This is a genomic window from Mycobacterium sp. URHD0025 (genome assembly GCF_000426065.1).
GTDB lineage: Bacteria > Actinomycetota > Actinomycetes > Mycobacteriales > Mycobacteriaceae > Mycobacterium.
Genome location: NZ_AUEQ01000018.1, coordinates 1 through 57,390 on the forward strand (window position 1 = coordinate 1; position 57,390 = coordinate 57,390).

Annotated in this window: 53 protein-coding genes and 1 tRNA gene (1 of these 54 only partly in view); 18 read left to right on the forward strand and 36 right to left on the reverse strand. The window is 66.0% G+C overall.

What is annotated here, in order from left to right; translation table 11 throughout:
* From H977_RS0125715 to H977_RS35445, 7 genes are all read right to left on the reverse strand, one after another.
* Positions 1–1,661 (reverse strand): DNA topoisomerase subunit B (locus H977_RS0125715; protein WP_029110551.1); only part of this gene is annotated, 1,661 nt, incomplete at its 3' end.
* Between the two features lie 76 nt (positions 1,662–1,737).
* Positions 1,738–3,090, reverse strand: coding sequence for an arylsulfatase (locus H977_RS0125720; RefSeq protein ID WP_029110552.1), 1,353 nt, complete (start codon positions 3,088–3,090; stop codon positions 1,738–1,740).
* Positions 3,091–3,148: 58 nt separating this feature from the next.
* A complete protein-coding gene (locus H977_RS0125725) occupies positions 3,149–3,955 on the reverse strand; it encodes a GntR family transcriptional regulator (protein ID WP_051289077.1) in 807 nt (268 codons plus the stop codon).
* 128 nt (positions 3,956–4,083) lie between these two features.
* Positions 4,084–4,965, reverse strand: coding sequence for a formylglycine-generating enzyme family protein (locus H977_RS0125730; RefSeq protein WP_029110554.1), 882 nt, complete (start codon positions 4,963–4,965; stop codon positions 4,084–4,086).
* 130 nt (positions 4,966–5,095) lie between these two features.
* Positions 5,096–6,301, reverse strand: a complete 1,206-nt coding sequence (locus tag H977_RS0125735; RefSeq protein WP_081681853.1) for a galactokinase — start codon at positions 6,299–6,301, stop codon at positions 5,096–5,098.
* Positions 6,207–6,800 carry a hypothetical protein gene (locus H977_RS0125740; protein WP_029110556.1) on the reverse strand — a complete coding sequence of 198 codons (594 nt, stop codon included), beginning with the start codon at positions 6,798–6,800 and terminating at the stop codon, positions 6,207–6,209. Before H977_RS0125740 ends, H977_RS0125735 begins: the two co-directional genes overlap by 95 nt.
* Complete coding sequence (locus H977_RS35445) at positions 6,800–7,075, reverse strand: hypothetical protein (protein ID WP_029110557.1); 276 nt, start codon at positions 7,073–7,075, stop codon at positions 6,800–6,802. Before H977_RS35445 ends, H977_RS0125740 begins: the two co-directional genes overlap by 1 nt.
* Positions 7,076–7,253: 178 nt before the next feature.
* Here H977_RS35445 and H977_RS35450 point away from each other — a divergent pair, with 178 nt between their 5' ends.
* Positions 7,254–7,397, forward strand: a complete 144-nt coding sequence (locus tag H977_RS35450) for a hypothetical protein (protein ID WP_155946833.1) — start codon at positions 7,254–7,256, stop codon at positions 7,395–7,397.
* 166 nt (positions 7,398–7,563) lie between these two features.
* Here H977_RS35450 and H977_RS0125755 read toward each other — a convergent pair whose 3' ends face one another.
* Positions 7,564–8,598, reverse strand: a complete 1,035-nt coding sequence (locus H977_RS0125755; protein ID WP_029110558.1) for a patatin-like phospholipase family protein — start codon at positions 8,596–8,598, stop codon at positions 7,564–7,566.
* 121 nt (positions 8,599–8,719) lie between these two features.
* Between H977_RS0125755 and H977_RS0125760 the strand changes: the two genes are divergently transcribed.
* Entirely contained in the window at positions 8,720–9,901 is a 1,182-nt protein-coding gene (locus H977_RS0125760) for an FAD-binding domain (RefSeq protein ID WP_029110559.1), read from the forward strand.
* A gap of 43 nt (positions 9,902–9,944) precedes the next feature.
* Here the strand turns inward: H977_RS0125760 and H977_RS0125765 are convergent, their stop codons facing one another.
* Both H977_RS0125765 and H977_RS0125770 read right to left on the reverse strand, forming a co-directional pair.
* Positions 9,945–11,291, reverse strand: coding sequence for a cytochrome P450 (locus tag H977_RS0125765; protein WP_051289079.1), 1,347 nt, complete (start codon positions 11,289–11,291; stop codon positions 9,945–9,947).
* 98 nt (positions 11,292–11,389) lie between these two features.
* Positions 11,390–11,605, reverse strand: a complete 216-nt coding sequence (locus tag H977_RS0125770) for a hypothetical protein (protein WP_029110561.1) — start codon at positions 11,603–11,605, stop codon at positions 11,390–11,392.
* A gap of 227 nt (positions 11,606–11,832) precedes the next feature.
* On the opposite strand from H977_RS0125770, the gene H977_RS0125775 reads away from it, so the two are divergent.
* A complete protein-coding gene (locus tag H977_RS0125775) occupies positions 11,833–12,495 on the forward strand; it encodes a sensor domain-containing protein (protein WP_029110562.1) in 663 nt (220 codons plus the stop codon).
* A gap of 171 nt (positions 12,496–12,666) precedes the next feature.
* On the opposite strand, the gene H977_RS0125780 is transcribed toward H977_RS0125775, so the two are convergent.
* Positions 12,667–13,770: a fatty acid desaturase family protein gene (locus H977_RS0125780; RefSeq protein ID WP_029110563.1), complete on the reverse strand. Its 1,104-nt coding sequence runs from the start codon at positions 13,768–13,770 to the stop codon at positions 12,667–12,669.
* 208 nt (positions 13,771–13,978) lie between these two features.
* Here H977_RS0125780 and H977_RS36100 point away from each other — a divergent pair, with 208 nt between their 5' ends.
* Both H977_RS36100 and H977_RS0125790 read left to right on the forward strand, forming a co-directional pair.
* A complete protein-coding gene (locus H977_RS36100) occupies positions 13,979–14,113 on the forward strand; it encodes a hypothetical protein (protein WP_286162743.1) in 135 nt (44 codons plus the stop codon).
* Positions 14,114–14,248: 135 nt separating this feature from the next.
* The gene (locus tag H977_RS0125790; protein ID WP_029110564.1) at positions 14,249–14,929 is read left to right on the forward strand and encodes a sensor domain-containing protein; all 681 of its coding nucleotides are present in this window, start codon (positions 14,249–14,251) and stop codon (positions 14,927–14,929) included.
* A gap of 13 nt (positions 14,930–14,942) precedes the next feature.
* Here the strand turns inward: H977_RS0125790 and stpK7 are convergent, their stop codons facing one another.
* Positions 14,943–16,745: a serine/threonine protein kinase StpK7 gene (gene stpK7 / locus H977_RS0125795; protein ID WP_029110565.1), complete on the reverse strand. Its 1,803-nt coding sequence runs from the start codon at positions 16,743–16,745 to the stop codon at positions 14,943–14,945.
* Positions 16,746–16,991: 246 nt separating this feature from the next.
* On the opposite strand from stpK7, the gene H977_RS0125800 reads away from it, so the two are divergent.
* Both H977_RS0125800 and H977_RS0125805 read left to right on the forward strand, forming a co-directional pair.
* The gene (locus H977_RS0125800; protein ID WP_029110566.1) at positions 16,992–19,367 is read left to right on the forward strand and encodes a lysylphosphatidylglycerol synthase transmembrane domain-containing protein; all 2,376 of its coding nucleotides are present in this window, start codon (positions 16,992–16,994) and stop codon (positions 19,365–19,367) included.
* Between the two features lie 672 nt (positions 19,368–20,039).
* A complete protein-coding gene (locus tag H977_RS0125805; protein ID WP_029110567.1) occupies positions 20,040–21,989 on the forward strand; it encodes an SNF2-related protein in 1,950 nt (649 codons plus the stop codon).
* Here the strand turns inward: H977_RS0125805 and H977_RS0125810 are convergent.
* A complete protein-coding gene (locus tag H977_RS0125810; RefSeq protein ID WP_029110568.1) occupies positions 21,973–23,127 on the reverse strand; it encodes a DUF7159 family protein in 1,155 nt (384 codons plus the stop codon). The genes H977_RS0125805 and H977_RS0125810 overlap by 17 nt on opposite strands.
* Positions 23,128–23,272: 145 nt before the next feature.
* Here H977_RS0125810 and H977_RS0125815 point away from each other — a divergent pair, with 145 nt between their 5' ends.
* From H977_RS0125815 to H977_RS0125825, 3 genes are all read left to right on the forward strand, one after another.
* Positions 23,273–23,725, forward strand: a complete 453-nt coding sequence (locus H977_RS0125815; RefSeq protein ID WP_029110569.1) for a hypothetical protein — start codon at positions 23,273–23,275, stop codon at positions 23,723–23,725.
* Positions 23,726–23,831: 106 nt separating this feature from the next.
* Positions 23,832–24,971 carry an inorganic phosphate transporter gene (locus tag H977_RS33930; RefSeq protein ID WP_036477280.1) on the forward strand — a complete coding sequence of 380 codons (1,140 nt, stop codon included), beginning with the start codon at positions 23,832–23,834 and terminating at the stop codon, positions 24,969–24,971.
* 9 nt (positions 24,972–24,980) lie between these two features.
* Entirely contained in the window at positions 24,981–25,271 is a 291-nt protein-coding gene (locus H977_RS0125825; RefSeq protein ID WP_029110570.1) for a hypothetical protein, read from the forward strand.
* Here H977_RS0125825 and H977_RS0125830 read toward each other — a convergent pair.
* Entirely contained in the window at positions 25,268–26,158 is an 891-nt protein-coding gene (locus tag H977_RS0125830; RefSeq protein WP_029110571.1) for a cutinase family protein, read from the reverse strand. The two genes, H977_RS0125825 and H977_RS0125830, sit on opposite strands and share 4 nt — an antisense overlap.
* A 136-nt stretch (positions 26,159–26,294) precedes the next feature.
* Between H977_RS0125830 and H977_RS0125835 the strand changes: the two genes are divergently transcribed.
* The 3 genes from H977_RS0125835 to H977_RS0125845 all read left to right on the forward strand — a co-directional run bounded on the left by H977_RS0125835 (position 26,295) and on the right by H977_RS0125845 (position 30,537).
* Positions 26,295–27,857, forward strand: coding sequence for a PE-PPE domain-containing protein (locus tag H977_RS0125835; protein ID WP_029110572.1), 1,563 nt, complete (start codon positions 26,295–26,297; stop codon positions 27,855–27,857).
* A 45-nt stretch (positions 27,858–27,902) separates the two neighbouring features.
* Positions 27,903–28,616, forward strand: coding sequence for a TetR/AcrR family transcriptional regulator (locus tag H977_RS0125840; RefSeq protein WP_029110573.1), 714 nt, complete (start codon positions 27,903–27,905; stop codon positions 28,614–28,616).
* A gap of 274 nt (positions 28,617–28,890) precedes the next feature.
* On the forward strand, positions 28,891–30,537 hold the full coding sequence (locus H977_RS0125845; protein WP_036477249.1) for a PE-PPE domain-containing protein: 1,647 nt from the start codon (positions 28,891–28,893) through the stop codon (positions 30,535–30,537).
* Between the two features lie 65 nt (positions 30,538–30,602).
* On the opposite strand, the gene H977_RS0125850 is transcribed toward H977_RS0125845, so the two are convergent.
* Both H977_RS0125850 and H977_RS0125855 read right to left on the reverse strand, forming a co-directional pair.
* On the reverse strand, positions 30,603–31,115 hold the full coding sequence (locus H977_RS0125850; RefSeq protein WP_029110575.1) for a hypothetical protein: 513 nt from the start codon (positions 31,113–31,115) through the stop codon (positions 30,603–30,605).
* Between the two features lie 59 nt (positions 31,116–31,174).
* Entirely contained in the window at positions 31,175–32,833 is a 1,659-nt protein-coding gene (locus H977_RS0125855; RefSeq protein WP_029110576.1) for a DUF7937 domain-containing protein, read from the reverse strand.
* Between the two features lie 183 nt (positions 32,834–33,016).
* Here H977_RS0125855 and H977_RS0125860 point away from each other — a divergent pair, with 183 nt between their 5' ends.
* On the forward strand, positions 33,017–34,870 hold the full coding sequence (locus H977_RS0125860) for a DUF7159 family protein (RefSeq protein ID WP_029110577.1): 1,854 nt from the start codon (positions 33,017–33,019) through the stop codon (positions 34,868–34,870).
* Between the two features lie 19 nt (positions 34,871–34,889).
* Here H977_RS0125860 and H977_RS34545 read toward each other — a convergent pair whose 3' ends face one another.
* Positions 34,890–35,171, reverse strand: coding sequence for a hypothetical protein (locus H977_RS34545; RefSeq protein WP_051289099.1), 282 nt, complete (start codon positions 35,169–35,171; stop codon positions 34,890–34,892).
* A gap of 96 nt (positions 35,172–35,267) precedes the next feature.
* Here H977_RS34545 and H977_RS0125870 point away from each other — a divergent pair, with 96 nt between their 5' ends.
* Entirely contained in the window at positions 35,268–35,492 is a 225-nt protein-coding gene (locus tag H977_RS0125870; protein ID WP_029110578.1) for a hypothetical protein, read from the forward strand.
* A gap of 22 nt (positions 35,493–35,514) precedes the next feature.
* On the opposite strand, the gene H977_RS33940 is transcribed toward H977_RS0125870, so the two are convergent.
* The 6 genes from H977_RS33940 to hydA all read right to left on the reverse strand — a co-directional run bounded on the left by H977_RS33940 (position 35,515) and on the right by hydA (position 42,552).
* Positions 35,515–36,903, reverse strand: coding sequence for an MFS transporter (locus H977_RS33940; protein ID WP_081681855.1), 1,389 nt, complete (start codon positions 36,901–36,903; stop codon positions 35,515–35,517).
* 130 nt (positions 36,904–37,033) lie between these two features.
* Positions 37,034–38,170, reverse strand: a complete 1,137-nt coding sequence (locus H977_RS0125880; protein ID WP_231396063.1) for an RsbRD N-terminal domain-containing protein — start codon at positions 38,168–38,170, stop codon at positions 37,034–37,036.
* Positions 38,148–38,930, reverse strand: a complete 783-nt coding sequence (locus H977_RS0125885; protein ID WP_029110580.1) for a maleate cis-trans isomerase family protein — start codon at positions 38,928–38,930, stop codon at positions 38,148–38,150. The genes H977_RS0125880 and H977_RS0125885 overlap by 23 nt, the downstream gene beginning before the upstream one ends.
* Positions 38,920–39,708, reverse strand: a complete 789-nt coding sequence (locus tag H977_RS0125890; protein WP_029110581.1) for an SDR family NAD(P)-dependent oxidoreductase — start codon at positions 39,706–39,708, stop codon at positions 38,920–38,922. Before H977_RS0125890 ends, H977_RS0125885 begins: the two co-directional genes overlap by 11 nt.
* A 32-nt stretch (positions 39,709–39,740) precedes the next feature.
* Positions 39,741–41,063: a M20 family metallo-hydrolase gene (locus tag H977_RS0125895; RefSeq protein ID WP_036477252.1), complete on the reverse strand. Its 1,323-nt coding sequence runs from the start codon at positions 41,061–41,063 to the stop codon at positions 39,741–39,743.
* Positions 41,064–41,133: 70 nt separating this feature from the next.
* Positions 41,134–42,552, reverse strand: coding sequence for a dihydropyrimidinase (gene hydA, locus H977_RS0125900; RefSeq protein WP_029110583.1), 1,419 nt, complete (start codon positions 42,550–42,552; stop codon positions 41,134–41,136).
* Between the two features lie 208 nt (positions 42,553–42,760).
* On the opposite strand from hydA, the gene H977_RS0125905 reads away from it, so the two are divergent.
* The gene (locus tag H977_RS0125905) at positions 42,761–43,903 is read left to right on the forward strand and encodes a helix-turn-helix domain-containing protein (protein WP_231396064.1); all 1,143 of its coding nucleotides are present in this window, start codon (positions 42,761–42,763) and stop codon (positions 43,901–43,903) included.
* Between the two features lie 13 nt (positions 43,904–43,916).
* Here the strand turns inward: H977_RS0125905 and H977_RS0125910 are convergent, their stop codons facing one another.
* Entirely contained in the window at positions 43,917–45,125 is a 1,209-nt protein-coding gene (locus tag H977_RS0125910) for an RtcB family protein (RefSeq protein WP_029110585.1), read from the reverse strand.
* Positions 45,126–45,397: 272 nt separating this feature from the next.
* Between H977_RS0125910 and H977_RS0125915 the strand changes: the two genes are divergently transcribed.
* Positions 45,398–45,592: a hypothetical protein gene (locus H977_RS0125915; RefSeq protein ID WP_155946834.1), complete on the forward strand. Its 195-nt coding sequence runs from the start codon at positions 45,398–45,400 to the stop codon at positions 45,590–45,592.
* A gap of 58 nt (positions 45,593–45,650) precedes the next feature.
* Here the strand turns inward: H977_RS0125915 and H977_RS0125920 are convergent.
* Positions 45,651–45,733: transfer RNA gene (locus H977_RS0125920), tRNA-Tyr, on the reverse strand.
* Positions 45,734–45,843: 110 nt separating this feature from the next.
* Between H977_RS0125920 and H977_RS0125925 the strand changes: the two genes are divergently transcribed.
* On the forward strand, positions 45,844–46,335 hold the full coding sequence (locus H977_RS0125925; protein ID WP_029110587.1) for a YajQ family cyclic di-GMP-binding protein: 492 nt from the start codon (positions 45,844–45,846) through the stop codon (positions 46,333–46,335).
* 69 nt (positions 46,336–46,404) lie between these two features.
* On the opposite strand, the gene H977_RS0125930 is transcribed toward H977_RS0125925, so the two are convergent.
* The 11 genes from H977_RS0125930 to H977_RS0125980 all read right to left on the reverse strand — a co-directional run.
* Complete coding sequence (locus H977_RS0125930) at positions 46,405–47,742, reverse strand: LLM class flavin-dependent oxidoreductase (protein WP_029110588.1); 1,338 nt, start codon at positions 47,740–47,742, stop codon at positions 46,405–46,407.
* 12 nt (positions 47,743–47,754) lie between these two features.
* Positions 47,755–48,612 (reverse strand): ABC transporter permease, encoded by an 858-nt coding sequence (locus tag H977_RS0125935; protein WP_029110589.1) that lies wholly within the window; start codon positions 48,610–48,612, stop codon positions 47,755–47,757.
* Positions 48,605–49,423: an ABC transporter ATP-binding protein gene (locus H977_RS0125940; protein WP_029110590.1), complete on the reverse strand. Its 819-nt coding sequence runs from the start codon at positions 49,421–49,423 to the stop codon at positions 48,605–48,607. Before H977_RS0125940 ends, H977_RS0125935 begins: the two co-directional genes overlap by 8 nt.
* Positions 49,420–50,451: an ABC transporter substrate-binding protein gene (locus H977_RS0125945; RefSeq protein ID WP_231396065.1), complete on the reverse strand. Its 1,032-nt coding sequence runs from the start codon at positions 50,449–50,451 to the stop codon at positions 49,420–49,422. The genes H977_RS0125940 and H977_RS0125945 overlap by 4 nt, the downstream gene beginning before the upstream one ends.
* A gap of 92 nt (positions 50,452–50,543) precedes the next feature.
* Positions 50,544–51,359, reverse strand: a complete 816-nt coding sequence (locus H977_RS0125950; protein WP_036477255.1) for a DUF3298 domain-containing protein — start codon at positions 51,357–51,359, stop codon at positions 50,544–50,546.
* 8 nt (positions 51,360–51,367) lie between these two features.
* On the reverse strand, positions 51,368–52,078 hold the full coding sequence (locus H977_RS0125955; protein ID WP_029110593.1) for an Rv1363c family protein: 711 nt from the start codon (positions 52,076–52,078) through the stop codon (positions 51,368–51,370).
* Between the two features lie 24 nt (positions 52,079–52,102).
* Entirely contained in the window at positions 52,103–53,353 is a 1,251-nt protein-coding gene (locus H977_RS0125960; protein WP_029110594.1) for an MlaD family protein, read from the reverse strand.
* Positions 53,350–54,603 carry an MCE family protein gene (locus H977_RS0125965; RefSeq protein WP_029110595.1) on the reverse strand — a complete coding sequence of 418 codons (1,254 nt, stop codon included), beginning with the start codon at positions 54,601–54,603 and terminating at the stop codon, positions 53,350–53,352. Before H977_RS0125965 ends, H977_RS0125960 begins: the two co-directional genes overlap by 4 nt.
* A gap of 26 nt (positions 54,604–54,629) precedes the next feature.
* Positions 54,630–55,748: an MCE family protein gene (locus H977_RS0125970; protein ID WP_029110596.1), complete on the reverse strand. Its 1,119-nt coding sequence runs from the start codon at positions 55,746–55,748 to the stop codon at positions 54,630–54,632.
* Entirely contained in the window at positions 55,745–56,827 is a 1,083-nt protein-coding gene (locus tag H977_RS0125975; protein WP_353589237.1) for an MlaD family protein, read from the reverse strand. The genes H977_RS0125970 and H977_RS0125975 overlap by 4 nt, the downstream gene beginning before the upstream one ends.
* A protein-coding gene (locus H977_RS0125980; protein WP_029110598.1) for an MlaD family protein crosses the window boundary here: on the reverse strand, positions 56,820–57,390 show its 3' portion. The gene runs 485 nt beyond the window's last position; 571 of the gene's 1,056 nt are visible here — the last part of the coding sequence; the start codon falls outside the window, past its right edge — the gene reads right to left on this strand; the stop codon is at positions 56,820–56,822. Before H977_RS0125980 ends, H977_RS0125975 begins: the two co-directional genes overlap by 8 nt.

The following is a 57,390-nucleotide window of genomic DNA, read 5'->3' on the forward strand; positions in this document are numbered from 1 at the left end:
TCGCGGTCGGAGTAGGCGAACTCCGGTTCCTGACGCTGCCACTTGAGCTTGTACAGCGGCGGTTGGGCCAGGAAGATGTGGCCGTGCTCGACCAGCGGTTTCATGAAGCGGAACAGCAGGGTCAGCAGCAGGGTCGAGATGTGCTGGCCGTCGACATCGGCGTCGGCCATCAACACGATCTTGTGATACCGCAGCTTGCTGAGGTCGAACTCATCGTGGATGCCGGTGCCCAGGGCGGTGATGATGGCCTGGACTTCGGTGTTCTTCAAAACCCGGTCGATGCGGGCCTTTTCGACGTTGATGATCTTTCCGCGCAGCGGCAGGATGGCCTGGAACATCGAGTCCCGGCCGCTCTTGGCCGAGCCGCCGGCCGAATCGCCCTCCACCACATACAGTTCCGACTTGCTCGGATCGGTCGAGCGGCAGTCGGCCAGCTTCCCGGGCAGCCCCCCGATCTCCGAGGCACTCTTGCGCCGCACCAACTCCCGCGCCCGCCGCGCGGCGACCCGGGCCTGCGCCGACGAGGCCACCTTGGTGACGATGACCTTGGCCTCCGCCGGGTTGGCCTCGAACCAGTGGGTCAACTGCTCGTGACAGACCTTCTGCACGAACGACCGAATGGCGGCGTTGCCAAGTTTGGTCTTGGTTTGCCCCTCGAACTGCGGCTCGCCGACCTTCACCGAGATCACCGCCGCGAGGCCCTCCCGGATATCGTCGCCGGTGAGGTTCGGAGCGTGGCCCTTTGCGCTGTCCTTGAGGAGCTTCTTGTCCTTGGCGTACTTGTTCACCACGCCCGTCAAAGCCGCCCGGAAGCCCTCCTCATGGGTGCCACCTTCGTGGGTGTTGATGGTGTTGGCGAACGTGTGCACCGACTCTGAATAGCCGGCGTTCCACTGCATCGCGATCTCCACCTCATGCCCGGGGCCGGTACCACCGAACGCGATGACGCTGGGCTGGATCGGCTCTTTTGCCCGGTTGATATGGCCGACGTAGTCGATCAGCCCGCCCGGGTGGTGAAAGGTGCGGGTCTGAGGGTCGTCGCCGCGCCGGTCGGTGAGCGTCAGCACCAGACCCTTGTTGAGAAAGGCCATCTCCTGCAGGCGGCGCGCGATGGTTTCGGCGTGATACTCGGTGGTCTCGAAAATCTCTGGGTCCGACCAGAACCGGACTGTGGTGCCCGTACGGACCGACGGCTCACCCTGGCGCAAGATACCGGGCACCGAGCGTTCGTAGTGCTGGAACCAGGCGTAGCCGTCGCGGTGGATACACACCTCCAGTCGGGTCGACAGCGCGTTGACCACCGAGACGCCCACGCCGTGCAAGCCACCCGACACCTGGTACGACTCCGCGTCGAACTTGCCGCCCGCGTGCAACTGGGTCATCACCACGTCGACCGTCGGAATCCCGGTGTCGTGCATGGCAACCGGGATACCGCGGCCATCGTCGCTGACCTCTACCCCGCCGTCGGCGAGCAGTACCACGTCCACGCGGGTGGCGTAGCCGGCCATCGCCTCGTCCACACCGTTGTCGACCACCTCCCACACCATGTGGTGCAGGCCGCGCTCACCGGTGGACCCGATGTACATGCCGGGCCGCTTGCGGACCACATCGAGCCCTTCGAGGATGGTGATCGATTGGGCACCATAAGCGGGGCTGGACATCTGGGTTCCTCCGTGCTTGACAAGAATGGCCGAAGCCCTGCCCGTACCTCAACGGGACGGGCAGGGCGACGGGGTGTTACGAGTTACGGACCGGGACGAAATCGATGGGTGCACCGGCCGGGATCAACTGCTCGGTCTCCACGCTGGCGTCGAACTCCTGGATGAAGCGGTACGCGTGCTGCATCACCCACCACCGCACCCAGGTCTGGTTGACCGCCTCCCGCTCCTTCGGGTCCTCCAGCAGGTTGGTGATGCGGGCGAAGCCGAGCGGGATCTCCGGGTCGTGGAAATGCTGCTGCCGCTTGAAATTGATCTTGAACTGCGACCATTTCACGGCGTGGAGCTCTTCGTTGAGCCACACCATGCAGCCCTCACGTTCGGATTCCTCTGCGCCGGCGAAGAACTCCCGCTGATCGATGCCGTCGATGATGCGGTCATCGGGGACCTCGCAGCCGGCCCAGCGCAGCAGCGTCGGGAACATGTCGGTGACGTGCACCATCTCGTTGCTCTCGCGTGGTGCCACCTCGCCCGGCCAGCGGATCAGGCACGGAGTGCGGATGCCGCCCTCGGCGGAGCTGAAGTAGGACCCGTCGAAGAAGCCCGCGGTACCGCGACCGGCCAAGTGGTCCTCGGCGCCGTTGTCGCCCGCCATGATGACGATGGTGTTGTCCTCGACACCCAATTCGGCGAGGTAGTCCAGGATGCTGCCGAAGTCGTGATCGAGCATCAGCAACGAATCACCCCATGCGCCATTGGTGCTCTTGCCCTTGAACTCCTCGCGCACCTCCATCGGGAAATGCATCAGCGAATGGTTGTGGTAGAGGTAGAACGGCTTGTCCGCCTCGACGCTGCGCTTCATGAAATCCTTGGCACGCCGGTCGTATTCGCCATCGACCTCACCCTTGAGCTTGACCGTGAGCTGCTGGTCGGTGGCCACCACGCCGTCGGCCTTGGTGCCCTCGTACATGTAGGAATAACCGTCACGCTCCGCCTTGTACCAGGGGTCGTCGGGCCACAGGCACTCGTCGTAGGTGCGGGCCGGGCCGTACCACTCGTCGAAGCCGTGATCGGTGGGCCATCGGCCGTCCTCGGCACCGATGTGCCACTTACCGAAACAGGCTGTGGCATAACCGGACTCGGACAGAATGTCGCCCATGGTGCGTTCCCACGCCACGATGCCACCACCATTGCCGCCGAGCGCGATGGTGTGGTTGCCGGAACGGATCGGGTACCGCCCGGTCATCAGCGCCGAGCGGGTGGGCGTGCACTGGGGTTCGACGACGAAGTGCGACAGCTTCAGCGACTCGGCGGCGAAGGCGTCCATCCGGGCGGTGTCAGCCCCGCGCAGGATGCCACCCCCATAGCAGCCGAGCTCCCCCATCCCGAGGTTGTCGACGTGGAAATACACGATATTGGGTTTTTTGGGCATGGTTGAGCTACCTCTCTATCGATCGGGTGAAAAGTGAAGGGTTGAAAGAAGGTGCCGGCTACTGTGGCGGCGACTTGTCGGGTTCTCGTGCGGCAGTGGTCATCAGCGAGCAGCGATCACCGCGGTAACGCACGGTCTCGAAGTCGAACGGGGTGCCGTCTTCCAGAAACGTCAGCCGATGCAGGAGCAATAGCGGTGCACCGGTGCGGATTTCGAGAAGCTCGGCGGTGTTGGCATCCGCGGCCACCGACTCCACCGTGACTTCCGCCCAACCCAACCGCATGCCGAGTTCGCGTTCGATCAACGCGAACACGTCTTGGCGGTCGAGATTGGCATCCACGGGTATCGCGCCGATCCGCAACGAGGTGGTGTCCAGCGACAGCGGCACACCGCTGACCGATCGGAGCCTTTCGATGAACAGAATCGGCGCGTTTTCGGGCAACTGGAGCTTGGCGGCGACGAAGGGGGAAGCGACCGAATCGCGCACGGACAGCACCGTATTCTCCACCGGCAGCTGGTGACCGGCCAGAGACTCGGCCAGACCTTCCAGGCGATCGATCCGTTGACTCAGTTTGGCACCGGTGACGAAGGTCCCGGCACCCTGCACCCGGCTGATCAGCCCTTCACCGCGGAGCAGTTCCAGCGCTTCACGGATGGCATTACGACTGACTCCGAACTCCGCGGCGAGTTCGTTCTCCGGAGGCAGCATCGGGCGCGCCGCCGCCAGGCCGCCGTACACACCGTCGAGGATCTGGCCGCGCAGGACATCGCGGGCCCAGCGGGCGGCGTCGGCCCGGGTACCGGCATATTCCCTGGGCGCAGGACGGGGAAAGTCCTTCGGCGGGATGTGCGGGCGGCGGGCCATGACCTCACTGTGCCACCGATACCGGCAGGTGGCGATACGGTCCGTGTTACGCCACCTGTTACTTCGTAAAGCCCTAGGCCAGCGGCTATGCGACGGCGTTTCGGCGCGGGTTCCGCCATCGCCGGCCACTACGGCTGGTCGGCGACACAGCGAAAACCGATGTGCGTCGTGGCACTGTCCTGTGATTGTGAGGACCGGGCAGCCGGGCGGTAGCGGTGGCAGTACTCGGGCGCGCACAGGTGCGACCCACCTTTGAGGGTCTGCATCACCGACGGGTCACCGGCGGGTGCGGGACAGCAGCCCGATACGTCTGCGGCCGCGCGGTGCCGAGGCGTGTAGCGGGTGGTGGTCCACTCCCATACGTTGCCGATCATGTCGGCCAGACCAAAAGCGTTCGGCGGGAACATGCCGACCTCGGACGTCCCCACCCAGCCGAGTGCGCCGTCGTTCCGGTACGGAAACTTGCCCTGCCAGGTGTTGGCCATCAACTGCCCGTTCGGCCGGACGTCGTCGCCCCAGGCATAGACCGTCGTAGCGCCCGCTCGGGCGGCGTACTCCCACTCCGACTCGGTGGGCAATCGTCTCCCGGCCCAGGCCGCGTACGCGGCAGCGTCGGGGTAGGCGACCTGGACCACCGGGTGGTGGAGCCGATCGTCGATGGACGATCCGCGGCCCTTTGGGTGCTTCCAACACGCCCCTTCAGCCCACGTCCACCACTGACGCCAATCACGCAGGTTCACCGGCCCATCGGTCGGCTGGAAGACCAGCGAGCCCGCAACGAGTTCCTCTGCGGGCACGCCGGGAAACGCTGCCGGATCGAGTTGTTGCTCCGCTACCGTGAGATAACCCGTCTCGGCGACGAACTCGGCGAACTGGGCATTGGTGACCGGGTGTTGCTCGATGGCGAACGGCGCAACCGACGCCTCGTGCACCGGCGATTCCTCGGGATAGAAGTCTTGTGATCCCATGCGGTAGGTGCCGCCGTCGAGTGCGACGAGTTCGGTGAGCATGCCGACAGAGTAAGTAGGCCTGGAAACCGCTGCACGCCGACGGAGAATTAGCGTCGCTGGGCAGTCCCTGGCGAACGGCACAGAATTGCTTGCTGCACAACATATTTCATAGACCAGTCCCTACGGTTCGTCAGCGGTCGATCGGCCCCGCACCCCCACCCGCATGCGCTTTGGTGATCACGGGCTCGGGGTACCCGGCCTCACGTGCCGCCCGGGACACCGCTTCACCGACCGCACTCACCCGCCCATCGGGCACCAGCGCGATGACGCAGCCACCGAACCCGCCGCCGGTCATCCGCGCCCCAAGGGCACCGGCCCGCTCGGCAGTTTCGGCGATCAGATCGAGGTGGCCCGTCGTGATCTCGAAGTCATCGCGCATCGAGGTGTGCGATGCCGTCCACAGCGCCCCGACGGTGGTGAAATCCGACGACTCCATGGCCGCAACACAATCGAGCACGCGCCGGTTCTCCGACAGCACATGCCGTGCCCGTCGGGCATCGATCGGATCTTTCACCGCCTCCAGCGCCGCCGCGTCAGAGACCTCACGAAGTGAGGACACACCGAGGTCTGCGGCAGCCCGCTCACACGATGCGCGCCGGGCCGCGTACTCACCACCGGCGTGCGCGTGCCGGGCGCGGGAGTCGATCAACAGCAACGCCACCCCGGAGGCCCCGGGGTCGAAATGGACCGGGTGGACGGTGAGGTCGCGGAAGTCGATCAGCATCGCCTCCCCCGGCACGCCGAACAACGAAGCCAGCTGATCGAGCAGTCCGGTTGGCGCACCAACGTATTCGTTCTCGGCCCGCTGGGCGATCCGCGCCTGCTCGATGCGATCGAGATCCACGTCGGCCGCCGTGAGCAGCGCACCGAGCACCGCGCATTCCAGCGCAGCCGACGAGGACAACCCGGAACCGATCGCGACGTCGCTGGTGATTGTCATGGCCCCGCCGGGCGCCGCGATCCCAGCACGCCGCAGCGCCCACATCACACCCGCGACATACCCGGCCCATCCCGTCACCTCTCCGGGCCCGGTATCCACACCGATCCGCGCCGGGCCGTCGCCCAACGAACTCGACACCGAAAGCACACCCGACGCGTCCGGATCGAAGCTCACAACGGTCTTCTGCGGCAAGGCAATCGGTAGCGCGTACCCCGCGTTGTAGTCGGTGTGCTCGCCGATCAGATTGACCCGGCCCGGCGCGGAGTATCGGATCGCCATAGCCGAACGATAGTGCCGGAAGCTAACCGGCAGCCACCACGACCTGCGGCGGCCGGCGCAAACCCAGTTCGACCTGGAGCGGAAAGGCAAGGGTCTTCCGGGAGATTTCGACGCCATTCACGCTCACCGTGCCACCCGCCGTGGCCTGACCCGACTGGATCGCAACCACATGACCGTCGACCACCACGGCGACCGCGGCGAAGAGCTGTAACCGCACAGCCGCCTTGGCGGCCAATGACATCACCGGGAAACTGTCCACCTCGACGTCGAGTGTGTGCTCACGGTCCGCTGAGATGACGTGGGTGTGCAATGGCACGATCTGCTTCACCCGGGGCTGCGTGTGCGACTTCCTGATCGCCGTGGCGATGGCGCCGTAGGTATGCCAGCCCTCAAGGATGAGGTCGGCCATCGTCTCACTCAGCACCGCCCGCAAGGATGCCTCGATCTCCGCGGCCAATGCGTGGCGCGCCACGACGCCGAGATTCCTCAGCGGGCGAGCAGATTCGCGATTTGCCACGACTTGCGTGACTGCATTGTCGATCCTGGCCTGGGTTTGACGTGACTGCGGAAGCATCCAATTGCCAACAGAGGTGTCGGCGATCAAGGAACCAGTCATCAGTGGACCTCCTCCACGGTGGTGGAATGCGATTTCACGGAGGGAACGACAGAAAGGATGTGGTCACGGCCGGTGCCATCGGCGTGACGGACATCGAAGGGCACGGGCACCCCGCGATGCGATGCCACAGTGACGTGCGCTTTGAGGAATTTTCCACCGCGGTGGCGCCACGCTCGTGCGGCCAGTCCGGCGGCAACCGCCAAGGCGCACAACACCACCAGCGGTATCCATGCATTGTTGGTCGGCGGCGGCGGAGGGTCGTCGTCCCGACCCACTGAAGGAGTGGTCGTCACGTACGTCGGCGAGGGCTGCGACGGTATGGCGATCACTGGAGTACTGGGACGAGTCTGAGATGTCACGCTCGGCGTATCAGTCTCGCAGGTGGTGAACGAATTCAGTTTGAACGACGGCGAAGGGGCGACGTTGGGCGATGGGAAGTTCCGAGGGATCAGGATGGACGAATCGATAGGCGGTTCAGTCGTGGTGGGCACTGTCGTCGTCGGCTCTGTCGTGGTCGGCACCGTCGTGGTGGGCTCGGTCGTCGTCGGTTCTGTCGTCGGCTTTGTTGAAGTCGGACACGGATCCGCAAACGCCTGACCCGGTCCAACGATGAGTGCCACGCATACAGCCGAGATCATCACCATGACGGCGCCCGCCCGCGGACCGCCGTACCTCGATGTCGCCATACCGCCCCCATACTTCAGCTGCTAGCTGAAGTATCGATGCGCCGCTGACGGTTGTAGTGCGTAGTCGACTACCCGAATCAGCCCTGATCGACCCGATGCGCCCGGCGGAAGCGGTCCAGATAGGCCGGCCAGTCCCAGCTGGACAGGAACTCCGTCGTCGCCGCGTATCCCTTTTCATACAGCGCCTGGGCCTCATTGCGCGAGATGTCGAAGTCCAGCACCCCGACGTCGGTCGAATCCACCTGAATCGCGCGGACCTTCACCCACGGCTGACTCAGGTAGGCCTGGTCGTGACCGACCAGCATCGTGGAGATCAAGCTCTCCAGGAACGTCGGACGGCCGAAGCCCAGCATCCCCAACCCGGGAATCAGCTGCTGCGCCGACGGTGCGGGCAGATACGGCACCACCGTCACCCCGAACGTTGGCCACCGCGGCTCCGCACCATCAGGGCGGTCGAACGAGTCGATCGGGAAGTTCGACAGCACCCCGCCGTCCACCAATGTGCACGGCTTCCCCTCGGCGGTTGTCAACGTCACCGGATGGAAAAGGAACGGAATGGCCATCGAGGCCCGTACGGCGTCGGCAACGAGCTGCTCGTCGGGGTCCAAACCGTAGACGCGCCGGTAATCCCATGGCAGACGTACCAATTGACCGGTCGTCAGATCGGTGACCGTGACCGTGAGCCGGTAGCGCCGCTCGGGCAACAGGTTGTCGTCATCGATGGCCAGATCACCAAAGGTCTTGACGCCCAGGTTCTTCAGCTCGCCGCGGATCCAGTCATAGGCGAAGTCACCGCGATAGATGCCGGTCTCGCGCAGCAGCCCCCACGCCGTACCCAGCACCGGGATCCGCTCGATCGGCCCGCTGTCGCGGAACTTGCGATACGGCACGCTCAGCGCCAACTCCCGCAGCTCGTCACTGGTCAGGTCTTCGCGTTGCACCGCGGCGGCCACCACCGCACCGACCAGTGAGCCGGCCGAGGTGCCCGAGATCCGCCCTATCGTGTACCCCGCGTCCTTGAGAGCGACGACGGCGCCGACCAGGCCGATGCCCTTGACCCCGCCCCCGGAAAGCACGAGGTCCGCACGGTGCGGAGAACGTTTCGCAGCCATGGCCCCAGCTTGGCACGGCCGCCTGACAATCGGCCGTGTTCGAGTCGTTGACCGGCGTCTTCGGTGGTGCCCGGTAGACGCGAGACCTAACCGGACCAAGCCCGCGTAACCTCGAATTGTCATGCGTATCGCCATCAGTGGAGCAGGGGTGGCCGGTGCAGCGCTCGCGCATTGGCTGCACCGCACCGGCCACAGCCCGACGCTGATCGAACGGGCGGCGACGTTCCGCACCGGTGGCTACATGATCGACTTCTGGGGCATCGGCTACCGGGTGGCCCGGCAGATGGGCATCGAAGCGGCCATCCGCGAGGCCGGCTACGACGTGCAGTCGGTGCGCTCCATCGGACCGGATGGCACGACGCGCGCCACGCTCGGCGTCGACGTGTTCCGGCGCGTGATCGGCAACGACTTCACGAGCCTGCCGCGCGGTGACTTGGCCGCCGCGATCTATCGCACCGTCGAGGACCGCGTGCCGACCGTTTTCGGCGACAGCATCACCGGCATCGACCAACGTCCAGAGGGGGTGCGGCTGACGTTCGAGAAACGTCCGGCCGACGACTTCGATCTCCTCATCGGCGCCGACGGCCTGCACTCCACAGTGCGCAGCCTGGCATTCGGGGCAGAGGAGCGATTCGAGCACTATCTCGGCTGCAAGGTCGCCGCCTGCGTGGTCGACGATTACCGGCCCCGCACCGCCGGCGCCAGTTCCGATACGTATCTCACCTACAGCATCCCCGGCCGACAGGTCGGGCAGTTCACGCTGCGCGGTGACCGCACCATGTTCCTGTTCGTGTTCCGCGACGAGCACGATGACCACGGCTTGGCACCAAAAGAACAGTTACACAAAAAGTTCGACGATGCGGGCTGGGAATGCCGACACATACTGGCCGCAGTGGCCGGCGTCGAGGAACTCTACTTCGACGTGGTCAGCCAGATCCGGATGGACCGCTGGTCAAATGGCAGGGTGCTGCTGATCGGTGATGCTGCGGGCTGCATCTCACTGCTCGGCGGCGAGGGCACCGGCTTGGCGATCACCGAGGCCTATGCGTTGGCCGGGGAACTGTCGCTTGCCGACGGCGACCACCGCCGCGCCTTCACCAGCTATGAGTCCCGGCTGCGCCCATTCATCGAGGGCAAGCAGGCCGGTGCCGAACGGATGTTGGGTTTCTTCGCCACCAGAACAAGGTTCGGTTTGTGGTTCCGCGACATGGCCCTGCGGGCGATGAATCTGAGCCGCCCGGTGGCGGGCCTCTTCGCCGGCAGCGTGCGCGACGACCTCGATCTGCCCGACTATCGGATCTGAATAAGTGGCATCAACGGCAGTACTGAGTTTCCAACCCGCACACCTACCGACTCCGCGGTGTCGACGCGGCTGAAGTGACCGCCAGGTCGTCGGCCTGCCGCAGTCCCCGCACACAGATCCGTGCCCCGCGGTGCGGCACCAACGTGACATGCTTGACGCGTTGACGTTCGTCGGCAGCACTCGTGGCGAAAAGGTCTGCCCGGCACAGGATTTCCCGGAGAACCACCCGTAGCTCAACCATCGCGAACGTCGCGCCCAGGCAGCGCCGGTTGCCGCCACCGAACGGAAACCACGTGGCGGGGCCGAGACTCGCGCCGAGCATCCGGTCAGGGTCGAACCGGTCGGCGTCGGGATAGACGTCGTGGCGTTCATGCACCAGACCGATCCCCGGCGCCACCATCACCCCGGCCGGCAGTCGGTAGCCGGCCAGATCGATCGGCTGCTTGAGCACTCGGCCCACGTCGAACACCACCGGCCGGATTCGCAGGGTCTCCTTGGCCACCGCGTCCAGGTATTCGTCGTCGCCTTCGCGTGCGGCCCGGACCGCCTTGTCCAGCACCGCGGGATGACGGGTCAACCGTTCCAGCGCCCACGACAGCGCAGTCGCGGTGGTCTCGTGCCCGGCGACGATCAAGGTCATCAACTGATCGCGCAGTTCACGATCGGTCATCGCGTGCGCGCCCTCATCGGCGGACCGCACCAGCATCGCCAGCACATCGGTGCGGGCCGCGAGCTCCGGGTCAGCACGTCGATCCGCGATCTCGGCGAACAGCAGCCGGTCGGCGTCGGCGAGATCGCGCTGCATGCGCCGCCACGGGCGCCGCCGCTGCAGGCCTGGGCTGGCCAGCGCCAGCGTCTCCCACGGACCCACACTGAGCAGCCTCGGCATCACCGACCGCAACGCGGCCAGCCGGGCGGGATCCGACGCCCCGATCACCGTCCGCAGGATCACCTCGAGCGTTATCTCCGCCATCTTCGGTGCCACCGGGAAGGTGGTGCCCACCGGCCATCCGGCGACGTTCGCGGCGGCGATCTCGGTCATGATCTCGGTCTGGCGGGCGACGGCGTCGCGGTGAAACGGCGGGAGCATCTGACGCCGGCGTTCATGGTGTTCGTCCTCGTCGATCACCAGTACCGAGCTGTCGCCGAGCAAGGAACTCAGCACCGAATTCGCTTCTCCGGCATGGAAGATTGTCGGATCTCCGGCGAACACCACCTTGATGTCAGCGGGGTCTGCCAGGTACACCATGGTGCCCATCGCCGCGACGCGCAGCGTGAACACGTCGCCGTAGCGGCGTCGACAGGCCGAGACGAATCGCGGCCAGTAACGCAGCATCAACAAGGCCTGCACCGACGGGGGCAACGGAGGCCCCGGAGGTAACCCCACCATTCCTCCACCCTACGAGCCCTGGTCGCTCAGCGGGACCGAAGCACTCACAGCAAGAGGCCCGGACGCCGGCTGCGTCCGGGCCCCTGCCTCCCCCTGGCCTACTTGGCGTGGTTGTGCTGGTGGTGGTGATGGATCCTCGACCCGGGCTGCGGCATGTTGTGCTGGTTCGGGAAGGCCTGGTGATGCGAGCTGACCGATGGGCCGGCGTTGGCGACGGAGGCGTCGGCGTGGGCGGTGGCGGCGCCCAGGGCGATCAATGCGGGGGCGGCGGCGAGGGTGAAACCGGCGGCGATGCGGCGGGTGAGGGTGCTCATGTCGACTCCTTTGTCGGATAACGCTTTTGGTCTTTGTCCCGGTGTGTTCCGGTGTTGAAATAAGAATGCGCCGCGGCGGGCTGGAGCTGTATCGACCGACCGGCCCATCCGCCGGACGAATGTCGTGTCCCCCGATCGGGGGAATGCGCCGAGCCACTGACCGAATTGCCGTCCCGCGGGGGCCGCGATCGTGCTTAGGATCAGCAAACAGAAACTAGGGGGATCCGATGGGCATCCATCCGAACGCGGCCGGCATGGTGCTGTGCACTGCCCTGCTGGCCGCCTGCACCCCCACGATCCCCGACTCCGGCGGCCCGCACGTCGACGTCCTGGGCAGCATGATGGCCAGCGAATCCGAGATCAACAGTGTGATGAACGCCGAGGTCAGGCCGAAGACGGCGCTCCGCGCCCCGATGACCAACGCCAACTATCAGCCGATCTCCCGCCCGGAGTGCATCGTGGTCATCGGCAATGGGATGGAATGGGTCTACGGCGACAGCAATTACCAGGGGTTCCGCGAAACCCAGCTGGCCGATGACGCCGACGACGTCGAGGTCGACCAGGTCATCGCCCGTTTCGACAATCCCAAGGCCGCCGAAGCGATGGTGGCCCGCACCGTCGACATCTGGCGCCGCTGTGGTGACGACACCCTGACCTTCAGCTACGACGGCGGCAGGACCACCGATGCCCGCCGGATGGCGGCCCCCACCGTGCTCGACGGCGTCGACATCACGCACGACGAGCCACTGGATGTCACCGACCGCATCACCCACCGCGCGATCGTTGCCGTCGACGCGTTCGGCGTCGACCTGCGGATCAGCGGCTACGACATCACCGACCAGCAGACCGTGCGGCTGGCCAAGATCATCGCGGGCCGCACCGCGCTCTAATAGGCTGCGCTACAATGGATTACAACTAGTTCTCTCGCAACATTGACACGACCATGACATCGGCGTGTACTGAAGGTTCAGGGCGCGCCACCCGCTGATCGAAGGCTTCTCCCTGTTCGACTGAGCATGGCACAGGGACTTCAGAAGCAGCGTTCCTTTTCGGGATCCCGGTCAAGTGGGTGGCGCCGCTCGGAACACTGCCCGCCATCCCGCATCGGGCAGCGCGAGTGTGAATATCGTCCGCAACGTCTGCAGATATTGGCGGCCGAGAGAGCCGCTCGTGTAAGGCAGATTGTATTTCTCGCACAGACCGCGCACGCGCACACTGATCTCTGCCATGCGATTGCTGGGCAGATCCGGGAACAGATGGTGCTCGATCTGGTAGCACAGATTTCCACTCGAAAATGCCAGCACCGGACCGGCTTTGAAGTTCGCCGCACCCAGCATCTGCCGCAGATACCACTCGCCGTGACTTTCGTCTTCCAGCGTTTCCGGACCGAATCGTTCCGCCCCATCGGGGAAATGCCCGCAGAAGATGACCATGTGCGCCCACAGGTTGCGCAGCACATTCGCGCCCAGATTCGCGAAAAGGGTCCGCTTCCAGCGCCGCCCACTCAATGCAGGCACCACGACGAAGTCCTTGGCGAGCTGGCGCCCGATCTTGGCGCGCAGCAGTTGTCGCGCCGCGTTGCGGCCCTCCTCGGTATCCGCCCGGTCTCGGGCGGAGTAGAAATCGTGTAGGGCAATCCCCCACTCGAAGATCATGGCCAACAGCACATTCCGCAGCGGCTGCACCAGATGTTGACGTTCCCACTGCTGATCGCGGCTCATCCGCAGGATGCCGAAGCCGAGGTCGTCGTCCACGCCCAGCACATTGCTGAATACGTGGTGGTGGTAGTTGTGCGAGTAGCGCCACTGCGACGACGGACCCACCTGGTCCCACTCCCACGTGGTGGAGTGGATCTCCGGATCGTTCATCCAGTCCCACTGGCCGTGGCCGACATTGTGCGCGATTTCCATGTTCTCAACGGATTTCGCATAGGCCAGCGCGACTGTCCCGGCCAGCACGCCGGCCTTCGACCGTGCACCTGTGATCAGCAGTCGTGCCGCCACGTCGAGCGCGCGCTGGAACACGATGGTGCGCCGAATGTAGGCAGCATCCCGCGCACCGAGCGATTCTTCGATGTCGCGGCGGATGGTGTCGAATTCGGTTCCGATCGCGTCGATGTCTGCGCGGCTCAACTTCGCGTAGGCGGCGATATCTCTGATAGTCAGTGTTCCCGGTCCGTCTGTGTGCGGCGGCATGGTCCGGGCCACCTGGGTGAGAATGCCCTCAGCCTAGGCGTCGCCGCGCATCCCTGCCACAACCCGAGGTCGCACCGGGCAACGAGCGCCCCGACGGCGTGTCGCCACCAGGATGCGGTTCTTCCCGTAGGGTCGGGAAACCGGGACCGACACAGGCCCCCACATCAAAGGGGCCGACATGGCCGACAAATCACCGCGACAGAGCCTGGCCAAGAAGTCAGGCAAATCTCTCAAAGAAAAACGCGCGGTGAAACGCGCAAAAGCCGGTGATGCCTCATCCACGGATGACGTTCTGCATCTCAAGAAGCGGTAACCCTTCGAATCGCATTCCCCGACCTATCACGGTGCTGCTGTGGCCCGTGTGATCGCAGTTGCTCAAAGCATGGTCGAACACTGCGCGCGACCCCTCTGACCGATTACGATCAGCAAACACGGTCGAGGGGGTCTCATGGACGGGCAACGGGCGGTCATCCCCGCCATCGCGGCTATCGCGTTGGCGGGGGCTGTCCTCAGTGGCTGCAGCCCCAGGCAAACGGAGATTGACGCAGGCCCACAGATCGACGTCCTCGGCAGCATGCTCGCCAGCGAATCCGAACTCAACACGATCCTGGCCACCACGGGCCTGCGCTCCAAGACCGCGCTGCGCCAGCCTGCCAGGCTCGATGCCGACGAGCACGCCTCGCGCCCGGTGTGCCTGGCCGTCATCGGCAACGCCATGGACGAGATCTATCGCGACAGCGGGTTCCGCCAGTTCCGCGAGTCCCTGTTCGCCGACGATGGCGACGACCTCGAGGTCGATCAGGCCGTCACGGCGTTCGATACCCCCACGGCCGCGCGCACGGTCGTCACCCGCACGGTCGACACCTGGCGACAATGTGCTGGTGAGAATCTGGTGATCAGCTACGACAGCAACCGTCAGCCCAGCATCTTCGCGCTCGGCAACCCGAGCGTCGTCGACGACATCGATGTCACCAACGAACAGACACCGACCAGTCCGCAGCACGGCAGCCGCCGCGCGATCCTGGCTGTGGACAACCTCGTCGTCGATGTGCGGATCACTGGAACCAACCTCACCGACGGCCAGGTGGCGCAGGTTGCCAAGGCCATCGCCGGCCGCAACGCGGTGTGAGAGGCGAAAACCCTCAGCGGACGGCGCCATTGATCACCGGTTGGGTGATCATGCCCTTCTCGACACCCCACATGGTGGCGATGGTGCGGTACTCCCCGGTGTCCATCACATGCTGCAGCGCCGACCGCAACGGCTCCGCCAAACCGGATCCCTTGGCCACGGGCCAGCCGTAGGGCGCGGAGTCGAACACCTCACCGGCCGGTTCCAACGCACCGCCGCTGAGCTTGATCGCGAACCCTGTTACGGGTGAATCGGCGGTCATCGCGTCGACCTCGCCGGCGATCAGCGCGGCCGTCACCTCGTCCTGATGGGTGCGCACCACTTTCTCGATGGGCGGCAGCCCAGCTGCGACGCACTCATCCGATTTGGCCGGGACCTCCGTGGTCTCCTGAATCGTGCTGTACTTCACCCCGACTCGCAGCCCACAGGCCGATCCCGGATCGGCCATCGACCCGGCCCGCCGCGCCCACAGCGTGCCGGCCTCGAAGTAGGTGACGAAATCGGCCTGTTCCTGACGTTCGGCGGTGTCGGTGATCGAGGCCATGCCGACGTTGAAGTTGCCGTCGGCCACCGAGGGCAGGATCCCCTCGAAACCGGTCTCCCGGAACTCGGGCACCAGCCCCATGGTCCGCGTCACGGCTTTCATCAGATCGACGTCGAAACCGACGATCTCGCCGCTGGAATTCTTGAACTCGTTGGGCGCGTAGGGAACATTCACCCCGATCACCAGCCGGCCGGAATCGCGGATCTCCGACGGTACGGTCTTCGCGATCTTCTCGACCGCACCCGAAGGCGCCTCCACGGGACCGGCCGCCGAGGCCGAATCGGCCAGGCTGGGATTCTGCCCTGAGCCGCCGTCGCGCAGCTGCCACACCCCCACCGCGCACAAGGCCGCTACGACAACCGTCGCGCCCACGATCGCGGCCACCTTCTTGGACACCCGGACACGCGTCGGAACCCGTTGCGCCGAATGCCGCCCCGAGCGTGCCTGGGCACGCACCGGAACCGCGAGCGCGGCCCGCGCCGCGGCCGCCAGGTCCCCCGCACTTTGATAGCGCTTGGACGGCTTCTTGGCCATTCCCTTGGCGATCACGTCGTCGAAGGCCGCCAGGCGCGAATCCTTCTCGGAGGCCCGCGGGGGCGCGGACACCATGTGCCCGGCGATCTGCTGTTCGAGACTGTCCGACGGATACGGCCGCTCCCCGGTAAGGCACTCGTAGAGCACGCACGCCAGCGCGTAGATGTCCGAACGCGGATCGATCTTGCCGGCGTCGAACCGCTCCGGCGCCATATACGCCAGCGTGCCCAGGGTGCTGCCCGCGGTCGTCATACCCGAGTCGCCCGCGGTGCGGGCCAGGCCGAAATCGATCAGGTACACGAAATCGTTGTGGGCGATCAGGATGTTCGACGGCTTGACGTCGCGATGGGTCAACCCGGCCTGATGCGCGCTGTCGAGCGCCTCGGCGACCTGCTCGATGATGCCCACCGCGAAGGCCGGGTCCAACGGCTTGCCGGTCTTGGTGAGCATCACGCCGAGGTTGCGTCCCTCGATCAGCCGCATGTCCAGATAGAGCCGGCCGTCGATCTCGCCGTAGCCGTGGATCGGCACCACGTGCGGATTGCTCACCCCCGCCGCGGCATGCGATTCCCTGCGGAACCGTTCCTGGAAGGTGGCGTCCTGTGCCAGGTGCGGCGGCAGAACCTTGAGCGCGACGATCCGGTCGGTGTCGGAATCGTAGGCCTGGTAAACCTCGCCCATTCCGCCCCGACCGATCAGCTTCTGCAGCTGATAGTGCCCGAATGGGGTTGAATCCACCGTTCAACTCCTCGGCAGCGGCCAATTCGGCGTCGGCATGTCGATCGAAGTTACATCACGTTTGCCGCACGCGTCGGTCCAGATCACATCAGGTGAGCAAAAATTGTCGCTCGCGGTGACGCATGAGACCGATGTGAATTCGTAACGGTCAAGATCGCCACCAAATGCCGATATCGCGATCCGATCCCGTTACCTTGGTCGCGGGCTTTGACAGCGGGCTCGACGACCTCGTCGGGAAGGGGGAACATGCGCGTCGACGGACGGGACATCACTGTCACCGGCAGTCTTTTGCAACCGCCGACCCGTCGCACCAACGACATCCTGCGCCTGATACTGGCCGCGATCTTCCTGGCCACCGTCATCACCAGCTCGCTGATCACCCGCTACGAGTGGGTAGCGCTGGAGCGCTCCATCTCCGAGATCGTCGGCGTACTGACCCCTACCCAGTCCAATCTGGTGTACCTGGCCTACGGCATCGCGATCCTGGCCCTGCCGTTCGTGATCCTGGTCAGCATCGTTCTCGGCCGGCAATGGAAACTGCTGGGCGCATACGCGGCCGCGGCCCTGATCACCATGCTGTCGCTGTCGATCACCGCCAACGGCATCGCCGCCCCCAAATGGCACTTCGATCTGTCCGACCGGCTCAGCTCCCAGCTATCGCAGTTCCTCGACGACCCGCGCTGGATCGGCATGCTCGCCGCGGTGCTCACCGTCTCCGGGCCCTGGCTCTCACGCCGGCTGCGCCGCTGGTGGTGGACGCTGCTGCTGGCATTCGTCCCGATCCATCTGGTGGTCAGCGCCGTCGTGCCGGCCCGCTCACTGCTCGGCCTGACCGCGGGCTGGTTCGTCGGCGCGCTCGTGGTGTGGCTCGTCGGCACCCCCGCCCTGGAAGTCCCGCTCGACGGCGCGGTGCGCGCGTTGGCAAGGCGCGGTTTCGTCGTCTCGGCGTTCACCGTGGTGCGCCCGGCCGGCGCCGGTCCGCTGACGCTGACCGCACAGTCCCCCGATCCCGACTCCAGCGCCGTCGTCGAGCTGTACGGCCCCAACCAGCAGAGCGGCGGCGCGGTGCGGCAGGTGTGGCGCAAACTGCGCCTGCGCACCAATGAGACGGCGCCCCTGCAGACCTCGATGCGCCGCGCCGTCGAGCACCGCGCGCTGATGGCCATCGCCATCGGCGATCTCGGGCTGGCGAGTACGTCGACCATGTCGGTCGCGGCACTGGACCGCGGCTGGACGCTGTACGCACACAACCGCAAACGCGGCATCCCGCTGGACCAGAGCACCGACGAAACCACCGTCGGGCGCGTCTGGAACGCGCTGCGCACCCTGCACGATCACCAGATCTCGCACGGCGACCTGCGCAGCAAGGAGATCACCGTCGACGACGGCGCCGTGCTGTTCGGCGGGTTCGGCAACGCCGAATACGGCGCCACCGACGCCCAATTGCAGTCCGACATCGCGCAACTGCTCGTCACCACCACCGCGCTGTACGACCCGCAATCGGCAGTCGCCGCGGCGATCGAGGCGTTCGGCCGCGACACCGTGCTCACCGCATCGCGACGGTTGACGAAGGCCGCGGTGCCGTCCCGGGTACGCGACGCCGTCCCCGACGCCAAAGAAGTGATGGCCGCGGCCCGCGACGAGGTGAAACGCCAGACCGGTGCCGATCAGATCCAGGCCGAGACCATCACGCGGTTCACCCCCACCCAGGTGATCCAGCTGGTGCTTCTGGTGGCGCTGGTCTACGTCGCCTACCCGTTCATCAGCACGGTGCCGACGTTCTTCTCCGAGCTGCGCACCGTCAACTGGTCGTGGGCACTGCTCGGGCTGACGGTCTCGGCGCTGACCTACGTCGGCGCGGCGGCCGCACTGTGGGCGTGCGCCGACGGGCTGGTGAGTTTCCGCAATCTGTCGATCATGCAGGTGGCCAACACCTTTGCCGCCACCACCACGCCTGCCGGCGTCGGCGGCCTGGCCCTGAGCACCCGGTTCCTGCAGAAAGGCGGGCTCAGCACCGCGCGCGCCACCGCGGCGGTGGCCCTGCAGCAGTCCGTGCAGGTGATCGTGCACGTGATCCTGCTGATCCTGTTCAGCACCATGGCCGGAGCCTCGGCCGACCTGTCGCATTTCGTGCCCAGCTCCACCATCCTGTACCTGATCGCCGGGCTTGCGCTCGGACTCATCGGGGCATTTCTGGCCGTGCCCAAACTGCGGCGCTGGCTGGCCTCCTCGTTGCGGCCCAAGCTCAAAGAGGTCACCGACGACCTGGTGAAGCTGGCCCGCGAACCGCAACGCCTGGCATTGATCGTGCTGGGCGCCGCGGGCACCACCCTCGGTGCCGCCCTGGCATTGTGGGCCAGCGTCGAAGCCTTCGGCGGAACCACCTCCTTCGTCACCGTCACTGTCGTGACCATGGTCGGCGGCACCCTCGCCTCCGCTGCCCCTACACCTGGCGGCGTCGGCGCGGTCGAGGCCGCCCTGATCGGTGGACTGGCCGCGTTCGGCGTGCCCGCCGCGATCGCGGTGCCCGCGGTGCTGCTCTACCGGGTGCTGACCTGCTGGCTGCCCGTGTTCATCGGCTGGCCGGTGATGCGCTGGCTCACCGAGAACGAGATGATCTGAGCGCGACGCGCTGTTGGCGTGTCGGCGGCCCGGCGTGTCGCGGCCGGCGGACGTGTCTCGAGTTGCCCGCCTGTTAGCGACAATTCAGCGACAATCGCCACCTGCGCACCCAGAGCATCAGCTGTCACAGATGCGAGCCGAACTTCCGTCACTCAAGTGCACGTGGGCCCCGTGTGTCACAGAAATCGAGTTGCCCACCTACGAGCGACAGTGTCGCTGTAAGCCGGGCACTGGACTGGTGAGGCTGATGGGGCACATGGCGCTGGATTGGCGAAAGCGCTCAGCGACAATGGGTTTGGTGAGAGATGAGTTGCCGGTGTGGCGACTGTCGCTGAATTGTCGCTAACAGGCGGGCAACTCGGCAACGCGGAGGAAACTCACGACGTGGCAGCGCTGACGACCATGGCGAGCGGGGGGCCGATGGGACGTGGGCATCGACGGAGACGTCGGCGGCGGTGAACAGCGCGAAGAAGTTTCGACAGTCCCCGGCCGGCGCAGCCACAGAGGCTGTTCACACGATCAGCACCGTCCACATCCATGCACGGCACCTCAAGCTAACGCTGTGACCTGCGCATTTCCCTCGGACAAACTGGGTGGGCGCGCGATTCCCATGAAGGATTCCGGATGATCCGTGCAGTCAGCAACCCCGGTGAGGTGCCATGATGATGTGTCATGGACAGCGCAGATCCCACCGAGCTGATCCGCCATGCCGACGCCGCACTCGCCGGCGTCGGCAAACTTCGTGCCGAGGTCGCCGACCGAATCCGCACCGGCACCGACGAGGTGGTGACGCAGACGCTGCAATCGGCGTCGCTGCAACACCTGCGCCCATATCTGGCGCGCGGCGCCCGCCTCGGCGGACTGGCCAACTCCGACTACCGCACCGTGCACGACATCCACACCGTGCCGGCCCGGCTTTTGACGCAGGTACCCGGTATCGACATCGAGGCCGCACAGTCCGTGCAGGCCGCAGCCCAGGCCATGGCCGACCACATCCGCACCACAACGCGGCCTCGGCTGCGTGCCGGGCAGGACACCGAGCTGCTGACCTCACTGCTGACGCTGGTTCAGGCCGACGTGCCGGTCAAACAACTGCGCCGGCTGATGCCGCGGCTGCGCAGCCACACCGTGTCAGATCAGCTTCTCGAATCGGTGCGCGTGTTGCTGGACCGCATCGACGATGCCCGCCACTTCGAGGGCGACGTCTGGGCGCAGTATCGCTCCGACCCCCGTCCCATCGACCAGCTACTGAGCGACTTCGCCTCCGGGACAACCGATGTCGATGCCGCTCAGGGGTTCGTCGGAGCCGAGGTGGCCGCACTTGTCGAGCAGACCGTACTGAACCGCTCTCTGCTGCGCACCGAACTGCGCGGCTACCAGGACTTCGGCGCCCGGTACGCGCTGGCACGTGAGCGGGTGCTGCTCTGCGACGATCTCGGCCTGGGCAAAACTCTGCAGGCACTGGCGGTCGCCGCGCACCTGTCCGCCGCCGCACAGCTTCGCCACACCTTGGTGGTGTGCCAGCCCAACACCGGAATCCATTGGGCCGCAGAGACAGCCAAGCACACCGCGCTACGGGCGATCGAGATCCGCGGCAGCGAACGCGATGCGCGCCTTGAGAATTGGAAGAGCTCGGGCGGCGTCGCCATCGTCTCGTTCGACACCCTGCAGCGCATCAAACTGCCCGAACGCCCGGGCCTGGTCATCATCGACGAGGCGCACCTGCTGCGCGACCCGAAATCCGACCGGGCCCGCGCCGTGCGCAACGTGATGACCTCCGACAACCGCGTGCTGTTCCTGTCCGGTGTGCCGATGCACCAGCGGATCGGCGGTTTTCGCCATCTGGCCGACTTCCTGCAGCCCGACGTCGCAGGCAAGGTGGCTCCCAACGCGGGTGAACGGGGATCGATCGCCTTCCGTCGCGCGGTGGACCGGGTGTACCTGCGACGTGACTACCGCGATGTGGTCGACGAGCTACCGGCACGGATCGCCACCGAAGAATGGGTGCGGCCCAGCCGCGCCGACCGCGAGCGTTACCGGCAGGCCGTCTCGAGCGGCAACTTCAGCGCCATCCGGCAGGGAGCCTGGCCGTCCGGCGCACCGACACCGGCCGCCAAGCTGGACCGGCTCATCGAACTCACCAACGAGGCCCACATCAACGGGGCCAAAGTGGTGGTGTTCTCGCATTTCCCCGCGGTGCTCGATGTCATTCGGAAAGCCTTGCCGGGCAACATGTTCGGACCGGTGGACGCGTCGGTACCCGATCAGCAGGCCGTCGTCGACGCATTCGCGACCGACCGTGGTCCGGCCACCCTGCTGGCCCACATCGGTGCCGGCGCACTGGACCTGCGCCGACTGAACGCTCCGGCAGTGTTCATCATCGCCGAACCGCAATGGCAGCCACGCACCGAACGGAAGGTCGTCGGACGCACCCAGCGGCTCAGCGAACTGCACACCGTACGGGTGCACCGGCTGCTGGCCAGAGGCACCGTCGACGAGCCGATCCGTCGCCTGGCGCATCACCCCGACGAAGCTCCGCCGCATCAGGACGAGGTGGTGCGGGCCGAACAGGCCCGGCTGGCGCGGGCCGGGCTGACCGCGAAGTTCAGTGGAACCGGTTAATGATCGGAATGCGCTCGATGATCCGGTCCCGCAGCCGCGGCTGCGGATAGGTCACCGGCGGGGGAACATACGGCGGTGGCGCGTAGACCGGCGCCGGGGGCGGTGCGGGCGCGGGCGGCACGTAGGCGGGCGCGGCCGTGGGCGCCGGAGCGGCAGGGGCCGGGGCGACCTGCGCGGGCGGCTGATGTACCGGCGGGTCGGCAGCCTCGACCGCCTGCGCCGGCGGCGGGGCTGCCGGAGTGTGCGGCGGAGCGGCGGGCGCCGGCTTGCCGACGGGTTTTTCGACCGGCTTCTGCACCGGTTTCGGGGCCGGGCCGGCCTCGGGAGCCGATTCCTGGATGCTCGCGGTGTGCGCGGTTTCGGATACCGCCCCGGGATGCAGGTGCAGCCCGATGGCGGCCGAGGTCGCGACGACGAGTGCCACCAGGGCTCCGCCGACGATCGACGACAATGCGCCGACCTTGGTCAGATGGACCGTCTTGGCCGGGGCCGCAGCGGTATTCACGGCGAGTGCCGCGGCCAGTCCAGCGCCTCGCGCGAACGCCAGGTCGGATTCGGCCGAGGTGATCACCGCAGTCGGCAGGGACTCGGCCAACTCGCTCACGATCGGATCTTGGGCGTCCGAACCCAGGATGAACATCGCGGTGACCGGCCTGCCGGTGAGTGCCAAAAGTCCGGTGATGTCGGCGACAAACGTCTCGGACCGCTCGATGCGGTCGGCGCTGACGTCGTCGGGTGTCACGATCGCCACCACGGCGGCGTCGGGCTCGACAATGCACACCGCAATGTCGTCGTGGTCGGTGATCTCGGCGATTCCACTGGCCAGCATGCCGGCCGCCTCGATCTCCGAGACCGCGAAGACATTTCCGTAACCGCGGTTGTCCAGGGACTGCATGATGTGGCCGGCCAGCGGCGCGGCGTCGTTGGTCCACGTCACGCCGATGGCATGGATGCGATGTCCGCCTTCGAGCTCGGTGTCGTCCACCAAGCCGCGCAGGAGACCGTCGGGGTCGTAGCCGGCGACATCCTCGAGCAAGATCGCGCCGCGATCGAGCGGATGTCCCTCGCCCGTCGTGCCCTCGACGAGCACCCACCGAACGGCTCTCGAAGTCATCGCGAGGCCGAGCACGAGATCCATACCGATCCCCCGATCTGCCTAGTCCTTCGTTGATCAGGTTACCGGTGTGACGGCGCTTACACGTGGGTGCGCCGATCTACGCGCAAACTGTTCGATCCGGCATCGGCCTCCAGTCATGCGGCGCCACACCATAAGCTCGCTGCATATGAGGTACCTCGCGGCCGTCCTGGCCACCACATCGTTGCTCGCCGGATGCGCTGTCGCAGGCAAGCCCACCATGGGTCCGGTGACCGATGAATGGCGGCAGGCCGTCGTCACGGCGGTCGCCGGCCTCGGCACGCAGATGGGTCCGATCGCCAACGCGATGGTGACCGCGGACCACCGGACCGATTACGGGGCACTGCACAATGCCTGCAACGACATGCGTCACTACGTCGACTCGGTCCAGAACGAGGTCCTGCCCGGACCCGACACCAAAGTCAACGCCGCCCTGCGGGACGGTCTCGACGGCTACCGCAGCATGGCCGACCAATGCGTGGCGATGACGCCCGCAAACAGCCCGGGTCGCCTGGCCAAGCTCGGCGCCACCATGGACGAGGCCCATCTGCACATCATCGACGCGCTCAGGCTTCTCGGCGTCAGCATCCCGAAACGCTGAGCCCGCACGTCCATTCGCGGGACTGCCCCTCAAGGACTCCGGCGTGATGGAGACCTCAACCAGTTAATTAGGTTTTCGTAGCGATTGTGTTCCACAATTGTTCACCGTGTCGTTACAGTTTCTCCTGTTGTGCATTGTCGTTTTCACCGCTTTGATGTTCGACTTCACCAACGGGTTTCACGACACCGGCAACGCGATGGCGACGTCGATCGCCAGCGGAGCACTCAAACCACGTACTGCGGTGGCACTGTCGGCGCTGCTGAATCTCGTCGGCGCGTTTCTGTCCACCGCCGTGGCCGCCACGATCGCCAAAGGCCTCGTCGACGCCAATCTGGTGACCCTCGAGCTGGTGTTCGCCGGGCTCGTCGGCAGCATCCTGTGGAACTTGCTCACCTGGCTGATGGGCATCCCGTCCAGCTCGTCGCACGCCCTGATCGGCGGCATCGTCGGAGCGATGATCGCCGCCGTCGGAGGCCACGGCGTGATCTGGCGCGGCGTGGTCTCGACCGTCATCGTGCCCGCGGTGCTGTCACCGCTGATCGCCGGCGTGGTGGCCTGCATCGCCAGCTGGCTGGTCTACCGGCTGATCCGCGGCCTGCCCAAGGAGCGCACGATCGCCGCCTTCCGGTACGGACAGATCGGCTCGGCATCCCTGATCTCGCTGGCCCACGGCACCAATGACGCGCAAAAGACGATGGGCATCATCTTCCTCGCGCTGATCTCCTACGGCGCCGTCGACGATTCGGCGAGCATGCCGCCGTTCTGGGTGATCGCCGCCTGCGCCGTCGCCATCGCCCTCGGCACGCTCTCCGGTGGCTGGCGAGTCATCCGCACGCTCGGCAAGGGACTCGTCGACACCGAGGCGCCCCAGGGCATGGCCGCCGAAGTCTCCTCGGCGGCAACCATCCTGCTGTCCAGCCACTTCGGCTACTCACTGTCCACCACACACGTCGCGACGGGATCGATCCTCGGCAGCGGGCTGGGCCGTCGCACCGAAGTGCGCTGGGGCGTCGCGCGCAACATGGCCACCGCGTGGCTGATCACCCTGCCCGCGGCGGGCCTTGTCGGCGCGCTCACCTACGTGCTCGTACACGGGATCGGTGGCTTTGCCGGACCGCTGATCGGGTTCGTGGCGCTGATCGCCTCGACGGTGCCCATCTGGCTCAAGTCGCGAAAGCCGCCGATCGACCACAAGAACGTCAACGACGCGTGGCAGGGCAGTCTCACCGCGGTCGAGGGGAAATAGGGACGCAACATGCACAACTGGATCAACCTCGCGGCCGTCGGCAAGATCCTGCTCTTCGGCCTGGCGGTGGGCGCATCAGTGCCGACCATGTTCGCGATCGGCGTGCGTCTGCACATCGCAGGTGACCTCGCGGACAGTCCCTCAGATGCCGGCCGTCGCCGGGTGCTGGTGGGCCTGAGCTGGGTGATGTTCGCGTTGGTGCTGCTCGTGGTGGTCGCCGGCGTGCTGTTCATCGCCAACTACTTCGTCGGCCATCACACCGGCGTCTACGTGTTCGGCAACAACGCCGCGCACCACTAGGCCAACGGCGCGACCGGCGCGGGTGCGGCCGGAGCCGGTGACACGGGCGCGGGTGCGCCGGGCGCCACCGGAGCTGGGGGACTCTGCGCAGGGGCCGGACCAGGCAGGTTCTGCGGCGCCGGACCCATGTGCTGGGCGGGCTGAGCTGCCTGCGCGGGCTGGGCCGGCTGCACACGTGACGGCTGCGACGGGCCGTTGCCCGCCAAAATCGCCGGCGGAGCGGGCGCGGGCGACTGCCGCGCCCAATCGTCCTGAAGCTTGCTCGCCGCGAACGCGGCCCCCTGATTCACCAGACCGGCTTCCGCGTACTGGGTGTGGATGCCGAAACTTCTGCCCTGCGGATCGCACACCAGATCGTTGTCGACGCACAGGTCTATCGCCTTGGCGGTGTAATTCGGCCCGACGACAACCGAGGGATTGTTGATCACCTTCATGAATCGCGGCGACGGTTTTCCGAACAACGCGACGGCCGCCACATGCTCAGCTACATCCGGCGGCATGGGCGCAGGCACGTTGTCCGGCGAAATCCCCTCGGGCACAACGCTGGCAGTTACGAAACCGATGACGGCCGCGCCCTGCGAGAAGCCGCCGAGCACCATCTTGGTGTCAGGGCAATTGGCGGCAGTCGACATGATGTGGGCGCGCGCGTCGGCGATGCCCTGGACAGCGGTCGGGAAGTCGGTCGTGGCGGGATAGTCGACGGGATAGACCTCCACGGACTTCGTACCGACGTTGGCGCGCAATGAGTTAACGAAAGCCTCTCCCGTATCCCCTACTCCGGGCGCTTCCATGGTGCCGCGGGCGAATACCACCTCGGCATCCGGACACGGTGCCGCATGGGCGGACGGCATCGCCATGTTGCTCATCACGGAAGCCGCCCCCGCCATGACGGCAACCAAACCGGCACTTCCGAATTTCCCCACTGACTCACTGTGACATAGCGCAGCATGAAGCGCGCCCCGAGCAGATGGAGGCATAGAGGTCCCTCAAGAACCAAAGAGAACTCTCAGGAAAGGGATATTCATGAATAGTCGGGGGAATTCGTCGTACCGTGCGCACCGGCAGCGCAGATCTCGGCGCTGGTTTTCGATGTTGCTGGCCGGCGGCGTCGCCTTCGCGGTATCGGCGGGGATCACCGTCAGTACCCCGTCGACCACCTACAGCGCCGCAATCCGACTGGCCGGCACGACGATCGGGGTGGGGCCGTCCTATGACGCGTTCGGACTGACCATCCCGATGATGTTCTACGGCAGCATCGTTCCCGACGGGGACGCGTTCCACACCGTTCCCTATCCCGCGCAGATCAGCATCAGCATCCCGATCATCTCGGATTTGCCTGGGCTGTCCGACCTTCCGTACTGGACACAGTCCCTCAAGCGGTCCGAAGCGATCGGCGCCGGCTACCTCCTGCGGGACATCGCCGCGACAGCGTCCGATGACACGGTGAAGATCATCGGCGTATCGCAGGGCACGCAGGTTGCCGAGATCGCACGTACCGAGATGTCCAAGCTGACGGAATACACCGCCAACGCAGACGATTACGAGTTCGTCTTCATCGGGGACCCTTATCAGCCCAACGGCGGCATCCTCTCCCGCCTGGCCTCCTGGAGCGATGTGCCGGTGCTCGGCCACATCTTCCCGTTCGGCCGCCCCGGGCCAACCGACAGCCCCTTCAAAACCACCTACTACCAGAATCAATATGACGGCATCGCCGACTTCCCGGCCTACTTCAACGTGCTGTCCATCACGAATTCCTTTGCCGGGCAGGCGTTCGGGCATCTCTTTCCGGGGTACGTGCTGGAGTACCCGGACGCGCCCAACGCTGTGACCACTCAGGTCGGCAACTCCACCTATGTGACTCTGCCCCAATATCTTCCGCTGCTGGCACCGCTGCGCATACCCGCATCGTTGATCGGCGCGGAGAGATTCGTCGACGCCATGGACCCCGTCCTGCGGGTATTCGTCGAGATGGGATACGACCGCACCGCAGATCCGAGCAAAGTCAAGGAATTCAGCTGGATCACCCCTGACGACAAGGTGGCAGAGGCACTGAACGGATTGCCGGGCGCATTCAGGAAATCGGCGGCGATCCTGCGCGGCGAACCGTATACCCCGACCATGCCGCAGCCCGTCATCACCGACACGGCACCGGATACGCCGCTGCCCGAGCATCCGGCCGAACCGGTGGGAACCTCACCATTCGAGCAAAGGCTGCGCGGGGCAACGGAAGACATCGGTGCGATGTTGTCGAACGCCACCCGGCCACTGGCCGGGGTGTTCCAGGCCATAGGCGAAAAATCACTGCCGCAGAAAGCGGTTGAGCCGGTGGGCCGCAGCACTATCGGGCGGTCAGTTCCGTTCAACCGTCTCGATCGCACCGCCACGGCGCAAGCGGACTCGACGCGCAGCGACGAGGTGCGGCGGTTGAGGCCGGTCCGTGCGACGACGGATTCCGACCGCGATTCCGTCCGCGCAGCTGTTCGCTCGAATGCTCGCTCGAACGTTGACTCCGCCAAGCCGGCGCCCAAACCCGGGCCCGGTCAGCGCCATGATCGCTCGAAGCACAGAAGCGACCGCGCGGGCTGACCATCCGTCGGCGGGCCGAGCACCGGCCGCACTACACTCCGGGCCATGGGTAGACCGCCGGCGGCTCCCGGCGATCGCGCAACGCCGGGGCCGGCCGCAAAGCCCCGCGGACAGCGCACGATCCGCGGGCTCGACGCCGAACAGCGTCGCGCCCACCGCCGCGAGCAGTTGCTGACGGCGGCATTCGAGCTGATCGCGCGTGACGGGTACGCCAACACCTCGATCGAGCAGATCTGCCAGACGGCGTACGTCGGCAACAAGGCGTTCTACGAAGTGTTCGACAGCAAAGAGGACTGCTATCTGGCTCTGCTGGCCCAGATCGCCGCACGGATCGAGAAGCAGGCCATGGAGGCGCTGGCCGATGCGCCCGACGATCCGGACGAGACCGTCCACCGCCTGCTGTCGGCGTTCGCCCACGCCCTCGTCGACGATCCCCGGGTGGCCGTGGTGGCCTTCGGGGAGTGCGCCGGCATCTCGCCACGCGTCGAGCGGCTGCGCCGCGAGAATCGCCGTTGGACCGCGGCGTTCCTGGAAGATCTGTGGCGGCAGCGCGAGTTCCCCTGCCTGCCCGATACCGGCGCTGTCGACTATCACGCCCTGGCTGTGTCGACCGTCGGCGGACTCTTCGAAAGCGTGGCCGACTGGCTGCATCAGCGGGAAGCGGGAAGCGATTCACCGCCGACCATCGACACGCTGGTCGGCAATCTGACGAGCTTTGTCGCGGTGGTGCGGGCCGGGATCGCGGCGTCCACGCGCTGAATCTGCGAACGCAAGTTCATAACAAGAGCTCTTGTTCTAAAAAGTGACTCTTGTCATAGATCGCTACCCGCTGGTAACTTTCCGGCAGCATGCGAAGTGGCGCCCGTCACATTTGTCGTCGACGCGGCCGGTCGCAGGCCCAGATGTTCCGGCCATGCCATCCGCACGGCCGTGCTCACCTCGATGGGAAAGAAGGAACAGCATGAGGGCTCGCGGTCGGGGGGAATCGTCTCGCGGTAGCCGACGACAGCGCGGGTCACGTCGCTGGGGGTCGATGTTGCTGGCAGGCGGCGTCGTCGTCGCGGTATCGGCGGGGGTCACTGTCAGTACCCCGACGTCCACCTACAGTGCCGCGATTCGACTGATCGGCTCGACGATCGGCGTGGGGCCGTCATTCGACGGATTCGGGATGAGCGTCCCGCTGTTCTTCTACGGAAGCACGGTGCCCGAAGGCGACTCGTTCCACACTGTCCCCTACCCGGCGCAGATCAACCTCAGCATCCCGATCATCTCCGACGTGCCCGGGCTGTCCGACATTCCGTACTGGCCCCAGTCGCTGAAACGTTCGGAGGAGATCGGGGCGGGCTATCTGCAGCAGGACATCGCCAACACACCGGCTGACGACAAAATCACCATCATCGGGATGTCGCAGGGCACCCAGGTCGCAGAGATCGTGCGCGCCAGCATGGCCAAAGACCCGAATTATGTTGCCAATGCCGACAATTACGAGTTTGTCCTCATCGGGGACCCGTATCAGCCCAACGGCGGCATCCTCACCCGCTTCACCTCATGGAGCGATCTGCCGGTGCTCGGCGACATCTTCCCGTTCGGCCGCCCCGGGCCCTCCGACAGCCCGTTCAAGACGACGTACTACCAGAACCAGTACGACGGATTCGCTGATTTTCCAGCATATTTCAATGCCCTGTCGATCGCGAACGCTCTCGCCGGAATCGTGTTCCAGCATGTCTTCCCCGGCTACGTGCTCGAGCATCCCGATGCGCCCAACGCCGTCACGGCGCAGGTCGGCAACACCACCTATGTGATGCTGCCCCAATATCTTCCGCTGCTGGCACCGCTGCGCATACCCGCATCATTGATAGGCGCGGAGAGATTCGTCGACGCCATGGACCCCGTCCTGCGGGTATTCGTCGAGATGGGATACGACCGCACCGCAGATCCAAGCCAGGTCAAGGAATTCAGCTGGATCACTCCTCCGGAGAAGCTTCACGAAGCGCTCGACGAACTACCGGCGGCGTTCGCGAAGTCGTTGGCGATTCTGGGCGGTGAGCCGTACACCCCCACCCTGCCGCAGCCCGTCGTCGCAGGCACCGAGCCCGAGACACCCGTGACCGAGCATCCGATAGACCCGGTGGGTACCTCGCCATTCGAGCAAGGCGTGCGAGACGCTGTCGAGGATGTGGCCGGGGCGTTGTCGGACGCGACCCGGCCACTGGCCAAGGTGCTGCAGGCCATCGGGCAGGCGACGGCGCCGCACACGACCGTGGGCCCAGTCGGCCCCGTTGCGGCAGCAATCAAGGCTGACAGCAAGGTCACGGCCCAGGTTGACGGCGTTACTCAGGCCGATGTGACTGCCGACGCGGATGCCGACGCCAATGCCGCCGAGAAGTCGAAGTCCACACCGCTCAGCCGCCGCGCGCTGACCCGGCCCGACTCGCCCCGCACCGATTCGGCGCCACGGCTGAATGTGGTTCGAGATGCCGACGATTCCGGTACCCGCGATCGGGACCGGTCTGCGGCCGGGGAGTCAACCCATGGGTCCGCGCCGAGCGCCGCCTCGGGCAGTGAGAAGCCTGACCGGAATTCCGTGCGGGCGGCGAAGCGGGAAGCCAAACACGCCGCCAAGTCGACGGACACTCAGACCGACCGGCCCGCCAAACGCCGGAGCGCGCAGGCCGGTTAGCGGTGAGGTCCAAGGGCAAGTCGGGTGGCCGGTGGGTGCTTTGAAGCCGCACGCGTCCGGGTCGTCTAGTCAATGCCTCGTAAAGCACGCTTCAAGCGCGCAAGCTCGGCACCCGCCTGTTGGTCACCGCGTTCAAGCCCTTGCTGGTAGAGCTGCGCAGCGCGCCGGCCATTGCCGCCGCGTTCATAGCGGTAGGCGATTGTCCGCAGCGGCTGGTGATCTCCGTGGTCCGCGGCCATGCGGGCGAGCTCTTCCTTGCGTTCTCGATCAGCGGCCCGCCGATGGTGGTTGATCAAGTCGCGCAGCGCCATTGGTTCGCCGGCCGCAGCGGCATCAAGGGCGCGTCGCTCAGCCTCCTCGCGCTTCCCCGATTCCCACAGCACGACAATCTGCTCGCGCCGGGACAGTGTTCGCCCCTCGGACAAGGCCTGGACCAGCGGCTCAGTGCCACCGGCCGGGTCACCGGCTATCGCGTTGACGAGTTCGTCCAGGCGATGAGCGGGCAACGCGGGAAAGCCGGCTTTGGCGCGAAACCTCTCGATGTAGGCCCTGACTCCGGCCTGATCATCTTCGGGCACACCCGATGTTATCCAACCTCGGTCCTGAATCCACCGACTGCAGCACTTCCCGGTGGGACTCAGCCGTCCGACGGCGGGCGCTGCGGACGACGCTGGATCCGCAGCGCCTGCGTCGGCACTTGGAGATCGGTGGTCGGCGGGGCCGCCAAAACTGTCGTCGAATCCTCTTTGAGGCGAACAATTTTCGGGACAGCCGCGGCTCGCGGTTGGCGCGCGATGGTCGGCGGTGCGAAGTCGTGGACGGCGGGCTCCGACGGCACGATCTCGGTCGGCGGTTCAGCCGCCGGTTTGGCAGCACGGGTTTCGCGCCGCACCAGATAACCGGCGAACGGCCCGGTGAACACCATCACCGCCAGCACGAGCAGGCTGAGCACGCACACCGTGACATCGAAGGTGCTCGTGATCTGCTGGGCCAGGTTGTTGCCGTAGATCGCCGCGGGCGCCGGCCCGGCGTAGCGGGGCGCCAGGGCAACCCCGATGGCCACATCCGCCACGGTGAAGACGAACAACACCGCGCTGAAGGCCGCGGCCACGGTGGTCGACGTCAGCCCCTGTTCGAGCTGGCGGTGCAGCCACCGCGCGACCAGTGCGGTGACCAGATTGAACACCGTCATCGCGACGGTGTCGTACAGCGCCCGCGGAAGGTCCAGAGACAGCGCGATCAGGAAGTCGACGACCCGCAGCGCGGCGGCCGCGAACGCCCAGAACGCGATCAGCGTCAAGCACTTCTGCGCGGCGCCGCGGTAGGCGCCGATGGTCGGCGGCTTGATCAGGAAGACGGCGTACAGCGTCGTCGGGGCCACGATCGCTGCGGCGGCCGCCCAGGCCAGGTAGCCCTCGTAACCGACGGCCGCCGTCGAGGTGTTCTGGGCGATGCCGTGAAACGCGTCGATATCGCGGCCGATGCCGGCAAGCCACACCAGCGTGGCAGCGATCGCACCCGAGACGCCGATGGCGGTGGTGGCCAGCCGCGCCGCGCCGGTGCGCTCGGTCAGCCAACGTGAGGCGAGGACAAGCGCGATCATCGCCTCCGCGCCGTAGAGCAACGTGGTGACGATGACGGCGATGTCATGCCCGCCGAAGTCGACCTGGGTGACGAACAGGTACCGCAGCCGCCAGTAGAGATTGAACGCGACCGACAACGTCGCCAGCGCGATCGACAGGAAACCGATCACCCGGGCTATGGCGTACCAGCGGCGAAACTTGTTGTCCTCGATGGTGATCGACGTGATGGGCGGCTGGCCTGCCAGCACCGCGCCGGCCACACCGAGCAACATGCCCGGACCCACGCCGGGCGGCACGGCACCCGTGCCGCCGCTGCTCACGGTCTGCACCAGGTGATAACCGACAAAGCAGATCACCAGGACGACATAGGGGGCGCTGAGCGCAAGCCGGACGCGGCTGGTGCGACGCACGTCGGATGTGGGACCGACGAGGCGGAACGGGCCCAGGTGAGGTGCCAGTGCGGCGCCGATGGCGAGCACCGTCACGATGGCCAGCACCACGAACGTCGACCCGGCACTGCCCGGAACCCCGAGGCCGAACTCCAGATTCCAGGGCAGCAGCATCGCCAAGACGAGCAGCGCCAGTGCGAGGCCGTCACGTACGCGGTTGGTCCGGGTCGGGACGTAGCCGACCCGCGGCGGGCGCTCCACGACCGGCGCGGCCACCGTCGCCACCTGGACTGTGACGGACGCGTCGTAACGCTCGTCGCTCACGTACCGATTCCTCTCTAGGAGTGACAACGCACTGGGACTCAACCAGCGTGCTCACTTTTGCTCCGGCGCACAAGCAGCGCTGGCAGCCGCACCGTTTGACCACCGAAGTCCGTTGCAGCTGTGCGGTAGCTTGGAAATGTCCGTCGGGGCTCGACATATATCTGTGAAGCAAGGAGTGGATCCGTGGACGTAGTCCTCGGGGTGGCGGTCACCGGGCGTGTGGCGCGCTTGGCCATGATCGGTTCGCCCGCGAGTGGCGGTCAGGTTCTGGATCAGTACGCGCTCGACCTGCCCGATGACCTGGTGGCCGAGATGTCAGAACTCGCCGAGACCATCATCGGTACCTACCGCGCGGTGACCGACTCGGGTAACCAGGTGGCCGCGACCCGACTGTGCGTTCCCGACGATGCTGCCGCCGACACGTTGCGGCAGACCGTGCTCGCCGCCGGAGTGCCGAACGTCGAGGTGGTGACCGAAGCCGAGGCCGCCGCGGCCCTGGCCCGCAGCGTCGGTGCCGACGCCGCGTTGCTTCTCGCCGACGACGACACCGTGTCGCTGACGACGGTCGGCGACCATACCGCGGCACCCGCACCGACATTGACCACGTTGGCCACCATGCCGATCGGCAACGCCGGGGCCGCCGCCGCGTGCGCCGCGGTCTTGCAGCGCGTGCCCGCCGAGGAGGCGCCCGGACGCGTGCTATTGGTCGGGCAGCGTCTCGATCTTGATTCCGTTGCGGCAGAGCTTCGTTCGACCGCACCGGTCGAGGTCGCGCCGGACGCCGGCTATGCGATCGCCCGCGGCGCGGCCCAATTGATCGGCGACCTCGCCCCGGCCAGTGCATCCACGCAGATGGCACCGGCCCTCGATGCGACCCAGATGGCGCCCGCCGCAGCGGATGCCACCCAGATGGCGCCCGCGGCAGCCGATGCCACGCAGATGGCGCCTGCCGCTGCTGACGCGACCCAGATGGCACCCGCCCGCGCGGAGTCCGCCGTGGGACCGGATCTGGCGTACTCGCAGGAACCCGACGATGAGCCGTGGGTCGACGAGATGCCGATGGACGCGATCGACGAGTTCGTCCCCGAACAAGACGACGACGCCGACTACACCACGGTGATCGCACCGCCACCGCCCCGGATGCTCTTGATGGGCAGCGCCATGGCCTTCGTCGTGGTGAGCTTCGCCACGCTGGCCACCGCGGTCGCCATCAATGTCCGGCCCGCGGCCGACGTCCGTGCACAGCCCGCACCCACTCAGCAGGCCGCCACGGTCCCCGGCAACTACCTTCCGCAGGTCCCGCACGAACCGGATCCGGTAGCGCTGCCCGTCTCGGTGCTGACCCCGCCGCCGGCCGCTCCCGCGGCACCCAAGGTGCGCTCTGGCACCGGCAACCAACCGATCAACCAGGCTCCCCAGGTGGCGCCGCCGGCAGCGCCTCCTGCCGCGCCGGCTCCCCCGCCTGTCGTGATCTCACCTGGTCCCGTCCCGGTGCCCGTCCCGATCCCGTTGCCCGTTCCGGTCCCGCTGCCGCCGGTCGTGTGGCCGACGGTTCCGACATGGGTGCCGACGACCCCGCCGACGACGACCGCGCCACCGACCACCACGACACCGCCGACGACGACCGCACCGCCCACGACAACGACAGCCCCGCCGACGACCACCACTGCGCCGCCGACCACGACGACCGCACCACCCACCACCACGGTGCCGCCCACCACGACGGTGCCGCCCACAACGACAGTGCCGCCGACACACACGTCCACGGAAGCCTCGGTGCCGACCATCGAGTCACCGGCACACACCGCACCGGCGTACACGCCACCGGTTGAACAGCCCGCGACGCAGGCTCCGGTGACAACGCAGTACCCGTCGGGCGGCGGTTCTCCCTTCGGTGGCGGTTCGTCGTCGAGCGAGGGCGGTTCGTCCGGCGGCGGGCTCTTCGGTCGCGGTGGCGGCTCGGGCAGCGGCAGCGGCTCAGGCAGCAGCGGTGGGTACGGCGGCTCGCCGGTGACGACGATGCCCGTCAGCCCGTAGCCGGGTGTCCGGACGCCGCTCAGTAGTCGTGATTCGGGCAGGCGACGTCGACGTAGACCGTGACGAACGTCGTCGGGCCGGGAGTTTGATCGCCAGGGTTGTTGACGCCGGTGACCCAGCATTCCGACAGAGGCTTGGTGTCGAATCCGGTGGTCCAGTTGATGTGGACGGTGTAGCCCTGTGACTCCAGGTCCCTGATCACATCGTCGGCGCCGGCGGACGCCACGGGTGCCGCCACCATCGGGACGATGACTCCGGCAGCCACAAGCAGTGCGCCGCACAGAACCGAAGTCCGAGTCATGGTGTCCATCATCCACCCGCGAGCTGCCATGCCTGGTGCGCTTGGACGACATCTACCGTGGAAGGTGCAGTCCGCTTACCCGAAAGGAACGCCGTAGTGGCCAAGAAACGCTGGAATGACCTGTCCCCCAAGTCCAAGACGGTCGTGATCGCGGCGGCCGCGGTTGACGCGGGGCTGCGAGCCTGGGCTCTGCGTGACCTCGCCGCCCGCGAACCGAGCCGGATCAACGGACCGAAATGGCTGTGGGGTGGTGCACTCGGGTTGCTGACCACTTCCGGCGTGCTGCCCGTGGTGTATCTGATTGCCGGGCGCAGGTCCTGAGTCGATCCCTCTGCCCGAGGGCCTATCTGGTGCCCACCACGCTCTGGCCGAGCTGAGCCGCGGGACCGGTGGCCCCGCCGTCATCGAGGAGATTGTCGAGATTGCGCTTCGACGTTTCCGGCGCGAAGTAGGCGGCGATCAGCGTCAGCACCGACGAGGCCGAGATGTAGATCGCGACCGAGGTCACCGAACCAGTGGTGTCCAGCAGCGAGGACGCGATGAGCGGTGCGAAACCGCCACCGACAACACCGATGAGCATGTACCCCAGGGAGACGCCGGTGTAGCGGTAGCTGGTGTCGAACAGCTCGGCGATGAAGGCGGCGAGAACGCCATACATCGCGCCCTGGAACACCATCGCGACCGATACCGACAGCACCATGAGCCCGAAGTTGCCGGTACCCATCAGCGGATACACCGCGAAGGCCCACACCGCCATCCCGATGGCCCCGATGAAGAACGGAATGCGGCGTCCGACCCGGTCGCTGAGGCGGCCGAAGTACAGGATCGACAAGAGCTGCACGACAGCGCCCACCGCGACGGCGTTGAGAACGGTCGCCTTCGAGATGTCGGTGTGCTGTGTCACGTAGGACAGCGAGAACACGTTGATGACGAAGTAGGCGACCTGCTGGCCCAGCCCGAGCAGCACGACGAGCAGGATCATCTTCGGTGCGTGGCGCAGCACCTGCAGGATCGGGGCCTTGACCTCTTTCTCCTTGATCTGCTGCTGATTTCGGAGGAAGACCGTGGATTCGATGATCTTCACCCGAATCAGCAGGCCCACCAACACCAGTGGCGCACTGAGCAAGAACGGAATGCGCCAGCCCCACGTCATGAACTGCTCCTCGGACATGAGCGCGCTCACGGCCGCCAGAGTGGCCGTGGCCAAGAGGAAGCCCATCGGCGACGCGGACTGCATCCAGCTGCCGGCCCGGCCGCGGCTGTCCACGGACTCGTCCTGCTCCACCACCATCAGCACGGCACCGCCCCATTCGCCACCGAGGCCGATGCCCTGAATCAGGCGACACAACACCAGCAGGATGGGCGCCCAGATGCCGATCGAGTCGTAGGTGGGCAACAACCCGATGGCCACTGTGGCCACACCCATCATCATGATGGTCGCGATCAATGCCGCCTTGCGGCCAACCCGATCGCCGATGTGCCCGAACAGGATTCCACCAACCGGGCGGGCCGCGAACCCGACGCCGAAGGTGGCCAGCGCCAACAGCGTGCCGGCGGCGGGGTCCACGTCGGGGAAGAAGATCTTGCCGAAGGCCAGGGCGGCGACAGCCCCGTAGATGTTGAAGTCGTACCACTCGATCGTGGTGCCGACCATGCTCGCGACGATCGTGCGCCGACGACGCGATTTCGCGGCCGCGGCGTCAGGGGCTGCAGGAGGAACTGAAGGATTCATATGGACCTCTGGTAGGTGCTGGTGTTAGCGAAAATGCTAGGGCGGCAATATGGCTGCACCCATAGTCGTGGTGCAACGTGATCCAGCTCATGCAATGTGCGTCTGCACAATTGCGGCTCGGCATGCCGACTCATGACCGCAGCAGGCACAACTGCACCATGGCTTGCGCCCGAGGCGACCGAAGGCAGATCCCGGTGACCTCCTCGAACTTCCGGATCCGGTTGAGGACGGTGTTGCGGTGACAGTAGAGCTTGGCGGCCGTGGTGGAGACCGACCCGCTCTCGGCGAACACCAGTACCGTTTCCACGAGGAGGTCGCGATCGTTGGCCGCGGCCAGCGGCACATCGACGTAGCTGCGAAGGTCATCGATCACGGCGCACAACTGCGAAATGGACAAACCTGCCCAGGAACGACGCAGCGTCGTGGCTTCCCGGCCCAGCTGCACGAGCATCCGGACGGTCGTCGCCGCCCGAAACACGTTCGGTAACTGAATGGTTCGCGGCGCTACCGCTCCCGCCACGCCTGCCAGGAGTTCGGTTGCCAGGGCCTCGTCATCGGGCCAGCGGCTGTGCGCGGACAGCAGGATCAGCGTGACGCCCTTGCTCGTGTGGTCCAACGCCACGACGTCGAGGCCGGCCAGCCGCCGGGTCACGGTGGAGGCAGACGCTTCGGCAGCGATGCCCACCACCCAGTAGAACGCCGTCTCGTCGAGACCGAGTACCTCGGAGGCACGGTGCACCACGCTGGGACTCGGCTCATCGGAGAACAGGTCGGAAAGACGCTGCTGTTGTTCGATGATGTTGGCGCGCGCCATCTGCAGCCGCTGATCCAGGTAACCCTGCTGGATCGCGGCGGCGAAATCGTCGACCACAGACCACAGTTGACCGACATGCATGGCGAGCACCTCCATGTCGCTGTCATCGGCCGAACGCAACAATGCCGACCACGCCACGAGGAAATCGCTTCGGACCGCGGCACTCAGGTTCTCCAGCGCGATGCCCTGGCGGGCCCGCAACGCCCCGACTCGGGCTGGGAATGCCATCAGTTCGGCGGACAGGGGCCGGGCCAGCAGACACCCCAGGAGATAGCGAAACGCGTTGCGGGCACTGTCTTTCAGATCGGCCTCGTCGGGCACACTGTCGTAATACCGCGCACCCCCGTCGATGCGTTCGAGATACTCTGCCGCGAGCTGATCGTCGATGCCGGCGAGTTTCTCGAGCAGGATCTGCCACCGCGCGTCGGCTTCACGGTCCGGCAAGGGACCCACTGGTCAATCCGAGAGCCCCGGCCAGGTCCGGCGCCCACCGTGGTGCCACCGGCTCGGCGCCCACCATCGCCAGGCACGCGGCGAGCGTGACCGCCACCGAATCCAGGACCGGCACATCAAGTTCCGCACCGACAGTCTCGACAGCGTCGGCGCCATGCAGATTGGTGCACACATAGGCGATCGCCTCCGGCCCGCTGCGCGCCACCTGCCGACTGGGCGCCATCAACTCTGCGGGCCGAATCCGGGCGATGTCGGTGGTCTCGGTCAGACCGAAGCCGTAGGAAGCGGTCACCGTGATGCCCTCGTCCCGGTAGCACTCGCCGATCTTGGCGTTCATGTCGTCGGGATACGGAGTGACCAGGCCGACGTTACGCACACCCAGCGCACCGAATGCCGCCAGGCAGGCCTGGGTACTGGTGAGTGCCCGCACGCCGGTCATGGTGGTGATGGCCTCGGTGATCGCGAGGTCGTGCGCGGTGCCCAACCACGAACCGGCCGTACCGTTCCACGCGATCACGTCGACGTTCGCCGTCGCCAGCAAGACCGCTGCCGCTTCCATTCCGGCGGTGTCGAACTGGGCGTCGGAGGTGCCGTCGAGCCCGACCCGGGACACGGGGATGCGGGTGAAGTGGACACTGACATCGGTCCGCTCACCCAGCATCCGGTACGTGGTGGGCTCCAAGCAGGTATTCGACGACGGCACGATCATCCCGATGCGTGCCACCCGCGACGCCGGGGCGCGCGAATGATCAGACGGCACGGGTGATTCCACCGTCATTCGTGATGGTGGTCCCGTTCAGATATGCGGCCCGCGGCGAGGCGAGGAACACGATCGAGTAGGCGATGTCGCGCGCACTGGGGATGTAGGACAGCGGCAGGTTCTCCAGGTAGCGCTCCTCGGCCTCTTCAGGTGTGCAGCCCCAGTCCTTGGCGTTGGCGGCGAACTGCTTGACCAGCCGCGCAGTCCGGACCGGGCCCGGGCACACCGTGTTGATCATCACGCCCTGAGAGCCGACCTGCAGCGACAGTGACTTGCTGAAGTTCAGGATCGCCGCGTTGGCGGCGGCGCCGGGCATGTGGTACTCCAACGCCTGTTTACCCGAGTTTCCGGCGACATTGACGATGCGTCCGCTGCCGTTCTTGAGCAGGTGCGGCAATGCCGCTCGGGTCATGCGGATGAATCCGAACAACTTGAGATTGATGTCGGCGACCCACTGTTCGTCGCTGAGATCGCCGAAACCACCGAAAGACGAAGCGCCGGCGTTGTTGATCAAGATGTCCAGGCCGCCGAGTTCGTCGACGGCGTTGGTAACGACCGAATCGAACACCGTCTTGTCGCTGAGATCGGCCGCCACGGATACGGCCTTGACGCCGGACTTGGCCGAGATCGAGGTACAGGCCTCGTTCAGCGCGTCCTCGCGACGGGCCACCAGGGCCACATCGGCTCCTTCTTCAGCCAGCAACTCGGCCGTGGCCAGTCCGATGCCGTCACTGGCACCGGAGATCAGCGCCCGCATGCCTTGCAGTCCCAGGTCCATGTTGGTCTCCTATTCGTGGTTGAGGTTCCGGGTCACCGGACACCGTTGGCAGTGGCTGAGTCCAGGGCGCCGTCGAGCATGCGGGCCAGCGTCTCGGTGAGCAGATCCACACCGGTGCACAGGTCTTCGTCCGAGGTGAATTCGGCCTCGGCGTGTGAGATGCCTTCCACGCTGGGAACGAACAACATCACCGAGGGCACGATCTCCTTCATGTTTGTCGAGTCGTGGCCGGCGCGGGTCTGCACCAGCATGCTCGACATACCGAGGTCGTCGGCGACGGCGCGGGCCAGCTCCACCCCTTCGGGCTGGTAGTGGTGGCCGGGCCAGACGTGGGCCTTGCGGTGCTCGACCTTCACCTTGGCCCGGATCTCGGCCTCGGCGATGCGCTTTCGCAGCGCGGCGTCGGCGGCGGCGAGCAACTCGTCGTTGTCAGAACGCAGATCCAGATGCATGTGGACCTCGCGCGGCACGACCACCGGAGAGTTGGGCAGCACGGTCAATTGCCCACAGCTGGTGTGCAATTCCTCGCCGAACTCGTCGGCGATGTCACGTAGCGCGACCACGATCAGCGCCGCACCCAGCAACGCATCCTGGCGGTCGTCGATGGCGGTCGCGCCGGTGTGCCCCTGGGCACCAATGACATTCAGTTCGTACTTGTTGGCGGCCCAGGTGCGGTCGACCAACCCGATGGAGACATTGTGCTTCTCCAGTTCACGGCCCTGCTCGATATGGATCTCGGCATAGGCGGCCAGCCGACGGGTGACATCGCCGTCGGGGAACACATCGGTTTTCCCGATGCTGCCTATGGCGGTCAGGGCGTCTCGGACGGTGACGCCGTCCTGGTCGGTGATGTTGAGCGTCTCCTGGAGATCGGCGGCACCGGTGAACACCGCACTGCCCATCAGAGACGGCTTGAACCGCGAGCCTTCCTCGTTGAACCAGTCCACGACAGCGACGTTGTACATCGGGGTCACACCGGATTCAGCGGCCTGGCGGCGGATCCGGTCGGCGGCAGTGGCACCGGCGAAGACGCCGTAGGCACCGTCGAACTTGCCACCGCGGGGCTGGCTGTCGAGATGCGATCCGACCAGCACGTAGGGCGCGCCCGGACGAAATTCCAGCAGGCCGAACAGATTTCCGACGCGGTCCACTTCCACGGTGAAGCCGCGTCGACTCAGCCACTGCGAGAACCACTCCCGCATCTGCCCGTCCTCGACGGTGGCTGCCTGGCGTTCCACGCCACCGGCCGGCGTCTCACCGATGGCCGCCAATTCGGCCCAGGAGTCCAGGAACTCGCGGTCGCGGCCGGCGTCGAGGCGGATGCGCAGTCCGGTGTTGCTCTGTTGTGCGGTCAAGATTGTCCTCCAGGCACGTTGAATGCACGTCGCGGGCTACGGCGACGCTTGACGATGGGTCCGATCCAGGTCAGATCAGGTATTGCGACAGACCCCGTTTGAGATAGCTGCCGTGGCCTTTTCGACCCAGGTACTGCCCGCGCTCGACGACGACGGTGCCGCGCGACAGCACGGTCTGTACGCCGCCGTCGATCTCGAAGCCCTCCCAGGTGGAGTGATCGAGATTCGAGTGATGGGTCTTGTCGAAGCCGATCGAGGTGTGCGCGCTGGGGTCATAGATCACGACATCGGCGTCGGCCCCGGGCGAGATGATGCCCTTGCGCGGATACAGCCCGAACATCCGCGCCGGGGTGGTCGCGCACACGTCGACCCAGCGCTCCAAGCTGAGGTTGCCGTTGACCACGCCCTGGTACATCAGGTCGATGCGGTGCTCGACCCCGGCCATCCCGTTGGGGATCTTGGAGAAGTCGTCGACACCCATCTCTTTCTGTCCCTTGAAACAGAACGGGCAATGGTCGGTGGACACCGTGGCCACGTCGCCGGTACGGATGTAGCGCCACAGTTCGTCCTGATGGCGTTCCTCGCGGGAACGCAGCGGCGTCGAGCACACCCACTTGGCGCCCTCGAACCCGGCGGCTCCCAGCTGTTCCTCCAAGGACAGGTACAGGTACTGCGGGCAGGTCTCGGCGAACACGTTGGCTCCCGCGCCACGGGCCGTGGCGATCTGTTCCATCGCCTGCTTGGCCGACACGTGGACCACATACAGCGGGGCACCGGTGACCTTCGCCAGCATGATGGCGCGGTGCGTGGCCTCCTCTTCCAGTTCCCACGGCCGCGACACCCCGTGGAAGTACGGAGAAGTCTCCCCACGTTCGATGTGCTGGGCCACCAGCTGGTCGATGGCGATGCCGTTCTCGGCGTGCATCATCGTCAACGCGCCGTTGCTCGCGCACTGCTGCATGGCGCGCAAGATCTGCCCGTCGTCGGAGTAGTACACCCCCGGGTAGGCCATGAACAGCTTGAAGCTCGTCACGCCCTCGGCGACCAGTTCGTCCATCGCCTTGAGCGCATCGGAATCCACCCCACCCAGGATCTGGTGGAAGCCGTAATCGACCGCGCAGTTGCCCGCGGCCTTCGTATGCCACGCCGCCAGAGTGTCCTGCACCCGCTCGCCCTGCCGCTGGATCGCGAAGTCGATGATCGTGGTGGTGCCGCCGTGGGCAGCGGCGCGGGTGCCGGTCTCGAAAGTGTCGGACGCGACGGTGCCGCCGAACGGCATCTCCATGTGAGTGTGGGCATCGACGCCGCCCGGGATGACGTAGCGGCCCGAGGCGTCCAGCACCCGGTCGAAGGTCTGGTCGGGATCGCCGAACGGAGCCAGCTCCGGATCCACCAGCGCGGCGATGCGCTCGCCGTCGATGAGCACGTCGAGCGCCTGGCAACCGGTGGGAGAGACGACAGTGCCGCCGCGGATGTACGTCGTGGTCATGGCAAGAGATCGTATGGCTGCCAACGTGATCCAGCCCATAGCCGCCGTGCAACGCATTGGCCCGCACAAATTGTGCACACGCACACTCACGGGCGGTATCAACCCGGGCTTCCTGCTCCGAATTGGGCACAGCGTCTCAGCCACGGTCGAAAACAGATCAGATCGCTCACCCCACGAGCCGCCTCGGACTGCAGTAGCCTGCCCGATGATGCGCAATCTGTCCGGCCGCCGCGAAGACACCCGGCTTCGCTGGCGCTGGCTGCTTCAGCAGCTGGACAACCTGGACGACGACCTGGCTGCCGAATACCTCCTGCAGATCGACCGGGGTGCGCGGTTCTACGACAGCGTCCCCGAAGAAGACGACCTGCTCGGCGCCGCGCGCCTCGCTTTCCGCTACCTGCTGTCGGCCCTCCTGGAACGACCCATGAGTGCCGAGCTGGCCGAGTTCCCCACAGCCGTCGGGGCCCTGCGGGCCACCCAGGGCATCGCGCTGGAGAACCTCACCGCGGCGGTGCGCACCGACTTCCTCGTCGCATGGTCGGCGTTGCTGAAACTGGCCGGTGACGACGACATGGCCGTGCTGGCGCTGCACGTCGACGTGCTGTGGCAGGCCGTCGACGACTTCGCGATCAGGGTGCAGCGCGGCTACCTGGACCAGCGGCTGTCGATGGCAAGGACCAGCACCCTTGAGCAACAGCACAGCCTGTCCGAACTGTTCTCCGGCGAACCCGCACCGACCACAGTCCGGCGCGCAGCCCAGATCCTGGGCCTCGACGAATCGGCCACCTACTGGGTGATCGGGACCCCCGGGGAGGAGGCCGGACGTACCGTCACCCGGCGCCTGCTCACCCGCCACCTGACGTCGCTGGACTACGTCGACCGCGGGGTGGCGCTCATCCTGGTGGCCGCCGACGGCCGCTGGGCCGACGACGAGTCGGTGGTCGCCGACCTGCTGCCCGGCCTCGAGGGAGCCGTCGCACCCAGGTCGGTACCACTCTCAGAGGCACACCGGGCCGCCTCGATCGTCCGGATGCTGGTCGATCTGGACGTCGAGGCGACCACCCTGCGCGGATCCTGGGCCCAGCTGTCGATAACCCAGCTGTCACAAGTGATCGAGGACCTGCGTGGATACGTTCTCGGCCCCCTCCACGAGGTCCACGACTGCGCGCTGATCGTCGAGACCATCCAGGTGTTCGCCGGGAGCGGTTCCGTTTCCGACACCGCCTCGGCGCTCTACTGCCACCGCAACACCGTGATGAACCGGATCCGCCGGTTCGAGGAGGCCACCGGCATCAGCTTGCGCAGCCCGCGCTCGCTGGCGATGGTCCAGCTGTGCCTGCTGCCGGCCTAGCCCCGGACAGCCCCTACGTGCCCTTGACGTTCAGCACCTGACGCAGCTCATGCTCGATGTCGACGAGGTCGGCCGCGTCAGCCATGACGACATCGATGTCCTTATAGGCGTCGGGGATCTCGTCGACCCACTCTTCTCCGTGGCGGTACTCGATGCCCTGCATCCGCTGTGCGAGATCGTCGGCGGTGAACCGGCGACGGGCCTCGTTACGCGAGAACCGGCGCCCGGCACCGTGCGGAGCCGAGCACAGGCCGGCCGGGCTGCCCTTGCCGCGCACCACATAGGAGCGGGTCCCCATGCTGCCGGGGATCAATCCCATGACTCCGGTGTGAGCGTCGATCGCGCCCTTACGCGTCAGCCACACCTCACGGCCGCCGTGGTGTTCCTTGCGGGTGTAGTTGTGGTGGCAGTTCAGCCGCTCGACCTCGAAGTCGCCCGCGGTCTTCGGCTGGTCCAATCGGCCATAGCCCATCCACGCGGCGAAGACCCACATGTAGCGGTCCATCATCTCGGCGCGGTTCTCGAACGCGAATCGCTGCGCCCAGTTGAGTTCCCGCAGGTACTCGGAGAACTCCGGGGTGCCCTGAGGCAGATACGCCAGGTCCGGGTTGGGCAGCTCGATCCACCACCGCTTCATGAGCTTCTGCGCGACCTTGATGTGCTTCTGCGCGATCTTGTTTCCGACGCCGCGAGAACCGGAATGCAGGAACAGCCACACCCGGTCGTGCTGATCCAGGCACAGTTCGATGAAGTGGTTGCCGCCGCCGAGAGAACCGAGTTGCTCGCGCCACTTGGGTGAATGGGAGAGGTCGATCCCGCCGTCGCGGGCCAAGTGCTCGAGGTCGGTGATGCGGCCTTGCGTGAACGGGAACCGGGCGAGCGTGTCGTTGTAGTTACCGGGCGACAGCGGGATCGTCGTCTCGATCGCGGTACGCAGCGCAGCCAGGTCACGGCCTTGGATGTCGGGAGCGGTGAATTCCGTGCGGGCCGCGATCATCCCGCACCCGATGTCGACACCGACCGCGGCCGGGATCACCGCATCGATGGTGGGAATGACCGTGCCCACGGCGGACCCCTTGCCGCTGTGGGCATCTGGCATCAGTGCGACATGAGGATGCACGAACGGCATCGAGGCGGTTTGCCTCGCCTGCTCGACGGTGTTGTCGTCGATATGACTGGCGAAGTTCACCAGCTTGAGGTCGGCGACGCGCTGCGCAGTCATGACATCGATTCTGCCGCTGCTGTCGAGCCGATTGTTTACTCCGGCGGACGATCGGGTATCACTGGCCGGCGAGTCACCTGATTCATGCTGCACAGAGACGGATTCGCCGGTTTCCGACAAGCGTTGGTGCGGGGCCACCCTCGCATTCGATTTGACGGGAAACGGTACTCCCGCGCCAGAATAGAGACCGAATCCTGCAGGCATTGTCGGCACCGGGGGGTCCGATGAAATTTGGTTGGTACGTGTTCACGCACCGCCCTGATGGTGGCGTGATGCCAATCGCCGGGTTCTGGCGCAAACGCACCGCGCTGCGGTGGGCCGAGGAACATGCCGAATCGGACGAGCGCCTTGAGGTCCGTCGTTTCGGGTGGTGGTCGGATGACACCGCCGTCCGGCGGACGGCAGTGGACCCGGCGGGCGAATCCGAGGCTCCGCCGAGCATCGACCGGCGCCAAGCTCAGCAGTGATTCCACCCAACGGTTCCACAAACCAATCAGGCCCCCTCGAAAGGGGGCCTGACTTGGGTGGCAGATGCAGGATTCGAACCTGCGTAGGCGTAAGCCGACGGATTTACAGTCCGCTCCCATTGGCCGCTCGGGCAATCTGCCTTGGTGGTGCGCCGCCCCGTTTCCGGTTTGGTGCGACTAGCAGGGTACAACGAGGATGTACCCAAGTTACAAACCGGCAGCATTTACCGAGGGAAGAGGAGGGGCGTCCAATGGCGGATTCCAGCTTCGACGTCGTCAGCAAGGTCGACCGCCAGGAGGTCGATAACGCGCTCAACCAGGCCGCCAAGGAACTGTCCACTCGGTTCGACTTCCGTGGCACCGACACCAGCATCGCCTGGAAGGGCGAAGAGGTGATCGAACTCACCTCAAGCACCGAGGAGCGCGTCAAGGCCGCGATCGACGTGTTCAAGGAGAAATTGGTCCGCCGCGACATCTCGATGAAGGCCTTCGACGTCGGCGAACCGCAGGCGAGCGGCAAGACCTACAAGGTGTCCGGCGACATCAAACAGGGCATCAGCAGCGAGCAGGCCAAGAAGATCACCAAGCTCATCCGCGACGAGGGACCCAAGGGCGTCAAGGCGCAGATCCAGGGTGACGAGATCCGGGTCAGCTCGAAGAAGCGCGACGACCTGCAGGCCGTCCAGGCACTGCTGCGCGGCGCCGATCTCGACGTGGCGCTGCAGTTCGTCAACTACCGCTGACGCAGCCGCCGAGCGTGCCCTCAGATCGCGCTTTACGACGAATCGCGATCTGAGCGCACGCTCGGCGCTTTAGGCGGTGCTCTCGGCCGCTGTCACCGTGTATCGGCTGGGCCGGTGCGCCAGGCCGTAATGGCCGCGCAGTGTCGTCGCGGTGTAGTCGGTGCGAAACAGTCCACGCCGCTGCAACAACGGCACCACCTGCTCGACGAAGTCCTCGAGACCGCCCGGCAGATACGGCGGCATGATGTTGAAACCGTCGGCCGCACCCTCGGTGAACCACAGCTCCAGGTTGTCGGCCACCTGCTCGGCGGTACCGGCGAAAGTCCGGTGCCCGCGCCCGGCACCGAGTTTGGCGATCAGCTGCCGCACGGTCAGCGATTCGCTGCCGGCCAGATCCTTGACGAGCTGATAACGGCTCTTGTTGCCGTGGATCTGCTCGATCGGCGGCAGGGTGGGCAGCGGCGCATCGAGCGGGTGGGCGGTCAGATCAACGCCGACCATCCGCGACAACTGCCGCAGCGAGTAATCCGGTGAGATGAGGTCGGTGAACTGCTGCTCCAGCTCGAGTGCGGCCTCCTCGGTGGGCCCGATGAACGGGACGATGCCGGGCAGGATCTTCACCTCGTCGGCGCTGCGGCCGAACTTCACCGCGCGCGCCTTCACGTCGCGGTAGAACGCCTTGCCGTCGGCCACCGACCGCTGCGCGGTGAAGATCGCCTCGGCATACTTCGCGGCGAAATCCCTGCCGGACTCCGAGGACCCGGCCTGCACCAGCAGCGGACGCCCCTGGGCCGAACGCGGCGTGTTCAGCGGGCCCCGCACCGTGAAGTGCTCCCCGTGGTGGTCGATCCGGTGCACTCGATCCGGATCGGCGAAAGTGCCGGTGGACTCGTCGAGGACGAGGGCATCGTCTTCCCAGCTGTCCCACAATGCCGTTGCCACATCGACGAATTCAGCGGCCCGCCGATAGCGGCCGGCATGGTCGGGTATGCCCTCGACACCGAAATTGGCGGCCTCGTCCTCACCCGCCGACGTGACGATGTTCCACCCCGCGCGGCCGCCGCTGATGTGGTCCAGCGAGGCGAAGCTGCGCGCCAGCGTGTAGGGCTCGATGTAACCGGTCGTCGCGGTGGCGATCAGGCCGACATGCTCGGTGACCAACGCCATCGCGGTCAACAACGTGATCGGTTCGAAGATCGCCTGCGTGTTGTGCTTCACGCGCGGCCCCACCGCCAGTCCGTCGGCGAAGAACACCGAATCGAGCCTGCCGCGCTCGGCCAACTGGGCCAGACGCTGGAAGTGCTTGACGTCGGTGAGGTTTCGCACATCGGTACGCTCGTGCCGCCACGCCGCTTCGTGGTGGCCGACCCCCATCAGAAATGCGTTCAGATGCAGTTGGCGTGGCAATGGTTCCCTTTCCTAGGTGGTGGTACGCCAGCCCGACAGTCGGCCCTCGATCGCCACCACGATGCCGTTGAAGACGACGCCGACGAGGGCGATGGTGACGATGCCGGCATACATGTCGGGGATCTGGAAGTTGAGCTGGGAAGCGGTGATCAGATATCCCAAACCGGCCTTGGCACCGACCATCTCGGCGGCGATGAGGACCAGGATCGAGGATGCCGCCGCCATGCGCAAACCTGTGAAGATCGTCGGCACGGCCGCCGGCAGGATCACCTTCTGGAACAGCCGGATCGGCGAAAGCCCCAGGGATCGAGCCGATTTGATCAGCAGCGGGTCGACGGTGCGCACCCCGGAGATGGTGTTGAGCAGGATCGGGAACGACGCGGCATAGATCACGAGCGCCACCTTGGAGGTCTCCCCGATGCCCAGGATCAAGATGAACACCGGGAGCAATGCGAGCGCGGCGGTGTTGCGGAACAGCTCCAGGATCGGGTTGAGGAATTCGGCGACCGGCCGGTACCAGGCGATCGCCACCCCGAGCGGAATGCTGACCGCGATCGCGATGACCAAACCGGCCAGGGCGCGCCCCAGACTGGCCGAAACATGTTCCCACAGTTGGCCGTTGTCCAAGAGTGTGAACCAGGCGCCGACCACCTCGGAGAACGGCGGCAGAAAGACCTTGTCCACCAGCCCGATCCGCGGGGCCACCTCCCACAACGCCAGAAACGCGGCGACGACCGCCGTGGGACGCAACAGACGCCACGCGAGGGTCTGCAGCCTGCGGCCGCGACGCTCGGACTCCGGTGCCACCGACGGCTCGGCCGGAATGTCCACATGCGACTCGGCGGGAGGCACCGCGATGGCGCTAGACATGTTGAACCTCCTCGGACCGGGCGCGTTCCACCTCGTGGTGCAGCAGTGACCAGATGTGGTGCCGTTGGGCCCGGAACCCCTCGCTGGAGCGGATGTCGTCGGTGCTGCGGTCGATGTCGACGTCGACGATCTTCTTGATCCGGCCGGGCCGTGACGTCAGGACCGCGACCCGCTGCCCGAGGTAGAGCGCCTCGTCGATGCCGTGGGTGATGAACAGGATGGTCTTGCCCGTCGCCTGCCAGATCCTCAGCAATTCGTCCTGCAGGGATTCGCGGGTCTGGGCATCGAGCGCGGCGAACGGCTCGTCCATCAGCAGCACTTCGGGATCGAAGGCCAGGCTGCGGGCGATCGCGACGCGCTGCTTCATACCGCCCGACAGTTCATGCGGGTAGCGGTCGGCGAAGCTCCGAAGGCCCACCAGCTCGAGATACTCCTCGGCACGCCGGCGTCGCTCCGCCGCCGGTAACCCCTTTGCCTCCAAGCCGAATTCGATGTTCTTGCGGGCGGTACGCCACGGCAGCAACGCGTACTGCTGGAAGACGATGCCACGATCCAGACCGGGCCCGGTGACAGGTGCGCCGTCGAGCAGGATCTCTCCCGATGTCGGCTGGGTCAGCCCACCGAGCAGGTCCAGCAGGGTCGACTTGCCGCAACCACTGGGCCCGACGAGCACCAGGAACTCGCCTGCCGTCACATCGATACTGATGTCCTGGATCGCCGTGAAACTGGTCTTCTCGCCGCGGATCGGGAATTGCTTGGTCACGTTGCGCAGGCGCAGCTTGGGCTGGGCGCTCTCGGCTTGGGTACTCACTTGTGTGCCAGCGCTTTCCCGTCGGGCCCGCTACCGTCGGGGTAGGTTCCGTTGGCATACGGGTTGAGCTCATTGGTGTAGAGGTCTTTGGCCTTCAGCTGCCCTTCCTTGAGCTCGCCGTTGCGCACCAGCCAGTCGATCCAGGTCTGCAGTTCGCGTTCGGCGATCACCGCGCCGGGAACCGGAATGCCTGAGCTGCGCCAGTATTCGATGGACTTCGTGTCCTCGTTGCGTTTGCGCTTGTCGATGATCTCTCGAAACTTGGCCACCACCTCGTCGCGCGGCGTCACCTGGGTCCAGCGGATGGCCCGCGCGGTGCCCTGGACGAAATCGGCCACCGCATCCCGGTTCTTGGCCAGGAAATCGTCACGCACCACAAACGTGCCGTAGCTGAAGGCCCCGAACAGTGATTTGTCGGTGAACAGCGGCCGGATCCCGCCGCGTTGCTGCGCCGTTTCCCGCCAGATCCCGTTGAGCGCCGCGACGTCGATCTGGTGCTCCCGCAACGCCTGCTCGGTGTTGACCGGCGGCACCACGGTGAGGGTCACCGTCTTGATCTCGTCGTTGGTCAGTCCCTGCTTGGCCAGCCATTCCCTGGTCAGGAATTCGTGGTGGGCACCAAGGGTGTTCATCCCGACCTTCTTGCCGATCAGGTCGCGAGCCGAGTGGATGGGGCTGTTCTCCAGCACGAAGTAGCCGGTGTATTCGCCCTCGTCGGCACCGTATGAACTGAGCACGGAGGTGATCGGCGCGCCGGCGGCGTTGAGTTTGACCACAGCGCCGTTGAATGCCTCACCCACCTCGATATCGCCGGTGGCCACGGACTGGATGTCCTGCGGCCCGCTGGTGGTGTTGCCCACCCAGTCCAGCTTGATCTTCTGGTAGTAGCCGAGGTCCTCGGCCAATTCCTGGAATCGGACCTCGCCTGCCCAGCCCTGGTAGCGCACGACGGTTTTGCCGTCCTCGGTGCGCGCCGTTCCTTCCGACGAACCACACGCGGTCAGTACCAGCACGAGCGCACTGAGCATCGCGAGCACTGAACTGAATAGGCGCATGGGCCCATGGTGGCAATGAAGCCGAAGCGGGTAACCCTTTAGCCTCGCGAAGAATCGAATACGGCTCAGGTGCCGCCGAACTGCGGCTGCAGCACAGGGGCCAGCGCCGAGAGCGGAATGTGCGCCTGCACGGTACCGCCGTCCATCGACCACTGCATCCTGGCCGGGGTGAAATCGATCGGGCTGTCGCGTCCTACCGGATAGTCCGGCATGTAGAGGATCAGCTCGTCCGGAGTCAGCGCCCAGGCCTTGTATCCGCCCGAGTACACGTTGTCGGGGGTCCAGCGATCCGGGGTGAACGGATAGGTTCCGGGCTGGTGGGGCGGCGGTGCGGCATCGAGCGCGGCGACGATGAACGGCTCACCCAGACGCGGGATCTCGGCCCGGTGATCGACGCCGGGTTTGAACAGGTCGGCCAGCTGCACCTGCCTGCCACCGGCGAACGTGAAAGTGCGGTAGGCGTCGCTGACGATGGGCGCGTTCGGATGAGAGAGAGCGTCGGTACCGACCGTCCCTGAGTACATCTCATGGAAGACCGCCGTCATCGCGTCGCCATGCTGGAAGATCTCGAACTGCTCCTCGCCGAAGCTGTCGGCGGCCATCTTCTGCGCGGCGTTGCGCCAGTTGTTCATCAGATTGGTCAGGTACTGCCTGATGACGGGGTTCTCCACCAGATCACCGGGCAGTGCCATCTTGATGTCACGAACCGCCTTTCGGTCCGAGGTCACCGACGCATGGCAGGACTGCCCATCCCATTGGGCGCCCAGTTCGTCACAGAACGATGCCGCCGACGCCCCGGCGGACGAGGCGGTCGTGACGGCCACCGCCAAAGAGCCTGCCGCCAGGACGGTGGCGCCGAACAGCTTGCCGATGAGTGTCATGGCCGGGCTCAGGCGAGTTCCACTTTGCTTGCGCGCCATTGCCCGTCGACCTTCTCCATCGTCATCTTGATGCGGCTACGGTCGATCCGCGGATCGGGAACGGTGGTGTTGGACACCGACTGGTCGACGAACAACAACACCACGACCTTGTCCTTACTGGCCGACTGCACGGCCGACTCCACCACCACGCCGTGGGCCGATGCCTTGTTGTCGATGAGCAACTGACGCAGCTGCATGCTCGACTGCGAGTACATGTCCTTGAACTCGCCGGTGGCCCCGGCCAGCACCTGGTTGAAGTTCTCGTCGACCTTGTTGGAATCGATACTCGTCAAGACCTGGGCGTAGGCCGTCGCGGTTTCCTGGGCCTGCTTCCCTGCCTGTGCCACCTGCTTCGCCTGCCACGCCTGCCACCCCAGGAAGCCGGAAAGGCCCAGAGCGGCAAGGAATATCACGAACACGGCGCCGGCGAGCACGCGCCGGCGCCATCCCGGCTTCGTCGCTGCCGCGTCGGGCTCGGCCTTCGTCTCGTCTGCGGCTTCTGGCTCGGCCTCCGCCTCGTCTGCGGCTTCCGGCTCGGCCTCCGCCTCGTCTGCGGCGTCGGGCTCCAACTCCGGCTCGGCCTCGGTGATCTCGTCAGCCGTCTGTTCGATACCGATCGCGTCATCGACGGTCTCGGTCTCGTCGGCGGTCTTCTTCTCAGTCGTCACAGTCACCGTCATCTCCTTTGGGTGAGGTTGGGTGGGTCAGCGGGGCGGTTCGATCGGCAGGGTCGGGCCGCCGTAGGGCGTGGGAATGGTGTAGCGCCCCCGAGGTGTCGGGTCGGTGGTCCGCCCGAGATCGGCTCCGGGCGGTGGACCCGCGGTGTCGTCGTCTGCCGGCCGCGGCGCGTTCTTGGCACCGCGGACCAGGACGCCCGGGTGGTCGTCACGACAGTAGGTGTACATGTAGGGCTCGGGATAGTCGGCCGCTGCCGGCGGCCGGCGCGGTGTCCCGTAGTCACAGGTGTAACGCGGGTAGATGTCAGCGGTCGCCCACAGCCCGTTGTCGTGCATGACGCTGCCGAGCGCGTCGAGCACCGAGGTGCGGTAGTTCGGGAACAACGCATTCAGCGCCGGCACCCGTAAATACAGCAATTGCGAAGTGCTGGCGAGGCTTCCGAGCAGCTGCACCATGGTGTCAGAGTTGTCGGCGAACAGGTTGTCGACGGAGTTCAGCGCGCCCGGCGTCTGATTCGTGAGGCGGCGGAAACCCTCACGCATCTGGTTCACGCCGTCGAACGTCGAGCTGAGATTGTCCGATGCCACGGCGATGCCGGCGTTCTTCTCCGACAGCATGTTGAACACCACGCGGCTGTTCCGCAACACGCTCACCGTCTCGGGCAGCACCGAATCCAAAGTCGACAGCAGGAATGTGCCGCCGTCGATGACGTCGGCCAGCTTGCGCGGACCGGCCTGCGACATGCTCAGTTCCTTGCGGATCACCTCGAGCTTGTCGACGTCGACCTGGGCCAGCGCACCGTCGGCGTCGGCAAGCAGTTGAGCCAGGCTGACCGGCACCGTGGCCTTGCCCAGGCCGATCACACTGCCGTCGGCGAGAAACGGCCCGTCGGCAGAGTCCGCCGCGAAATCGATGTACTGCTCACCGGCCGGGGACAACCCGGACACCCGCACATCGCTGGACTTCGGGATGGACACCGCCGAATTGACGTTGACAACCGCCTGGACCCCGGTGGGCGTGATGTTCAGCCGCTCCACTCGCCCGACCCGCACGCCGCGCAACGTGACGTCCTGATTGGGCAGCAGGCCTGCCGATTCCGGCAGTTCGATGGTGATCCGGTAGCTGGAATCGAACGGCGTGACCCGAAGCGCCCCGATCATCAGGTAGGCGCCGGCCACCACCAGAGTCATCACCAGCGCGCCGGCCGAAAGCCAGGCGCGGCGCCGGTATCCGGCCCGGACCACGCCGACGACGAAGTCTGCGAGTGCGTTGATCATCGCGGCGCCTCCGCCGGTGCCGCCGGTGGCGGAACCTCTGCAGGACCGGCCGGCGGTGCCGCCGGAGGAGCCTCAGGCGCCGGAACGACCTCACCGGGCTCGGTCGGACTCGGGATCACCGGCATCTGCGGCACCGACGGGCCGCGCCCGACAACCCGCTCCTGCAGCCGCAGCAACGTGTATTGCAATGAGCCGACCAGTTGATGCCAGTTGTAGCGCTTGGGGCCGTGCAGGCCCGGATCACCGGCGAACCCGATATCGGGAATCGACCCGAGAATCAGCCGGTCTATGCTGGCGCGCACCGAAAGACCGCTGCCGGACGTCGCTTTCACCAACGGCGGCATCAGCCGATTGAGCGAATACAGCGAGGCATCCGGAGCCAGCGCCACGTCGTTCCAGGCTCCCGCCACCTTGTCGGCATCGGCGATCACGCTGCGCCCGCTGGTATCGGTGCCCGCCACCGACGGGAACTTGCGCAACTGCGCCGAGGTATCGCCGATCTGGGTGATCAGATCCGCGATCTGGGTGGTGTGCTCGGCGAGCGTGTCGGTCGCCGGTGCGGCCGCGTCCATCAGCTCGCTGACGGTCTGGTTCTTGTCCTCGAGCTGTTGCAACAGCCGTGACGTTTCGGACATCGCGGTCGAAAGCTGGTCGGAGCGCGCGTTCAGGGTGCCCAGCGTGTGGTTGGTCTTCGAGATCAGACTGCCGAAGGCCTGGCCCTGATCACCGGTGGCCTTGCCCAGACCGTTGATGATGTTGGTGAAGTTGCGCACCGCTCCACCGTTCACCAGGACCGCGGCCGAGCCCAGCAGCGATTCCACGGTCGCGGCGGCCCGGGTGTCGTCCAGACCGATGGTGTCGCCGTCCTTGAGCAGCGGGGCGTTCGGGTCGACCGGGCTCGGCGGCCTCACCGAGACGAACACATCGCCCAGCGGTGTGGCCGAACGCAATTCGGCGGTGGTACCGCGAGGCAGCCGGACACCGTCCATGATGCGCAGGGTGGTCACGGCGGTGTAGTTGCTGGCCACCATCGACTCGAGCTCGCCCACGTCAGCACCCGCCAGCTTCACCTTGGCATTGGCCGGCAGGTTCAAGGCGTTGGAGAACACCGCGGTCAGCTGATAACCACCGGAGCCCACCCCGGGAGCGGGCAACGGCAGGCTGGCCAGGCCTTCGGAGGCACATCCAGAAATGGTCAGACAGGCCGTCATCACCAGGGGCAGAACGTATTTGCGTAATGGCTTGTTCATCGCTGGTTTCTTCATCGCCGGCTTGTTCATCGCTGCCCCATCGCCGCCATGCCGTCGAGCATGTAGGAAAGCCCGAAGTCGGGACCGAAGTCCTGCACCGTTCCGGTGCTACACCCCAACTGCCGCAGCCCCATCATGTTGCAGACCTCTTTGACGGTCTGAGAGTCGAACAGCACCTTGTCCACCAGGACGTGGGCCCGGGCCGAGCCGTTCTTCTGGTCGACGATGTTGTAGATGTTGTCCAGCGTCATGGGCGCCAGGTCGAGAAACTCAGCCAGCTCCCGCCGTTGGTCCACCGTCGTGGTCAGCGCGGTATTACCGTTCTGGACAATCTGTTTCACCTCGTCGCGATGGGTCTGCAACACCTCGCCCACCTGGGTGATGACCTGGTTGATCTTCTTGCCCGTGGTTCCGCTGCCGAAGTTCTCGTCGGCCAGGATCTGGCTGAGCTGACGTACCGTCGAACCGAATTCCCGCAGCGTGGCGTCGTTGCGCGCAGCGGCGTCGAACAGTGAGCTCAGATTGCGCACGATCGTGGTGAGCTGATCGCGGGTGACGGCCCCGCGATCGGAACTGAGCCGCAACGCGTCCGACAATTCACCGAGGGCGTCCTTCATCTGCTGACCGTTGCCATCGGCGATGGCCGCACTGGCGTTGACGACATCGGCGAGCGGCCCGTTGCCCTTGCCGTCGCCCTTCAACGACGAGGACAGCTTGTCCAATACGTCGAGCACCCGGGCGAACTCGACGGGGGTCTTGGTGCGGTTCAAGCCGATGGTGTCGTGATTCTGCAGGGTCGGCCCACCGCGGTAGGCCGGTGTGAGTTCGATCTGGCGGTCGGTGAGGATCGAGTTGGAGATGGTGACCGCCTGTGCGTCGGCAGGCACCGAGACGTCCTTGTCTACCGTGAACTCGACCTCGACGTAGTTGCCCTTGGGCGTGATCTTGTTGACGCGGCCCACCTGCATACCCAGGACCGCGACCGTGTTGCCCTCGTAAAGGCCGGCGGCATTGTCGAATTGGGCCGTCACCGTGATGGTGTTGGTCCGGTCCTTCACGAACCACCAGCCGGCCCCGGCCACCGCGGCGATCAGCACCGCACCGGCGACGCACAGCACGAGGACCCTGCTCGTCAACACTCTCATTGGCAGTCCTTGTAGTACTGGATCATGTTGAACTGCTTGGCTCTGCCACTGATCGCACACATCCAGGAATCGATCAGCAGCCCGTTGCCGACGTGCATCTCCCCCGCGTTGCCGTTGCCGGTGGCATTCGCGAGCCCCCGCAGCGCGACCGGACCCGACTGCAGCGTGCTGCGCAGCAGATCGTCATGCTGGCCCAGCATGTTGGACAGATCGCGGAGGTTGACGAGCAACTGCTCGAGCTGAGGCCTGTCGTCGACCACGATGCCGGTGAGGGTCTGGACCAGATTGGTCAGAGCCGCCAGCATGGCCTGAAATGACTCCCGCCGCATGACGAATTCACCGACCAGGTCATTGCCCTGGTTGACCAGGTTGCCGATCGTGGCTTGCTGGCGACGCAGCGTATTGCCGACCACATCGGTGGTTTCCAGCAGGGACCCCAGCTGATCGCGCCGGTCGGCGATGATGGTCGCCAGTGTGTGGGTGTTCTGCAGGGCCTTGGGAACCACCGCCGGCAGGCCCTCCATCTGCTTGCCGAGGATGCCCAGAGTCTGGGCGAACTTGTCGGAGTCGACCTGTTCGAAGGTGGTGGTGACGTCGCCCAGCGCCTCCTGCAGGTCGTAGGGCACCTCGGTGTTGCTGAGTTCGAAGGTGTTGTCCGGCAACGAACCCGAGCCCGCGGGCTGCAGGGCCAGGTAGCGCGAGCCCAAGATCGTGGTGATCTTGATGACGGCCCGGGAATCCTTTCCGAGCGGAACATCGTCGCGCACCTTGAGTTTGGCCTCGACGTGATCGCCGGCCAGCTTCATGCTCCTGACCTCGCCCACGGGCATACCGGCAACGGTGATCGGGTTGCCCGCCTTGAGCGCGGCGGCCTGCTGGAACAGTGCCGTGTACTGCCGGTAGCCGACATCGGCGACCTTGACGATCAGCATCGCCCCGATCAGCACCGACACCACGGCGATCGCGATGATCCCGAGCCAGGTCCGGTTGTAACTCTCCAGCGGACGGCGCCGCTTCTTCGGCTTCCTCGACTTCTTCGGCGCCGCCGGCGTCTCGGCTTTCATCGATTGCTCAACCATTGGCCATGTTCCTGCATTTGGGTGTGTACGCCGCCTTGTTCCCCGGCGTGGCCGCGTCGACGATGATCGGCGTGACGTCGTTGAGGCCGGGGAAGAATCCCGTCGCATTCAGGTCGCACGCATATGTCGTGGCGTAGGCGCCCTCGTTGGTCATCCGGGCGAATCCCTTGAGCAGCAGCGGCAGGTTCGCGCCGGTGAACGCCAGCTGCGGTTCGATCCCCACCATGTGCGAGACGAACCCGGGCTCGCGCGTGACGAGCTGGTTCAGCGACGGATACACCTGATCGCTGATGGTCGACAGCTGGCGCACCACCTTGGAGATCGAGCCGAGCGAGTCCACCATCTCGGGCCGCCGGGCGTCGAAGGTGGAGACCATTCCCCGGGTTTGGGTGATCACCTGATCGAGGCTGTCGTTGTGCTGCGCCAGATTCTTGGCCACCGCGTTCAGATTGTTGATCACCTCACCGAGTTCCTGGTCCCGGCCGGCGAAGGAATCGGTCAGCTGCGCGGTCTGGTCGACGAGCGCGACGATGGAGGCGTTGTCGCCCTGCAGCGAGGCGATC

Excerpts from the sequence above, each read along its gene's own strand:
- H977_RS0125925 (WP_029110587.1), top strand. The coding sequence starts at position 45,844 with ATGGCGGATTCCAGCTTCGACGTCGTCAGCAAGGTCGACCGCCAGGAG.
- H977_RS34545 (WP_051289099.1), bottom strand. The coding sequence starts at position 35,171 with ATGACTCGGACTTCGGTTCTGTGCGGCGCACTGCTTGTGGCTGCCGGA.
- H977_RS35450 (WP_155946833.1), top strand. The coding sequence starts at position 7,254 with ATGGACGAATCGATAGGCGGTTCAGTCGTGGTGGGCACTGTCGTCGTC.
- H977_RS0125735 (WP_081681853.1), bottom strand. The coding sequence starts at position 6,301 with ATGGCGTCGAAATCTCCCGGAAGACCCTTGCCTTTCCGCTCCAGGTCG.
- H977_RS0125935 (WP_029110589.1), bottom strand. The coding sequence starts at position 48,612 with ATGTCTAGCGCCATCGCGGTGCCTCCCGCCGAGTCGCATGTGGACATT.
- H977_RS0125950 (WP_036477255.1), bottom strand. The coding sequence starts at position 51,359 with ATGACACTCATCGGCAAGCTGTTCGGCGCCACCGTCCTGGCGGCAGGC.
- H977_RS0125835 (WP_029110572.1), top strand. The coding sequence starts at position 26,295 with ATGAATAGTCGGGGGAATTCGTCGTACCGTGCGCACCGGCAGCGCAGA.
- H977_RS0125945 (WP_231396065.1), bottom strand. The coding sequence starts at position 50,451 with ATGCTCAGTGCGCTCGTGCTGGTACTGACCGCGTGTGGTTCGTCGGAA.
- H977_RS0125765 (WP_051289079.1), bottom strand. The coding sequence starts at position 11,291 with ATGGTGGGGTTACCTCCGGGGCCTCCGTTGCCCCCGTCGGTGCAGGCC.
- H977_RS0125720 (WP_029110552.1), bottom strand. The coding sequence starts at position 3,090 with ATGCCCAAAAAACCCAATATCGTGTATTTCCACGTCGACAACCTCGGG.
- H977_RS0125755 (WP_029110558.1), bottom strand. The coding sequence starts at position 8,598 with ATGGCTGCGAAACGTTCTCCGCACCGTGCGGACCTCGTGCTTTCCGGG.
- H977_RS0125845 (WP_036477249.1), top strand. The coding sequence starts at position 28,891 with ATGTTGCTGGCAGGCGGCGTCGTCGTCGCGGTATCGGCGGGGGTCACT.
- H977_RS0125960 (WP_029110594.1), bottom strand. The coding sequence starts at position 53,353 with ATGATCAACGCACTCGCAGACTTCGTCGTCGGCGTGGTCCGGGCCGGA.
- H977_RS0125840 (WP_029110573.1), top strand. The coding sequence starts at position 27,903 with ATGGGTAGACCGCCGGCGGCTCCCGGCGATCGCGCAACGCCGGGGCCG.
- H977_RS0125965 (WP_029110595.1), bottom strand. The coding sequence starts at position 54,603 with ATGAACAAGCCATTACGCAAATACGTTCTGCCCCTGGTGATGACGGCC.
- H977_RS0125725 (WP_051289077.1), bottom strand. The coding sequence starts at position 3,955 with ATGGCCCGCCGCCCGCACATCCCGCCGAAGGACTTTCCCCGTCCTGCG.
- H977_RS0125815 (WP_029110569.1), top strand. The coding sequence starts at position 23,273 with ATGAGGTACCTCGCGGCCGTCCTGGCCACCACATCGTTGCTCGCCGGA.
- H977_RS0125790 (WP_029110564.1), top strand. The coding sequence starts at position 14,249 with ATGGACGGGCAACGGGCGGTCATCCCCGCCATCGCGGCTATCGCGTTG.
- H977_RS0125810 (WP_029110568.1), bottom strand. The coding sequence starts at position 23,127 with ATGGATCTCGTGCTCGGCCTCGCGATGACTTCGAGAGCCGTTCGGTGG.
- H977_RS36100 (WP_286162743.1), top strand. The coding sequence starts at position 13,979 with ATGGCCGACAAATCACCGCGACAGAGCCTGGCCAAGAAGTCAGGCAAA.
- H977_RS0125760 (WP_029110559.1), top strand. The coding sequence starts at position 8,720 with ATGCGTATCGCCATCAGTGGAGCAGGGGTGGCCGGTGCAGCGCTCGCG.
- H977_RS0125775 (WP_029110562.1), top strand. The coding sequence starts at position 11,833 with ATGGGCATCCATCCGAACGCGGCCGGCATGGTGCTGTGCACTGCCCTG.
- H977_RS0125915 (WP_155946834.1), top strand. The coding sequence starts at position 45,398 with ATGCCAATCGCCGGGTTCTGGCGCAAACGCACCGCGCTGCGGTGGGCC.
- H977_RS0125730 (WP_029110554.1), bottom strand. The coding sequence starts at position 4,965 with ATGCTCACCGAACTCGTCGCACTCGACGGCGGCACCTACCGCATGGGA.
- H977_RS0125910 (WP_029110585.1), bottom strand. The coding sequence starts at position 45,125 with ATGACTGCGCAGCGCGTCGCCGACCTCAAGCTGGTGAACTTCGCCAGT.
- H977_RS0125905 (WP_231396064.1), top strand. The coding sequence starts at position 42,761 with ATGCGCAATCTGTCCGGCCGCCGCGAAGACACCCGGCTTCGCTGGCGC.
- H977_RS33940 (WP_081681855.1), bottom strand. The coding sequence starts at position 36,903 with ATGAATCCTTCAGTTCCTCCTGCAGCCCCTGACGCCGCGGCCGCGAAA.
- H977_RS0125770 (WP_029110561.1), bottom strand. The coding sequence starts at position 11,605 with ATGAGCACCCTCACCCGCCGCATCGCCGCCGGTTTCACCCTCGCCGCC.
- H977_RS0125830 (WP_029110571.1), bottom strand. The coding sequence starts at position 26,158 with ATGGCGGGGGCGGCTTCCGTGATGAGCAACATGGCGATGCCGTCCGCC.
- H977_RS0125800 (WP_029110566.1), top strand. The coding sequence starts at position 16,992 with ATGCGCGTCGACGGACGGGACATCACTGTCACCGGCAGTCTTTTGCAA.
- hydA (WP_029110583.1), bottom strand. The coding sequence starts at position 42,552 with ATGACCACGACGTACATCCGCGGCGGCACTGTCGTCTCTCCCACCGGT.
- H977_RS0125970 (WP_029110596.1), bottom strand. The coding sequence starts at position 55,748 with ATGAGAGTGTTGACGAGCAGGGTCCTCGTGCTGTGCGTCGCCGGTGCG.
- H977_RS0125890 (WP_029110581.1), bottom strand. The coding sequence starts at position 39,708 with ATGGACCTGGGACTGCAAGGCATGCGGGCGCTGATCTCCGGTGCCAGT.
- H977_RS0125740 (WP_029110556.1), bottom strand. The coding sequence starts at position 6,800 with ATGACTGGTTCCTTGATCGCCGACACCTCTGTTGGCAATTGGATGCTT.
- H977_RS0125825 (WP_029110570.1), top strand. The coding sequence starts at position 24,981 with ATGCACAACTGGATCAACCTCGCGGCCGTCGGCAAGATCCTGCTCTTC.
- H977_RS0125975 (WP_353589237.1), bottom strand. The coding sequence starts at position 56,827 with ATGGTTGAGCAATCGATGAAAGCCGAGACGCCGGCGGCGCCGAAGAAG.
- H977_RS0125955 (WP_029110593.1), bottom strand. The coding sequence starts at position 52,078 with ATGACGGTGACTGTGACGACTGAGAAGAAGACCGCCGACGAGACCGAG.
- H977_RS0125805 (WP_029110567.1), top strand. The coding sequence starts at position 20,040 with ATGGACAGCGCAGATCCCACCGAGCTGATCCGCCATGCCGACGCCGCA.